Annotated in this window: 56 protein-coding genes and 1 pseudogene; 33 read left to right on the top strand and 24 right to left on the bottom strand. The window is 53.3% G+C overall.

The window, feature by feature from the left end:
• Positions 1-62: 62 nt before the first annotated feature.
• The 5 genes from RTX30_RS20540 to RTX30_RS20520 form a co-directional block, all read right to left on the bottom strand.
• Positions 63-272 carry a YdgH/BhsA/McbA-like domain containing protein gene (locus RTX30_RS20540; protein ID WP_312692311.1) on the bottom strand — a complete coding sequence of 70 codons (210 nt, stop codon included), beginning with the start codon at positions 270-272 and terminating at the stop codon, positions 63-65.
• Positions 273-473: 201 nt separating this feature from the next.
• Positions 474-716 carry a DUF1158 family protein gene (locus RTX30_RS20535; protein ID WP_312692309.1) on the bottom strand — a complete coding sequence of 81 codons (243 nt, stop codon included), beginning with the start codon at positions 714-716 and terminating at the stop codon, positions 474-476.
• A gap of 72 nt (positions 717-788) precedes the next feature.
• Entirely contained in the window at positions 789-2,696 is a 1,908-nt protein-coding gene (locus RTX30_RS20530; protein WP_312692307.1) for a nitrate- and nitrite sensing domain-containing protein, read from the bottom strand.
• A gap of 217 nt (positions 2,697-2,913) precedes the next feature.
• On the bottom strand, positions 2,914-4,032 hold the full coding sequence (locus RTX30_RS20525) for a YbdK family carboxylate-amine ligase (RefSeq protein ID WP_312692305.1): 1,119 nt from the start codon (positions 4,030-4,032) through the stop codon (positions 2,914-2,916).
• A gap of 85 nt (positions 4,033-4,117) precedes the next feature.
• Positions 4,118-5,581, bottom strand: a complete 1,464-nt coding sequence (locus tag RTX30_RS20520) for a PLP-dependent aminotransferase family protein (protein ID WP_312692327.1) — start codon at positions 5,579-5,581, stop codon at positions 4,118-4,120.
• Between the two features lie 233 nt (positions 5,582-5,814).
• Here RTX30_RS20520 and RTX30_RS20515 point away from each other — a divergent pair, with 233 nt between their 5' ends.
• The 4 genes from RTX30_RS20515 to RTX30_RS20500 are packed head-to-tail and all read left to right on the top strand — an operon-like array spanning position 5,815 to position 8,785.
• Positions 5,815-6,663 carry a transporter substrate-binding domain-containing protein gene (locus RTX30_RS20515; RefSeq protein ID WP_312692303.1) on the top strand — a complete coding sequence of 283 codons (849 nt, stop codon included), beginning with the start codon at positions 5,815-5,817 and terminating at the stop codon, positions 6,661-6,663.
• A 45-nt stretch (positions 6,664-6,708) separates the two neighbouring features.
• Positions 6,709-7,350 carry an amino acid ABC transporter permease gene (locus tag RTX30_RS20510; protein ID WP_312692301.1) on the top strand — a complete coding sequence of 214 codons (642 nt, stop codon included), beginning with the start codon at positions 6,709-6,711 and terminating at the stop codon, positions 7,348-7,350.
• A 15-nt stretch (positions 7,351-7,365) separates the two neighbouring features.
• Positions 7,366-8,031, top strand: coding sequence for an ABC transporter permease subunit (locus RTX30_RS20505; RefSeq protein WP_312692299.1), 666 nt, complete (start codon positions 7,366-7,368; stop codon positions 8,029-8,031).
• Positions 8,024-8,785, top strand: a complete 762-nt coding sequence (locus RTX30_RS20500; protein WP_312692297.1) for an amino acid ABC transporter ATP-binding protein — start codon at positions 8,024-8,026, stop codon at positions 8,783-8,785. Before RTX30_RS20505 ends, RTX30_RS20500 begins: the two co-directional genes overlap by 8 nt.
• A gap of 61 nt (positions 8,786-8,846) precedes the next feature.
• Here RTX30_RS20500 and add read toward each other — a convergent pair whose 3' ends face one another.
• From add to RTX30_RS20480, 4 genes are all read right to left on the bottom strand, one after another.
• Positions 8,847-9,866: an adenosine deaminase gene (add, locus tag RTX30_RS20495; RefSeq protein ID WP_312692295.1), complete on the bottom strand. Its 1,020-nt coding sequence runs from the start codon at positions 9,864-9,866 to the stop codon at positions 8,847-8,849.
• Between the two features lie 69 nt (positions 9,867-9,935).
• Positions 9,936-10,100 carry a DUF1427 family protein gene (locus tag RTX30_RS20490; protein ID WP_312692293.1) on the bottom strand — a complete coding sequence of 55 codons (165 nt, stop codon included), beginning with the start codon at positions 10,098-10,100 and terminating at the stop codon, positions 9,936-9,938.
• A gap of 2 nt (positions 10,101-10,102) precedes the next feature.
• Positions 10,103-11,431 carry an MFS transporter gene (locus tag RTX30_RS20485; RefSeq protein WP_312692290.1) on the bottom strand — a complete coding sequence of 443 codons (1,329 nt, stop codon included), beginning with the start codon at positions 11,429-11,431 and terminating at the stop codon, positions 10,103-10,105.
• Positions 11,432-11,490: 59 nt separating this feature from the next.
• Positions 11,491-12,213 carry an oligogalacturonate-specific porin KdgM family protein gene (locus RTX30_RS20480; protein WP_312692288.1) on the bottom strand — a complete coding sequence of 241 codons (723 nt, stop codon included), beginning with the start codon at positions 12,211-12,213 and terminating at the stop codon, positions 11,491-11,493.
• A 460-nt stretch (positions 12,214-12,673) separates the two neighbouring features.
• Between RTX30_RS20480 and RTX30_RS20475 the strand changes: the two genes are divergently transcribed.
• The 6 genes from RTX30_RS20475 to ushA are packed head-to-tail and all read left to right on the top strand — an operon-like array spanning position 12,674 to position 19,237.
• A complete protein-coding gene (locus tag RTX30_RS20475) occupies positions 12,674-13,438 on the top strand; it encodes a GntR family transcriptional regulator (RefSeq protein ID WP_312692286.1) in 765 nt (254 codons plus the stop codon).
• Between the two features lie 12 nt (positions 13,439-13,450).
• On the top strand, positions 13,451-14,506 hold the full coding sequence (locus RTX30_RS20470) for an ADP-ribosylglycohydrolase family protein (RefSeq protein ID WP_312692285.1): 1,056 nt from the start codon (positions 13,451-13,453) through the stop codon (positions 14,504-14,506).
• An 18-nt stretch (positions 14,507-14,524) separates the two neighbouring features.
• Positions 14,525-15,580 carry an SIS domain-containing protein gene (locus RTX30_RS20465; RefSeq protein WP_312692283.1) on the top strand — a complete coding sequence of 352 codons (1,056 nt, stop codon included), beginning with the start codon at positions 14,525-14,527 and terminating at the stop codon, positions 15,578-15,580.
• A 5-nt stretch (positions 15,581-15,585) separates the two neighbouring features.
• Positions 15,586-16,500, top strand: a complete 915-nt coding sequence (locus RTX30_RS20460; RefSeq protein ID WP_312692280.1) for a carbohydrate kinase family protein — start codon at positions 15,586-15,588, stop codon at positions 16,498-16,500.
• A gap of 14 nt (positions 16,501-16,514) precedes the next feature.
• Positions 16,515-17,648, top strand: a complete 1,134-nt coding sequence (locus tag RTX30_RS20455) for an esterase-like activity of phytase family protein (protein ID WP_312692278.1) — start codon at positions 16,515-16,517, stop codon at positions 17,646-17,648.
• A gap of 26 nt (positions 17,649-17,674) precedes the next feature.
• Positions 17,675-19,237: a bifunctional UDP-sugar hydrolase/5'-nucleotidase UshA gene (gene ushA / locus RTX30_RS20450; RefSeq protein WP_312692276.1), complete on the top strand. Its 1,563-nt coding sequence runs from the start codon at positions 17,675-17,677 to the stop codon at positions 19,235-19,237.
• A gap of 68 nt (positions 19,238-19,305) precedes the next feature.
• Here the strand turns inward: ushA and RTX30_RS20445 are convergent, their stop codons facing one another.
• Positions 19,306-20,607 carry an ADP-ribosyltransferase domain-containing protein gene (locus tag RTX30_RS20445; RefSeq protein WP_312692274.1) on the bottom strand — a complete coding sequence of 434 codons (1,302 nt, stop codon included), beginning with the start codon at positions 20,605-20,607 and terminating at the stop codon, positions 19,306-19,308.
• 214 nt (positions 20,608-20,821) lie between these two features.
• On the opposite strand from RTX30_RS20445, the gene RTX30_RS20440 reads away from it, so the two are divergent.
• Positions 20,822-22,093, top strand: coding sequence for a Glu/Leu/Phe/Val dehydrogenase (locus RTX30_RS20440; protein WP_312692272.1), 1,272 nt, complete (start codon positions 20,822-20,824; stop codon positions 22,091-22,093).
• Positions 22,094-22,478: 385 nt separating this feature from the next.
• Here RTX30_RS20440 and RTX30_RS20435 read toward each other — a convergent pair whose 3' ends face one another.
• Positions 22,479-23,396 (bottom strand): DMT family transporter, encoded by a 918-nt coding sequence (locus RTX30_RS20435; protein WP_312692270.1) that lies wholly within the window; start codon positions 23,394-23,396, stop codon positions 22,479-22,481.
• Positions 23,397-23,701: 305 nt separating this feature from the next.
• On the opposite strand from RTX30_RS20435, the gene RTX30_RS20430 reads away from it, so the two are divergent.
• The 5 genes and pseudogenes from RTX30_RS20430 to RTX30_RS20410 all read left to right on the top strand — a co-directional run bounded on the left by RTX30_RS20430 (position 23,702) and on the right by RTX30_RS20410 (position 28,088).
• The gene (locus tag RTX30_RS20430; protein WP_312692268.1) at positions 23,702-24,541 is read left to right on the top strand and encodes a transporter substrate-binding domain-containing protein; all 840 of its coding nucleotides are present in this window, start codon (positions 23,702-23,704) and stop codon (positions 24,539-24,541) included.
• Positions 24,542-24,544: 3 nt separating this feature from the next.
• Positions 24,545-25,246 (top strand): 5-oxoprolinase subunit PxpB, encoded by a 702-nt coding sequence (gene pxpB, locus RTX30_RS20425; RefSeq protein WP_312692266.1) that lies wholly within the window; start codon positions 24,545-24,547, stop codon positions 25,244-25,246.
• Positions 25,243-26,226 carry a biotin-dependent carboxyltransferase family protein gene (locus tag RTX30_RS20420; protein ID WP_312692264.1) on the top strand — a complete coding sequence of 328 codons (984 nt, stop codon included), beginning with the start codon at positions 25,243-25,245 and terminating at the stop codon, positions 26,224-26,226. The genes pxpB and RTX30_RS20420 overlap by 4 nt, the downstream gene beginning before the upstream one ends.
• A 2-nt stretch (positions 26,227-26,228) precedes the next feature.
• The gene (locus tag RTX30_RS20415; protein WP_312692325.1) at positions 26,229-27,005 is read left to right on the top strand and encodes a 5-oxoprolinase subunit PxpA; all 777 of its coding nucleotides are present in this window, start codon (positions 26,229-26,231) and stop codon (positions 27,003-27,005) included.
• A 637-nt stretch (positions 27,006-27,642) separates the two neighbouring features.
• Positions 27,643-28,088 (top strand): annotated as a pseudogene (locus RTX30_RS20410) (hypothetical protein).
• A gap of 247 nt (positions 28,089-28,335) precedes the next feature.
• Here the strand turns inward: RTX30_RS20410 and RTX30_RS20405 are convergent.
• Positions 28,336-29,538, bottom strand: coding sequence for a pyridoxal phosphate-dependent aminotransferase (locus RTX30_RS20405; protein ID WP_312692262.1), 1,203 nt, complete (start codon positions 29,536-29,538; stop codon positions 28,336-28,338).
• A 368-nt stretch (positions 29,539-29,906) separates the two neighbouring features.
• Here RTX30_RS20405 and nac point away from each other — a divergent pair, with 368 nt between their 5' ends.
• From nac to RTX30_RS20375, 6 genes are all read left to right on the top strand, one after another.
• On the top strand, positions 29,907-30,830 hold the full coding sequence (gene nac / locus RTX30_RS20400; protein WP_312692260.1) for a nitrogen assimilation transcriptional regulator NAC: 924 nt from the start codon (positions 29,907-29,909) through the stop codon (positions 30,828-30,830).
• Positions 30,831-30,930: 100 nt separating this feature from the next.
• A complete protein-coding gene (locus RTX30_RS20395; RefSeq protein WP_312692258.1) occupies positions 30,931-31,362 on the top strand; it encodes an acetyl-CoA carboxylase in 432 nt (143 codons plus the stop codon).
• Positions 31,363-31,484: 122 nt separating this feature from the next.
• The gene (locus tag RTX30_RS20390; protein WP_312692256.1) at positions 31,485-32,237 is read left to right on the top strand and encodes an SDR family oxidoreductase; all 753 of its coding nucleotides are present in this window, start codon (positions 31,485-31,487) and stop codon (positions 32,235-32,237) included.
• Positions 32,238-32,259: 22 nt separating this feature from the next.
• Positions 32,260-32,955 (top strand): amino acid ABC transporter permease, encoded by a 696-nt coding sequence (locus tag RTX30_RS20385; RefSeq protein ID WP_312692254.1) that lies wholly within the window; start codon positions 32,260-32,262, stop codon positions 32,953-32,955.
• 5 nt (positions 32,956-32,960) lie between these two features.
• A complete protein-coding gene (locus tag RTX30_RS20380) occupies positions 32,961-33,734 on the top strand; it encodes an amino acid ABC transporter permease (protein ID WP_312692252.1) in 774 nt (257 codons plus the stop codon).
• On the top strand, positions 33,731-34,465 hold the full coding sequence (locus RTX30_RS20375) for an amino acid ABC transporter ATP-binding protein (protein ID WP_312692250.1): 735 nt from the start codon (positions 33,731-33,733) through the stop codon (positions 34,463-34,465). The genes RTX30_RS20380 and RTX30_RS20375 overlap by 4 nt, the downstream gene beginning before the upstream one ends.
• Before the next feature lie 26 nt (positions 34,466-34,491).
• Here RTX30_RS20375 and RTX30_RS20370 read toward each other — a convergent pair whose 3' ends face one another.
• The 4 genes from RTX30_RS20370 to RTX30_RS20355 are packed head-to-tail and all read right to left on the bottom strand — an operon-like array spanning position 34,492 to position 37,436.
• Entirely contained in the window at positions 34,492-35,235 is a 744-nt protein-coding gene (locus RTX30_RS20370) for a GGDEF domain-containing protein (RefSeq protein ID WP_312692248.1), read from the bottom strand.
• On the bottom strand, positions 35,229-35,645 hold the full coding sequence (locus tag RTX30_RS20365) for a DUF1987 domain-containing protein (RefSeq protein WP_312692246.1): 417 nt from the start codon (positions 35,643-35,645) through the stop codon (positions 35,229-35,231). Before RTX30_RS20365 ends, RTX30_RS20370 begins: the two co-directional genes overlap by 7 nt.
• Positions 35,638-36,219 (bottom strand): SiaB family protein kinase, encoded by a 582-nt coding sequence (locus tag RTX30_RS20360; protein ID WP_409429837.1) that lies wholly within the window; start codon positions 36,217-36,219, stop codon positions 35,638-35,640. The genes RTX30_RS20365 and RTX30_RS20360 overlap by 8 nt, the downstream gene beginning before the upstream one ends.
• An 8-nt stretch (positions 36,220-36,227) precedes the next feature.
• Complete coding sequence (locus tag RTX30_RS20355) at positions 36,228-37,436, bottom strand: SpoIIE family protein phosphatase (RefSeq protein ID WP_312692242.1); 1,209 nt, start codon at positions 37,434-37,436, stop codon at positions 36,228-36,230.
• 690 nt (positions 37,437-38,126) lie between these two features.
• Between RTX30_RS20355 and RTX30_RS20350 the strand changes: the two genes are divergently transcribed.
• Both RTX30_RS20350 and RTX30_RS20345 read left to right on the top strand, forming a co-directional pair.
• Positions 38,127-39,215 (top strand): YncE family protein, encoded by a 1,089-nt coding sequence (locus RTX30_RS20350; protein ID WP_312692237.1) that lies wholly within the window; start codon positions 38,127-38,129, stop codon positions 39,213-39,215.
• A gap of 50 nt (positions 39,216-39,265) precedes the next feature.
• Positions 39,266-41,476: a TonB-dependent receptor gene (locus RTX30_RS20345; protein WP_409429836.1), complete on the top strand. Its 2,211-nt coding sequence runs from the start codon at positions 39,266-39,268 to the stop codon at positions 41,474-41,476.
• 61 nt (positions 41,477-41,537) lie between these two features.
• Here RTX30_RS20345 and RTX30_RS20340 read toward each other — a convergent pair whose 3' ends face one another.
• Positions 41,538-42,392, bottom strand: a complete 855-nt coding sequence (locus RTX30_RS20340) for a LysR family transcriptional regulator (RefSeq protein WP_312692235.1) — start codon at positions 42,390-42,392, stop codon at positions 41,538-41,540.
• A 94-nt stretch (positions 42,393-42,486) separates the two neighbouring features.
• Here RTX30_RS20340 and RTX30_RS20335 point away from each other — a divergent pair, with 94 nt between their 5' ends.
• From RTX30_RS20335 to RTX30_RS20325, 3 genes are all read left to right on the top strand, one after another.
• Positions 42,487-43,011 (top strand): N-acetyltransferase family protein, encoded by a 525-nt coding sequence (locus RTX30_RS20335; protein ID WP_312692233.1) that lies wholly within the window; start codon positions 42,487-42,489, stop codon positions 43,009-43,011.
• 152 nt (positions 43,012-43,163) lie between these two features.
• Entirely contained in the window at positions 43,164-43,424 is a 261-nt protein-coding gene (locus RTX30_RS20330) for a DUF2534 family protein (protein ID WP_312692231.1), read from the top strand.
• A 305-nt stretch (positions 43,425-43,729) separates the two neighbouring features.
• The gene (locus RTX30_RS20325) at positions 43,730-45,670 is read left to right on the top strand and encodes a methyl-accepting chemotaxis protein (protein WP_312692229.1); all 1,941 of its coding nucleotides are present in this window, start codon (positions 43,730-43,732) and stop codon (positions 45,668-45,670) included.
• A 34-nt stretch (positions 45,671-45,704) separates the two neighbouring features.
• Here RTX30_RS20325 and RTX30_RS20320 read toward each other — a convergent pair whose 3' ends face one another.
• The gene (locus tag RTX30_RS20320) at positions 45,705-46,091 is read right to left on the bottom strand and encodes a VOC family protein (protein ID WP_312692227.1); all 387 of its coding nucleotides are present in this window, start codon (positions 46,089-46,091) and stop codon (positions 45,705-45,707) included.
• A 108-nt stretch (positions 46,092-46,199) separates the two neighbouring features.
• Between RTX30_RS20320 and RTX30_RS20315 the strand changes: the two genes are divergently transcribed.
• The 3 genes from RTX30_RS20315 to RTX30_RS20305 all read left to right on the top strand — a co-directional run bounded on the left by RTX30_RS20315 (position 46,200) and on the right by RTX30_RS20305 (position 49,450).
• Positions 46,200-46,970: a DeoR/GlpR family DNA-binding transcription regulator gene (locus RTX30_RS20315; RefSeq protein WP_312692225.1), complete on the top strand. Its 771-nt coding sequence runs from the start codon at positions 46,200-46,202 to the stop codon at positions 46,968-46,970.
• 86 nt (positions 46,971-47,056) lie between these two features.
• Positions 47,057-48,454, top strand: coding sequence for a phenylalanine transporter (gene pheP, locus RTX30_RS20310; RefSeq protein ID WP_312692223.1), 1,398 nt, complete (start codon positions 47,057-47,059; stop codon positions 48,452-48,454).
• A 126-nt stretch (positions 48,455-48,580) separates the two neighbouring features.
• Positions 48,581-49,450: a DMT family transporter gene (locus tag RTX30_RS20305; protein ID WP_312692221.1), complete on the top strand. Its 870-nt coding sequence runs from the start codon at positions 48,581-48,583 to the stop codon at positions 49,448-49,450.
• Here the strand turns inward: RTX30_RS20305 and RTX30_RS20300 are convergent.
• Positions 49,439-50,236, bottom strand: coding sequence for a PhzF family phenazine biosynthesis protein (locus RTX30_RS20300; RefSeq protein ID WP_312692219.1), 798 nt, complete (start codon positions 50,234-50,236; stop codon positions 49,439-49,441). The two genes, RTX30_RS20305 and RTX30_RS20300, sit on opposite strands and share 12 nt — an antisense overlap.
• Before the next feature lie 32 nt (positions 50,237-50,268).
• The gene (locus tag RTX30_RS20295) at positions 50,269-51,720 is read right to left on the bottom strand and encodes an MFS transporter (protein ID WP_312692217.1); all 1,452 of its coding nucleotides are present in this window, start codon (positions 51,718-51,720) and stop codon (positions 50,269-50,271) included.
• A gap of 107 nt (positions 51,721-51,827) precedes the next feature.
• Here RTX30_RS20295 and RTX30_RS20290 point away from each other — a divergent pair, with 107 nt between their 5' ends.
• On the top strand, positions 51,828-52,700 hold the full coding sequence (locus RTX30_RS20290; protein ID WP_409429835.1) for a helix-turn-helix transcriptional regulator: 873 nt from the start codon (positions 51,828-51,830) through the stop codon (positions 52,698-52,700).
• Here RTX30_RS20290 and RTX30_RS20285 read toward each other — a convergent pair.
• Both RTX30_RS20285 and RTX30_RS20280 read right to left on the bottom strand, forming a co-directional pair.
• Entirely contained in the window at positions 52,697-53,062 is a 366-nt protein-coding gene (locus tag RTX30_RS20285) for an MmcQ/YjbR family DNA-binding protein (RefSeq protein ID WP_312692215.1), read from the bottom strand. The genes RTX30_RS20290 and RTX30_RS20285 overlap by 4 nt on opposite strands.
• On the bottom strand, positions 53,052-53,642 hold the full coding sequence (locus RTX30_RS20280) for a TetR/AcrR family transcriptional regulator (RefSeq protein ID WP_312692213.1): 591 nt from the start codon (positions 53,640-53,642) through the stop codon (positions 53,052-53,054). Before RTX30_RS20280 ends, RTX30_RS20285 begins: the two co-directional genes overlap by 11 nt.
• A 175-nt stretch (positions 53,643-53,817) precedes the next feature.
• On the opposite strand from RTX30_RS20280, the gene RTX30_RS20275 reads away from it, so the two are divergent.
• Complete coding sequence (locus RTX30_RS20275) at positions 53,818-54,933, top strand: MBL fold metallo-hydrolase (RefSeq protein ID WP_312692211.1); 1,116 nt, start codon at positions 53,818-53,820, stop codon at positions 54,931-54,933.
• 38 nt (positions 54,934-54,971) lie between these two features.
• Entirely contained in the window at positions 54,972-55,313 is a 342-nt protein-coding gene (locus RTX30_RS20270; protein WP_312692209.1) for a RamA family antibiotic efflux transcriptional regulator, read from the top strand.
• Positions 55,314-55,355: 42 nt separating this feature from the next.
• Here RTX30_RS20270 and RTX30_RS20265 read toward each other — a convergent pair whose 3' ends face one another.
• Together RTX30_RS20265 and RTX30_RS20260 are read right to left on the bottom strand one after the other, a co-directional pair.
• On the bottom strand, positions 55,356-55,754 hold the full coding sequence (locus RTX30_RS20265) for a YfeC-like transcriptional regulator (protein ID WP_312692207.1): 399 nt from the start codon (positions 55,752-55,754) through the stop codon (positions 55,356-55,358).
• A 1-nt stretch (position 55,755) separates the two neighbouring features.
• Positions 55,756-56,115 (bottom strand): YfeC-like transcriptional regulator, encoded by a 360-nt coding sequence (locus RTX30_RS20260; RefSeq protein WP_312692205.1) that lies wholly within the window; start codon positions 56,113-56,115, stop codon positions 55,756-55,758.
• Positions 56,116-56,388: the final 273 nt, after the last annotated feature.

Below are 56,388 nucleotides of genomic sequence, written 5' to 3'. Positions count from 1 at the left end.
TGCAACGGATTCATGTTCGCCTGATCCTGGTAGTGATAGCGCCCCGTTACGGGGCGACTTTTTTATTTGCTCAGTACTGCGGTCATATACACGCGGTTGTCGGTACGGGCGCTGGTAATTTTGTAAGAGGCATTCGCCTGTTCTGCCTGCGCGGCGATTTTTGCTTCTGCGCCGCTAAGGGTAGATGCGCTGGCGCTGATGCTTTGTGCAAAAGAACCGAAAGAGATAGCGGAAAGGGCAGCAACTGCAACGAAAGTTTTGATGAATTTCATGGTCGTATTCCTGTTCAGTTTTGTTTGGGAAGGGCTGATTTGCCCTGATGTGATAAATCATAAGCCTGCGAATCGCTGAAAAAAAGCGGAACAATTTGCGGATAAGATTCAAAAAAATAGAACAAGAATGGAGTGGGTTATGCAGGTCAGGAAGGAGGGGTAACCCTGCCGCCTACAGGCAAGGGCAGGGGATTAAGGTTCTCAGACCGCCAGCCAGCGTCGCCAGATAAAGCGCAGCACAAAGAACTCAATGGTGCCAAGCAGTAAAAACCACAGGCAGTAAAGCAGGGTATAGAGCTGATTGAGATCCAGCAGATGGAACCACTGCATCAGGTTTTGCGCCAGTTGCAAACCCAGGCTTGGCGCAGGCAGCAGCAACACAGAAATGAATGCCATCAGCAGAATACCTGCCAGCGTGACCACGGATTCTAAAGGGTGTTTCATAAGCGTCTTTGGTAGTGAAAAGTCGCATTGTCGGGGAAAGCTGGCGTGAGCGCAACGTTCCCCGACGGACCATCAGGCTACAACAAAGCGGTCAACCAGGGTTGCCATCGTTTCAGACTGCTGATCCAGCATCTGGCTGGCGCTGGCGGCGCTGGCTACCAGTCCGGCATTCTGCTGGGTCACTTGCTCCAGCTGGTTCAGCGCCTGGTGCACCTGGGAGACGCCGAGCGATTGTTCGCTGGCCGCACGGGCAATATCACTGACGAACACCAGCATCTGACTGGTATTTGTTTTTGCTGCCTGCAACGCGCGATCGGAAGCCTGCACCAGCGTCACGCCCTGCTGGATCTGTTCCATATTTTTGGTAACCAGTTCGCGGATCTGGTGCGCTTCGTTGGCGCAACGTTGCGACAGATTACGAACTTCGCTTGCCACCACCGCAAAGCCTTTGCCCATCTCACCGGCACGCGCCGCTTCGACGGCGGCATTCAGCGCCAGCAGGTTCGTCTGGAACGAGATTTCATCGATGGAACTGACAATGTTGGAGATCTGTTCGCTGGATACGCGGATCGCGCTCATGCTATGGCTGGCTTCACCTGCAACCCGGCTCGCTTCCTGAACCTGTTTCTCCATCTCTTCGGTCAGTTTTTTCGCTTCGTTGGCGTTATCCGCCGTTTGATTCACGGCGGTGGCGATTTGCTCCATGCTGGCTGCAGTTTCTACCAGCGATGCGGCCTGCTCGTCCGTGCGGGAGGCCAGATCCTGATTACCGCCCGCAATCTCTGAACTGGCGCCGCGCAGCACATTCGCCCCGTGTTTAATTTCACTCACAATGTGCTGAATATTTTCGATGGCCTGGTTATAGGCACGGTTAAGCAGTGAGAGTTCATCCGTGCCGGGAACCTCCAGCCGCTGGGTCAGATCGCCGTTCATCCCTTCAATGGTCGAAAGGGAAGTATGAAGCTGGCGATGAATGCTACTGGCGACCAGCAGGGCAAAAAATAGCGCAATAATCAGCGCGGCAACGCTTATCACCGCAAAAAACACAACACCATGCCAGGCTTTATCTGCAAGGGCTTGTGCCGTTTGCAGCAGCGAATTGGCGGAAGCGTCTTCCACTGCTTTCAGCACGGAAATGCGATCGGTCTGCGCTTTAAACCAGTCGGCTGGCGCAATACCGAAGCCACCCGTCGCGGCATGATCAAGCGCAACCTGGCGCAATTCCAGCGCATGCGTAGCCTGCGGAGTTTGCAACTGCGCGGCCAGTTTTTCGTTGACGCTGGCGGTACTGAAGGCACGGGTCGCAGCCAGCCAGGATTGTTGTTTTCCCACCACTTCATTGAGCTGGCGGAACTGCCCATCGTTAAAACGGTCGGCAGAGAAAACGTTCGACATCAGCGCGCGCTCCACGCCAGTCTGCTCTTTGGCGTTTAACACGCTGTAGTATGCGGCCAGCTGATTGACAATGTCGCCATTGTCGGTGAGTTGGCTGATACCGCCCACGACGTTGAGTAAGTCGCTGATAATCGCGCTATACCACCCTAACGACTCGGTACCGCTGACGCTCTGATTACGCACCTGCTGGCGAAAATCCTCCAGCCCTTGCTGGTGCTGACGGAACTGCTCCAGTGCACGACGAATATCATTATTGGCGTTTTGTTCCGGGAATTGTTTAAGGGCCGCGGTGAATTGCGCGATGGCCTGTGCAGAAAGCGGATATTGCGCTGACAATTCGCCGGAGAATTGCTGGCCTTTACTGCCTAAATAGCCGGCGCTAAGCCCACGCTCTTTTTGTAATTCCTGAATGACATTGCCGGCGTTTTTTGCCAGTTCCGTCAACGAGATAATCGTGCGCATCTGCTGGCCTGTTTCCACGCGCGACAGGATGCCGCTGGTGGCCAGCCAGATTAACGCAAACAATAACGGCAGCAGTGCTAACAGTAATTTTGCTTTCATCGAAAAACGGTAGATCCAACTCATAAATATGCCTCATGTTTGCGATTGCTCATATTTGTTATCGGAATACAGATTGGCGGCTTTATTTTAACGTCAGGCTTGTTGATATTTATCAATTCCGCTGATTTCTCCTACCGCTTTAGAAGTATTATTGCTGGCGTAAATAAAGGCTTATTAAAAATAAGCCTTTAATGATTGATCATAATTATTAATGCATCAGCCCCTGAGGGAGGTATTGCCTTTAGCCCGCCGCCCATATTTCGGCATGCTTTTGCACCAGGCCAATCAGCGAGCCGCCATCAGCAACAAATTCGCGCATCAGTTGCGCCTCGCTTTTGCCGCGTTTTACTACCCTTGCCAGCTCATCCAGCGCACTTCCTGCGTTGAGCTTATCGGCCCAGGGGGCCAGCTTATCCAGCAGTTGCGCCAGTGAATCAGCAATCGTGCACTGCTCGCCGGTATGCACATCTGTCAGCACCCCTTCCAGCCCATAACGGCATGCCTGGAAACGGTTAAATTTATATAACAGATAATCCCGCTCCTGATGTTTAAACGGGCGCTCTGCCAGTAACCAGTGCGATAACGCCTGAATAAACCCGGCCACGTTAATGGCATGGGATAGGGTGAGTGGCGTGTCCATTACACGCACTTCAACGGTACCGAAATTGGGGCTGGGACGAATATCCCAGTGCAAATCTTTGATGCTTTCAATCATCGAGGTGTAGCTTAAACGACGAAATAACCCTTCAAACTCCTGCCAGTTTGCGACCCATGGCATTGGGCCGTTATCCGGGAACGAAGAAAAAATATTCAGCCGCGACGAGGCATAGCGGGTATCCGTACCCTGGTTGTAGGGTGAGGCAGCGCTCAGAGCAATAAAATGCGGCACGAATCGGGAGAGGCCGTGCAATAAATAGATCGCATCGTCGCCATTGGTGCAGCCAACATGCACATGCTGACCAAACACCGTGGCTTGCTGCATTAAATAGCCGAACGTCTCCAGCGTGCGGGAGTAACGTTCATCATGACAAATTTCCTGACGCTGCCATTTCTGAAACGGGTGCGTGCCGCCACCGCAGATTTGCACATGGTGCTGCGCGGCAGCCTGCAAAATAACATGCTGCATGGCGGAGAATTGATGCGCCGCCTGGTCAATGTTACGGCACACGCCGGTGGCGATTTCCAGCATACTTTCGGTAATGTCGTGCTTCACTTCTCCGGCGGAAACCTGACCTTCCACTGACGCAATCAGCCGCGAAGAGTCCTGGCTCAGGTCGTATCCCGGCGGGTTGACCACCTGGAGCTCCAGTTCAATACCGAGGGTAAAGGCGTCGGAAACATGAAAATCGGCAAGTGGCATAGCGGCCCCTTCTGCAATGTGTTTCCTCAAGTATGGAAGTGAAAAGGCGATCCTTCCTGCGCAGCACCTCCGGCTGCTTAAAATGTCAGCATAACTGCGCCAGTTGTTCGCGCAGCACTTCCACACCCGGTGCGATTGCCTCCGGATGAATAGCGTGAAAGCCCATCCGGAAAAAGTTATCTGGCGGGGCATCCTGTAGAAAATGGCGCGCGCCGGGTTCAATAAGAACGCCTGCGTGTGCGGCGCGCCAGGTGAGTTGCTGGGTGCTGATCTGCGCCGGGGTGCGGAGCCAGAATGCATTGGCATGCTCGCTACCCGGCATGGCTTCGCACTCCGGCAGGAAGGTGCGCAGTGCGTGATGCAGGCAGTCCCAGCGCCGGGCCGAGTCATCATGGTAGCGGCGTAAATGGGTTTCGTAGTGTCCCTGGGCAAGAAAATGCGCCATCTGATATTGAATGTTGGTCGGTGGATGGCGATAAACCAGGCGGCGCAGGGCGCGTGCCTCATCAATAATTTCCGGCGCGGCGACCATATACCCAAGCCGCAGACCAGGCGACAGAGCTTTCGACAGGCTGCTGACGTAAATCACCCGCCCGCTGCGATCGCTGGCTTTTAATGCGGGCAACGGGTTTTGCATAAAGTTACTTTCCGAGTCGTAATCATCCTCAATGATCACCGCATCGTGGCGGGTGGCATAATCCAGCAGCTCTGTGCGGCGGGCTTTACTCATGGTCACCCCGGTCGGCACCTGGTGCCCCGGCGTGACATAGTAGTAGTCGCACGGTGTTTCATTGAGCACCAGTCCTTCGCTGTCCACCGGGTGCGGCACAATCTGCGTATCGCTTAATAAGAAGGTGTTAATCGCTTCGCGAAAGCTGGGGTTTTCTACGGCGACGCGGGTCGTGCGCGACATTAACAGGCGCGTCAGCAGATAAAGGGCATTTTGCGAGCCTAGCGTAATCAGGATCTCATCCGGTGCGGCGACAATTCCACGTTTGGGCAGTACGCGGGTGCGGATCTGCTCAATTAACATCGGTACATCCTGGTCAATATGATCAACCACCCATGCCGGATCGCGCACCCCGCCGTGCAGCCAGTTTGCCGCCGCGCGCCAGGTGGCAAGTGGGAATTGCTGGGTATAGGGCTGACCGTAAATAAATGGATAACGGTAATGCATCCAGCCTGCAGGTTTGAGGATGGATTCCTGCTGACTGGGGGTAATTTTCAGGCGATTGCTCCAGCGTGGTGCAAGGCTCTCGCATTCGGGTGCAGGCTGCCCGTTCGTTTGCCCGCAACTGTAGTAATCCGGGTGCAGGTAGTAACCACTGCGTGGTCGGCTCACCAGGTAGCCTTCATTGACCAGGCTCTCAAAAACCAGCGCGGTGGTATTACGTGACACATTGAGCTGGCTGGCAAGCTGACGGCACGAAGGCAGCGGCGTATCGGCCGGGAAAATCCCACTCAGAATGGCGTTGATTAAGGATTCGCGCACCTGTTCCTGCAATCCACGCTGGCCGTCAAAGTTTACACTCAATAAATGGCGAATCATGCCGTACTCCTCTTTCAGCAGTGCTTTACTGGGTGGAGCAAATTCCATACCAGCTTCCTGGTAACTGACACATCCTTTTGCAACAACTGGCTCTATTCACAACAGCGTAAGCCTCCCTATTGTAAAAACGCAGTCACAAAAACCGGACGACTTATTAGTTTCGGCATATATCTTGCAACGCTTCCAGCACACCCCGGATATACCGGTCTGGCACATTAAATAAGGGTGGAAAGATGAAAAAAGTATTCGGCAAATATTGCCTTGCAGCCATGATGACGCTGGCATTTTCTTTACACGCAGTGGCCGCTGATCTTCCTGAAATCGAAAAATCCGGCACGCTGAAAGTGGCGACGGAAGATGATTATGCGCCGTTTAACTTTATGAATAACGGCCAGACAGACGGGTTTAATAAAGACATGCTCGACGAATTACGCAAATATGCGAAATTCAATATTAACCAGAGTATTTTACCGTGGACGGGCTTACTCGCGGCGGTCTCTACCGGCCAATATGATATGGCATTAACCGGGGCGGTTATCACCGATGAGCGCCTCAATGTATTTAATTTCACTCCCCCCTGGGCCTCGGCGCAGCACTATTTTGTTAAACGTGCAGACGATAAAACATTAAATACCATTGCCGACCTGAGCGGTAAAAAAGTGGGCGTACAGGCGGGCAGTGCTCTTCTGGCGCGTTTGCCGGAGCTGAAAGCGATGCTGGAGAAAGTCGGCGGCAAGCTTGGCCCGGTAGTTGAGTATCAATCCTACCCGGAAGCCTATGCCGACCTGGCGAACAAACGCGTTGATTATGTGATTAACGTGGTGATTTCGGTTAACGATTTAGTGAAAGCGAAGCCGAAAGTGTTCGCTAAAGGACTGGCGGTGTCTGGCCCGGGTTATATGGCGTGGCCGATTTCGAAAAGCTCGCCGGAACTGCTGAAATTTATGACCGGGTTTATGAACCACATGACGGAAACCGGCAAGCTGGCGGAGTTGCAGAAAAAATGGTTTGGCGAAACCTACGACCTGCCAAAAGAGCCGATCACCAGTGCCGATCAGTTTCATAAGTTAGCGGGCATTTAAGGGCAACGCGGCGGGCAACCGCCGCCTGTTTTAACAGGAGGGAACATGGACTTAATTTCATGGCAATTGTTGATTGAAGGCGCATGGACGACCCTCTGGATCTCGGGTGTGGCCATTGCATTCGGGGTGGTTATCGGCCTGATCATTGCCTTCATTCGCATGATGAAGATCCCGTTTGTTGATCAGTTTCTGGTGGTTTACATCAGCCTGGCGCGCGCCACGCCGTTGGTCACGCTGGTGCTGTTCCTGTTTTTATCCCTGCCAACGCTGGGCATCAATCTGGATAAGACGCTGGCGGCTATCGTGGCCCTGACGCTCAATACCTCGGCGTTTAATGCGGAAATCTGGCGCAACGCCTTTCGCAATTTCCCCCGCGAACAGCGGGAGGCGGCGGAGTCGGTGGGAATGCGGCGCTGGACCTACTTCCGGCAAATTATGCTGCCGCAAATGTGGATAGAGAGCCTGCCTGCGCTGGTCAACGAGATGTCTTTTTTGATCAAAGGCAGCCCGGCAATTGCGGTAATCGGTGTGGTGGATCTGACGCGTGTCACCAACCGTATTTCATCGGTAACGTATGAACCGCTGTCGCCGATCCTTGCCGCCGGGCTGTTGTATGTCTTGATTATCGGCCTGCTATTGAAGTTGCAGGGCATGGCGGAACGTAAAGCGAAGCGCCTGGCGCGATAAAAAGGCGGAGGAGTTATGAATCAATGGGGAATTATCTGGGCGGCGCGAGAGAGTTTTTTTAACGGGCTGCTGTCGACGCTTGAACTGTTTATTACTGCCGCCGTGGTGGGGTTACTTATTGGCGTGGTGCTGTGTTATGTCATGGAATGTCAAAACCGGGTGGCCCATCGACTGATTATCGCTTTTATAAGCCTGATGCGCGCTCTGCCATTTTTGATCCTGGCGTATCTGCTTTATTACGGGCTGCCGCAAATAGGGATCAGTATGGACGCCTGGACGGCAGGGTTATTCGCGCTGGTGATTTATCATGGCGCCTATTTCTTCGAAATATTACGCAGCCAGAGAAGGCTCTTTTCGGCGGGCTATATTGAGGCGGCAGTGTCTCAGGGTTTCTCACGTTATAAAATATTCCGCCGTATTGTATTGCCAAATATTTTTTCATCTGCGTTGCCCTTGCTGGGTAATCAACTCATTATTTGCCTGAAAGACACTGCCTTTCTGTGCATTATTACCGTGCAAGAGATCACCGCCGCCGCTAATAGCGTGCAATCCACTTACTTTATTCCGTTTAATGCCTTTATTGTCGCTATTGCGCTCTATTGGGGGATCAGCATTCTGCTGGAGTTGCTGATTAAGCGGTTAAGTCATTACGGCGCTAAAAGAGGAATGTCCCATGCCTGAATCAACGGCGGTAAGTATCAAAAACGTGTCCAAACAGTTTGATAATGTCGAAGTACTGCGCGATATCAACCTGACGGTAGAAAAGGGCACCGTGGTGAGCATTCTTGGTTCCTCAGGATCCGGGAAGTCAACACTGTTGCGCTGTATGAACTGGCTGGAGCAGCCGGATCGCGGGGAAGTGCGCATCAGCGGTCAGCGTATTGGCGTGGATGAAAAGACCGGTAAAGCGATGTCGCACAAAGATCTCTCCCACATTCGTGAACGAGTGGGGATGGTGTTCCAGAGTTTTAACTTGTGGCCACATTTGACGGTGCTGGAAAATGTGACCGAAGCGCTGGTGCATGTGAAAGGCATGAAACGCGAGACCGCCAACGAGGTGGCGCGCCGTCAGCTGGAAAAAGTCGGCATGAGTCACAAGCAGGATGTCTACCCGATTACCCTCTCCGGTGGGCAAAAACAGCGCGTGGCGATTGCCCGTTCGCTGGCCATGTCGCCAGAAGTGATCCTGTTCGATGAACCGACTTCCGCACTCGATCCCGAACTGGTGAATGAGGTGCTGGGGGTGATGAAAGATCTTGCCGCAGAAGGCTATACCATGGTGGTGGTCACGCACGAGATGGATTTTGCCCGCCAGGTGTCAGATGAGGTGGTGTTTCTGGAGAAAGGCTTGCTGATTGAAAAAGCCCCACCGGAAAAGTTTTTCACCGATCCGGATTCGGACCGGGTGCGTAAGTTTTTACAGTCCAGCCGCTAAACCGTTTCCGGATACCGCAGCCCGCCCACCAGTGATGTGAACGGGCTGCTATCGCGAGGGATCAGTGAAATCTGCGCTCCCGGTTTTGCAATTTACTCATAATGAATTTTATCCGCTCTCCTTCACTCATAAAGGCGGCATTTAGTCCATTTCGTTGTAATTGACAGATATGCTCTTTCGTGAGGCCGACATCGTTAACCGCGCGTTCATACTCTGAACGGAGGGTAATGCCTTCCACAAAGGGATCATCCGTGTTCAGTGTGGCCAGAATGCCATGTTCCAGAAAGGTTTTTACCGGATGCTGGCTCAGATGCTGGACAGTGTTCGTTTGCAGGTTTGAGGTCAGGCAGCATTCAACCACAATGCCCCAGTTCGCCAGATATTCCAGTAACCACGGATCGTTTACTGCCTGTACGCCGTGGCCGATTCGCTCCGCGCCCAGCAGCTTTATCGCATCCCGGATGCTTTCAGGCCCGGCAGCTTCGCCTGCATGTACCGTCACGCGGAACCCTTTTTCGCGGGCTTTGGCAAAGTGTTCGGTAAATAAACGGCAGGGATAGTTGAGTTCATCTCCCGCCAAATCCACCCCAACGATGTCGTCTTTGTAGGCTAACAGTGCGTTCAGTTCTGCCATACAGGTGTCTGGCCCCCAGGTGCGGCTTAAAATGCCGATAAGGTTGATGCCAATCGGGAATTCAGCCATTCCTTCACGCACACCATCAATTACCGAACGCACAACACCTTCCAACGGTAAATCAAACGCTTTCGCCATGTAATAGGGGGAAAAACGCAGTTCTGCGTAATCCAGACCTTCAGCGAAAGCGCTGTAAACATTTTGCCTGGCGACAAACTGACAGGCCTCCAGCGATCCTAATACGCTGACGCCAATATCCAGTTTCGCCAGGAAGGAGAGCAGATCCGGTTGAAAATTTGTAACTTGTACATGAGGACGAAGTTTTTCCGGTTCGTAAGAGGGGAGGTCTACGCCATATTTTTGTGCCAGCATAATGATCGTGTTGATGTCGATATTGCCATCAAGATGCCGATGCAGATCCACTAAGGGGAATTTTTTAAGCAACATCCGAATGCCTTTATGAATTATCGTTGTGCAACAAAAGTGGCAGAGTTAACTCTGCCACCTGTGGGTTAACTAGCGAATAAAAGTAATGACATAATTACCAAGATGCCCACCAAGATAGACACCGACTACGCCCATGACGCCGGGTAAATACGGAGGTGCCGGAATGGGTAATTTTATAAGCGTAAAAAGTGTTCCCACAATGATACCGGCGAGAGTGGCCAGTAATACATCCATACTTACTCCTTAACTAGCTGTGCACGAATCGTTTGATAGTACTCATCATCAATAATGAATTTCCGCATAAGCCATGCGACCAACAAATGGAATACACCAGGAATCAGCGTCATCATTAATGATATGGCGGCCAGGGAAGTATCTGGTTGTACACTGTCCGGTGTGTAATTGGCGTAACTCAAAATATAACCTACAAGGCCGCCTGCCAGACCCATTCCTAACTTCTGGAAGAATAAAATCCCGCCAAAAGCCAGCCCGGAAACACGCTCTTTATTTTTAACTTCACCGTAGTCTACGGCTTCAGCAATTGAAGCCCAGTACACCGGCAATTGCATATCAGCCAGGAAAGTAATAATGAAATAGAAGATAAATGCCAGAACCAGAGCATCTCTTCCAACGACCATAAACATAACGGCGCTAAAAATAAATGTCGCCGCCTGTGAAATTCTGAACATGGTCAGTTTATTCATCCGCTTAGCGGCAAAATTTGCGCCGAACATCGACAGAATCGATGCGACAACGCCCGTGGTTAAAAACAGTGGGATGAGCGCGTCACCGCCATTCAGATAGTATTTTGCGTAATAAGCTGCTACCGCACTGCGCACGGAGCCGCCCAGCATAATTACCAGAATAACGATACCGAGTATCATCCACTGATCATTTCTCAGCAGGGAGCGAAACTGCTGTGATAAAGGAATGCGACTGGGTGTGTGAGTGATCCTTTCTTTGATAGTGAAAAAACAGTAAAAACACAACAGTGTGCCTAAGGCACCCATTGCAGCCATCGCAATTTGATAGCCGCTGGCCAGATTTCCCTCTCCCAATTTAGCTGCTGCAAACGGTACGATAATCGATACGAGGAACATGCCGATTTTCGTCATTACAAAACGATAGGTGTTGGCGCTAAGCCTTTCGCGACTGTCATCAGTGATTACGCCGATAACAGAGACGTAAGGAATGGCAATAAATGTATATGCCAGTGTCAGTAGAATATAAGTAGCATAAGCCCAGATCAGTTTGCCGAGGTAGCTGAAATCAGGGGTAATAAACATCAACAAGATAGTGATGCCGAAGGGGATGGCGAATATTAACAGATACGGGCGATAACGCCCCCAGCGGCTACTGGTCTTGTCAGTGATCATACCAATGAGCGGATCGATAATCGCATCCAGCACTCTTACCGTCAGCAGCAATAAACCCACATCCGCTGCTTTCAGTTTAAAAATATCCGTATAGAAATAGGCGACGATCAACTGCATTGACATCATGACAATGGAAATTGCCATGTCACCGGCACCAAACCCAATTTTTTCTCGAATGGTGAGTTTCATAAGAACCTCGGTGGCAAGAACGTGGGTACATTCGTACCCACGGTTCAGGTTTAGTTATGTCAGAAGGAGTAAGTTACGCCGGTACGGTACAGAGCCTGGCGGTTGCTGGATGTTTTATCCGGCCCTTTTTCATCAGCAATACTGAAGTAAGGGAACCATGAGCCCCACTGGTAACCCACACGCGCAGTGACGCGGTAGTTTTTGTTGCCATTATTCCAGGTCAGGTACTCGTTATCGTTGTAAGTCACGTTCAACTGGTACTGGAAGTTTGTCCCTTCCGGACGGTAATCCAGCCACCAGTCGTAACGGATGTTATTACGATCGGTATTGCCATAGGATTTTGACTTCGCGGTTGCTCTATCCATGTCATAACGGAAGCGGAAAGAGGTGCGCCACACTTTGCTAAAGTTATATCCCGCTGTTACGCCATATTCATAGGTGCTCCAGTATTCGCTGGAATCAAGCCAGAACATCGGTTCCAGCCAGAATTTTTTATCTTCCAGCGGGTTAAAACGATACATGACAGAGAAACCATGACCATTATTATTGAACTGCGAAGGATCCCAGGTATTTTTGGAGCCTTCTTTTGAGTTGTAGCGCAGTTCGCCAATCATGCCGAAACCGTTTTTGAAGAACATACCCATTTGCACACGGTCATTAAAGTTATGTGATTTGGCATAATATTCATTCTGCCAGTTAATGTACCCGTGTGGCATTTCGGCATGTACCAGTGGCGCCATCAGAACAAAAGATGGTAATAAGCAGAGGTGTTTAATTTTCATGATAAATATCCTTAATTATGCTGTGCCGTCAGAAATAGAAATGACGCTGCCTTATGCTTTGTTTATTTCTGACAAAGCTAATCTGCAAAAAATGTAATCATCATTTTTCTGTAGTAAAGCTCTAAGCGAGTGATATACATTCTCAATTTTATTCCGGGGTATCTGTTCTCCTTCGCCACTGATTTTATATTTAGATGCCTGCAATATAATTATTGGAGGTATTTACCGTGTTTCTGAATTAAACCTAACAAAAGGCTGGTGTAGACCAAAGTGGTTTTGTCTTGATCTGTGATGGTGATCATGTTAAAGGCTTGACTTATTTTAATTTTATGCATATCGGATTGAAAACAAACGATTATTTGAAATAGAGTGTGATCCGGGTTACATTTCATTACGAATGCAATTGTGATGCTTTCATCGGGATAGTATTTATTGGTGTAGACCAGAAGGGCAAACAAAAATGAAAAATGAAAAACTCAGCGAGAACTTGAACCTGGAAGGACAAAGTAAGTACAAGCAGATCATAGACATAATGATAGAAAAAATTGTTTCCGGGCAGTGGGCGGCTGAATTTGTCATCCCCTCGGAACGTGAGCTGGCAGAAGGATTTGGCGTCAATCGCATCACCGTCAGAAAAGCGATTGCCCATCTTAAGCAGCGTGGCTATCTGCACAGTGCGGCGAAACAAGGCAACTACGTTTTACCACCACGAAGCCATGATTCTCATCTGCTTTACAGCTTTAGCGATGATATCAAGCGTAACGGCGGTAAACCCGGGCAAACGGTACTTGAATTTAGCTATGTGCCCGTCAGCGAAGTCACCAGGACAAACCTGCAGATGCCGTTAACCATGCAAACAGTATTAAAAATTAAAAGGATAAGATTCTCTGACACTACCCCGATGGGCATTCAGACCTCTTATCTGAAACTGAAGCCAGAGCAGAAAATAGACAGGCAGGAATTGGAAGACCGGGGTTCTCTTTATCATTTGCTTGAAGAGAAATATGGCATCGAAATGGTAGAAGCCTATGAGTCCATTGGCGCGCGACTACCTTCTGCAGCCGAAAGACAACATCTTGAAATTGGCAGCGATGAAGTGGTGCTGACCACCTCGCGCATAACCTATGCCAGTGACAGGAAACCCATTGAATATGTGGAAACGATTTATCCGACCAGTCGTTACGTTTACCAACTGAAGGTGAGTAAGGACACGTTTGAATATTAAAGGAGAGTTGTAATGTGTCAAATCAGACAGAAATACGATGATAAAGTTTTAGGTGCACTCGCATGTGCGGGCATGGGCGATGCGCTTGGCGCGGCGACTGAGCTTTACAGTATTGACGAGATCCTCGAACGTTATCACGGCTTTATTGCTGATTTTCAGACGCCGCCAAATGATACATTCGCCGGTTCCCTGGGGGGCATTGCCGGATTGATTACCGATGATGCAAGCCAGATGTATGTCTTTGCAGAGGGATTGATCAAGACGGGGAAAGCGCATTTCGATACCAGTGCCTGGACAGAGTGCCTGCTGCGCTGGGCATCGATGGAGCCTTATGCAAACTATAAGGGACCGACGACTGAGCAGGTCGTGAAGGCGCTAAAAGAAGGGAAACCGACTAACACAATCGGTCTTATCGGAACCTCTTCCCGCCAGGCGCCAAATGTAGGCACCACCAATGGCGCAGCCATGCGCGTTGCGCCAGCCGGGCTGGTATGGCCGGGCCAACCCGAAAAAGCTTGCGAACTGGCATTCGCAACCTGTTTACCGTCTCACGATACCAACATTGCGATTGCCAGCGCGTGTGCAATCGCTGCGGGGGTTTCCACCGCGATGCTTGCCGATGCGACAGTCGAGAAGATTATTGCCAGTACGCTTCGCGGGGCTGAATACGGTGAGGAGCTGGCAGCGCAGCGTTGTAGGGTTGTTGCAGGGCCGAAAATCGGTAAGCGTTTGAAGCTGGCGCTGGATATTGCTCAGAGCAATAGTCGCCTTGAAACCTTCTTGCGAGAACTGGAAGGGTATGTTGGTAACTCCGTTAACGCGCATGAATCTGTCCCCTCGGCGATTGCGATATTCGCCTTCTGCCAGGGCGCACCGTGGCAAACCATCCATGCGGCGGCGAATGCGGGAAATGATACTGACAGTATTGCCACGATGGCAGGTGCGATGGCAGGCGCATATAAAGGTTTTGCCGCTTTGCCATCCGATAAATATCAATTTTTCTATCAGGTGAATAAAAAAGATTTTGATGTGGAACGTATTGCTCAGGAATTAAGCGCCCTCTGCTAACCTGGAGGAGTCATCAAAATGAGTACGGCAAAAGAACGGGATACGGCATCGGCAATTATGCCGCTGTCGGCAACCCGAGAAGAAGTTTCAGCAATCACACATTACATAAAGCATCATAATATTAATGATGCCAGAAGCCAGGCTGCGGCTTTTATTAATGTGCAAAGTGTGCGTCAGGTATTGCTGGTCGGATCGGGTGACTCCTATGCTCTGGCATTATTATATGCAGCCATGATAAATAGCATAACGTTACTTCCGGCGCGGGCAATCCAGTCCTATGAGTTTATTAGTGAAAAAACGGAATATTTAGACAGTTCCTGGTTAGTTGTCGTTTTGAGTGCAAGTGGCCGGGCATCACCCGTGCTTGATGCCTTAATTAAGGCTCAGCATACCCGTGCCCAGGTACTGGGAATAACGAATAATACAGGAAGTTTATTTGCTACTCAGGCTCAGAAATTGCTGGTTACGCAGGCGACAAAAAAGGGGATGCCTACCCAGAGTACCTTTGCTATGGCGCTATTTCTCGATGCAATAATCGTCATTTTGCATCCGGAATATGCCAAAAGGTACAAGCCACAATTTCATAAGCTTTATCTTTACGCGAAATATTTGCCAGATGTCTCCCGTCTCTCGCGTGGGGAAGAGTTGATGCAATACCTGTTTAGTAAACGGGTGACGCTTTTAGGGAGCGGTGGAAATCTGGGGCTGGCGACATTGTTATCAAACCTGTTGTGGTGTGGACCGCAACTTACCAACCAGGTTTTACCTCTGGAGGAATTTGAGCATGCGCTACGCCTTAATCAATGCGGAGAACAGGATCTTGTCATTCTGTTTGATTGTACCGGAAGTCAGGGGGCTCTTGCTTATCATGTAAAACAGCAATTACGGAAAAAGAATGCCACAGTAATTCAGATTAATAACAGATTATTGAGTTTTGTGTTTAGTGGTAATTTTAAGATTTTTTCAAGTAATGATGATTGTCATTATTACGCAATGCTTGCCATCTTTAGCCTGATTATCTCTGCTACGGAAAAATATCTGTCATGTGGGGGAGAGCGGATCTCGCAGGAGTAAATAAAATGAAAACCTTTGATGTTGTTGCGGTTGGCAGTGGAACCGTAGATCTTATTTTTCGTGTACCCCGACTTCCTGGTAATGACGATAAAGTCGTTGGAAAAAAAGTTGCTGAGCTTATCGGTGGCACAGTCGCTAACTCTGCCTGTGTCATGGGACGTTTGGGATTACGTGTGACCTCATTATCAACTGCCGGTGATGATTATTATGCACAGGAAATCATTAATGATTTCCATAAAAATGGTGTTGATACGCGTTTTATTCTCCGCAAAACCGGCATCGCTGCCAATATGGCGATAATTTTCCTGGATGACTCAGGTGAAAAGGCACTGGTGTATGCGCCGAATGATGAAACAGAAACGTGTATGGTTCAGGCTCCGCAGGCGATTGACTGCAGCCGACTCGTTTATATCATGCCAGGACAACTCGACAAATTCCGTACACTTGCGAGGTATGCGAAAGAAAAAAATACCAAAGTTGTCATTGATGTAGAGTCGCATATTAAAAACAGTCAGCAGAATATTAAAGAAATATTATCTCTGTCTGATGTCGCGATTTTTAACAAGGAGGGCTTTCGCACCAGCCTGCAACAGGAGCCTGATGGCGACTTTTTACGCCAGCTGGTTGCAGAGCACGATCTGGATGCGCTGGTCGTCACCTGTGGTGGCGAAGGGGTTATCGCCTGTGACAGACAGGGGGTGGCTGTACACCCGGGCTACCGTGTACCTGTCGTCGACACCACCGGGGCCGGAGATACCTTCAATGGTGCTTTCATTTATTGCTATCTGAATAATCAACCGCTCGCCGACTCTCTGGGTTTCGCCAGCGCTGCGGCGGCAATTAACATCTCTCATTACGGTGCCAGAGGAAAATTATCTTCCGTGGAGGATGTCATCCAGTTCCAAAAACAATATCAATAACTTTGGGGGTAATTATGAAAAAGCTAACATTAGCTCATTGTGTTGCATTAGCCATGGCGTTCACCGCGCTTAATGCTTCTGCCGCAGGATCGGAATTGCGTTTTTTAAATGAATATTCAATTCCAACATCAACCAGTTATCAGAATGCGAAATTTGGTGGCTTATCCGGGATTGCTTATGATGCAGGTAAGCAAGTCTATTATTCGATTTCGGATGCGCGTAACACGACGGCGGAAGGCGTAGCAAGATTTTATACACTCAAAATCAACACCAATACTAAAGGTATTAAGCGCGTCGATATCCTCGACATGAAAGCGCTGAACGATGAAGCCGGAAATGCTTTTAAAGAACAAACGGTCGATGGAGAAGGGTTAGCGCTGACACCAGACAGAAAAAGCCTTCTCTGGACATCTGAACTGGGGAGCCCACTTCGCTTGTCTTCTCTCGATGGCAAAATGAAGACGGATTACGCAGATAAGATTCCCGCTTCCTATAATGCAGGCGGCGACCTGAAAAAAGCGCCGGAGGGTTTACGTAACGGTGCCACGTTTGAAGGAGCCAGCGTAACGCCAAGCGGCAAATACCTTTATGTCGCGGCGGAAAGCGCGCTCAAGCAGGACGGTGCAATTAGCACCACGGTAAACTCATCACCGGTACGTATTCTTAAGTTTGCTCTGCAGCCTGATGGACGCGTAGGCGAGTTGCTGGCTGAATTTATTTATAACGTTGATCCTATCCCCAAAGTCACGAAGCACGGTGTTAGCGATAACGGACTTTCTGAAATTCTCGCTATCAGTGATGATAAATTAATTGTGACTGAACGTGCCGGGCGAAACGCGAGTGAAGGGTTTAATGAGTTTGATTTTACTATCAGAACTTATCTTTCCGACCTTTCGCAAGCCAGCAATATCAAAGGTCAAAAAAGTATTACGGAAATCGAGAAGAAAAACTTGCTGCAACCTGCCACTAAAAAATTGTTGATTGATTTTGATGACTACACCAAAGCACCTGATTGTATTGAGGCGATGACGTTTGGTCCGTTAGTGAAGGGGAAGAAGTCCTTAATCTTTGTTTCTGATAATAACTTCCAGCCTTATCAGTCCACCAAGTTCTTTATGTTTGTGGATGACAACGGGGTGCTGAATTAAATACGTTGCTGATTGCAGGAGGCAACATGCTATTTTTACGCAATTTATTATTGTCACTCATCATACCGTTTCTGCTGACTCTGTCAGTGCAGGCCAGTACGCCTGAAAATACAGGTTCGTTGCAGCTGACAATTTTGCATACCAACGATCATCATGGTGCGTATTGGCAAGACAAATCCGGCAATAATGGATTGGCTAACCGCTATGCGATGATTGAACGTATTCGCAAAGACGTGGCCGCGCAGGGAGGCGCGGTTTTATTACTCGATGCCGGTGACGTCAATACCGGCACGCCGGAATCAGATCTGTTGCTCGCTGAGCCCGATTTTAAGGCAATGGCGACGATCGGTTACGATGCAATGACGTTGGGGAATCATGAGTTCGATAATTCTCTTGATATTCTACGTCGCCAGCAGGAATGGGCCGGATTTCCTTTTCTTTCCGCCAATATTTACGATATCAAGACGCAACATCGCGCTTTTACGCCTTATTCAATTATCGAGAAAAAAGGATTGAAAATTGGCGTGTTCGGTTTGACCAGTGTGGATACCAAAGTCGTTGGCAGTAAAACGGTGTTGGCTAATCTGGATTTCAGATCGCAGGTCGATGAGGCGCGCAACGTATTAGCGGAGATGACCAAAGAGAAGCCGGATGTCGTGATTGCACTGACGCACCTGGGGTATTACTACGACGGTCATCACGGTTCCAGCGCGCCGGGCGATGTTGAGCTGGCGCGAGCGCTTCCTGCTGGTCGCGTTGATATGATTATTGGCGGGCATACTCACACTGCTGTCTGCATGGGCGAAAAGGCGCTAAATAAAGAGTGGAGTAAGCAGGGAGCCTGCCAACCGGATCGCCAGAATGGCATCTGGATTATGCAGGCGCTGGAGAGTGGGCGTTACCTCGGCAGAGCGGATTTTACCTGGCATGACGGCAAACTGACGTTAAACCGGTATCAACTGTTACCTGTAGTCGCGTCTGATGAGGTGAAAACGGCAGAGGTTCAGGCAGTTTTCACCGTGCTGGAAAGCTATAAAAAACAGATTGATGCGCAATTAAACGTGCCGGTTGGCGTATTCACTCAGGCTTTCGAAGGTGAACGTGAGAGTGTGCGTTCACGTCAGACCAACATGGGTGAGTTAATTATCGCCGCTCAAATGGACAAAACCCAGGCGGACTTCGGCATCATCAGCAGCGGAAGTATTCGCAGCGGCATCGGTGCCGGGCCGGTATCCTATCGTGATGTGCTAAAAGTTCAGCCGTTTGGTAACTCGGTGACCTATGTGTCGCTAACCGGTAAGGAGATTGTGGATTATCTCAATGTGGTGGCATTTAAAACACCCGGTTCGGGAGCGTATGCCCAGTTCCATAACATCAGTTTCGACCGGCAGGACAATACCGTTACCCATGTGCTTATTAACGGTAAGCCGCTGGAAATGGATAAAACCTACCGGATGAGTCTTCCAAGTTATAACGCAACAGGAGGCGATGGCTATCCGGAGTTAAGCCAGCATAAGGGTTATGTGAATACCGGATATATCGACGCTGAGGTATTGAAGTCTTATATCGCGCGTAAATATCCGTTATAAATTGTACGATTTCTCGTTATACATTAACGGCCACCGGATGTTGCGGTGGCCATATTATTTATCCGCGACTATTTGGTGCGCTGCGGGATCATATGCACAGGTCGCTGTCTGACGATGTTGCCGTAACGATAATCTCGGATAACCGCATCAGGATCGTTCCAGATTTCTTCATCCACTTCTTCCAGGTCAATTTCCAGACCAAACTCACCTTTTTGCACATGTTTAACCTGAAAAACGGTATAAGCAGGATAAAGCACTTCTGCCTGTTTAATATGCGTCAGTTGTGTAATATTGCGCCCACTGGTTCCAACCACATTTAAAATTGCCGTGTCGGAATGAAAACCTGAGCCAAAACGCTGGCGCATAATGAATTCTGCGGCAACGCCCTTAGCCGCGCTGGTTGAGAAAAAGGTTTTTGTTGTGACGTAATCACCCGGTTTCCATGCTCTGCGTTTGCCATCTTTCCCGGTCGTAACGGTCATACTTCGCGTTACCGGTACACCCGATGTTTCATAGGTAAACCCTTTCTCGATAAAGGCACCGCGATAGGTCTTCCCTTTGTGAGAAGGCAGGCGGGATAACGCATTAATTAATTCAACCCCTTGCCCCATATGGTAACCCTGTGCTTTTTCTTGTTCGTTCAGCTCCCTGAACCCCAGGGTGATGGTATGAAAAGGGAGCGACTCTTTACTGTAAAGGTTGATGATATCGCGCTCCGCCTGTGTCAATTTTTTTACCCCGCCACTGGCAACGGACGCAGAATGTAAACGCTGGTGCCAGGACTTCGCCAGATCGCTGACGGAATTTGCGAACGGGTTAACACGCTGGTCGCTTAAAATTTTATTGCCTGGGCTGTTTTGATCGTTACTCCAGAACTGGCGTTTTTTGAAGGCCTTGTCATACACCGGGTCGCTGCCAGAGCGAAGATTGTATTGAGGGCGGCGCTGCTTTGCTATTTGCGAACGTAGCATTGAGGATATTGGCCATGGCTCGATACCAACATCATCGACAAAAGCATCCGGATGCTCCTTGATATAGCGGAGCAGTTTTTTTGCGCCGACATCGGTGGCGTTCACATACCGTTGCAGTGTCAACGGCCCAACGGCTTGCCGAATCGCGAGAGCCAAATCGGAAGGGTCCAACTTTGACGTCGACGGTGTTCTTTTTATTTTTTCTCGGGTTGTTGCATCCTCCTGAGCGCGTAAACTTTCCAGATAGAGATAAAGAGTCTCTCCACGCGAAAGAATATTTTTAAACCGCTTATGGAGTTCGGGAAGGGAACCCGTCAGTAAAGTCGATGTGAGCGTGACATCACCCTGCGGCGTGAGTGCCCGGTTTATTTTCCCCAGAATGGCTTCGATACTGAACATGATCCGGCCCCCTTGAATTAGCCCCTTTAATAAGCATGATGGCCTCCTGAATCCGTGCCAGAAACCGGATTAGAGAATCAGAATTCTCATGAATATTTCCCCGCATGCGGCCCGATAGCCTTTCCGTATGACGCTATAGCAATCTCGTAACGGCCCTGCCGTGGCGCCTGCAGTACCCTGAACGCCGTATTCATTCTGAAATGAGAGGTGAGGGGTGTCTGAATTGTCTTATGTGTCAGGTGAGCGTCACTCGGCGTGGTCAACCTACCTTGCACAGGTTGAGCGTGTGCTGCCGCTACTGGGTGAATTGAGTCACTGGGCGGATACGTTGCGTCACCCCCGGCGGGCGTTAATTGTCGATATTCCGCTGGAAATGGATGACGGCAGCGTGCGTCACTTTGAAGGTTACCGGGTACAGCACAACCTGTCACGCGGGCCGGGTAAGGGTGGGGTGCGTTTTCACCCGGATGTGACGCTGGAAGAGGTCATGGCGTTGTCGGCGTGGATGACCATTAAATGCGCGGCGCTGAATCTGCCGTTTGGCGGTGCGAAAGGGGGCGTGCGTGTCGATCCTGCGGCGTTATCACGCAAGGAGCTGGAGCGCCTGACCCGGCGTTATACCAGCGAAATTGGCATATTTATCGGTCCACAGCAGGATATCCCGGCGCCGGATGTCGGCACCAATGCGCAAATTATGGCGTGGATGATGGATACCTGGTCTATGAACGTGGGCGCACCGTCAACCGGCGTGGTGACGGGCAAACCGGTGCACCTCGGCGGCTCGCTCGGCAGGGTAAAAGCCACCGGGCGGGGTGTGTATATAACCGGATGCCGTACCGCGCAAACGCTGGGTATCGACGTGGCGCAAAGCCGTGTGGCAGTACAGGGGTTTGGCAATGTCGGCAGTGTGAGTGCTGAGTTGTTCCACCAGCATGGCGCGCGCGTGGTGGCGGTACAGGATCAGTTTTCCACCCTCTATCACCCTGACGGGATTGATATTCCGGCGTTGCTTAACTGGCAGCAACAGCACGGTCGGATCAGGGGCTTCCCGGGTGCGGATACTATCGCCGATGCGGTTTTCTGGTCGCTGGAGTATGAGATCTTAATCCCGGCGGCGCTGGAGGGGCAGATCACCGCCGAACGCGCGGCCGGGCTGAGTTGCAAGCTGGTGCTGGAAGGGGCAAACGGGCCAACGTTGCCGGAAGCGGATGATGTGTTGCAGCAACGCGGCATTGTGGTGGTGCCGGATGTGATTGCCAATGCGGGCGGTGTGACAGTGAGTTACTTTGAGTGGGTACAGGACTTTTCCAGCTTCTTCTGGAGTGAAGAGGAGATCAATAACCGGCTGGACACCATTATGCAAAGTGCGCTGGATACGGTGTGGAATAAATCGCAGACGCTGGGGGTGACGTTGCGCACCGCGGCCTATGCGCTTGCCTGCGAGCGTATTTTGCTGGCCCGCAAAGACAGAGGGTTGTATCCGTAGGCTGGATAAGCGTTAGCGCTATCCGACATGGAAATGTGTTCAGACATTGAGGAATGATTCCGTTCATTAATCGTACAGCAGATACTTCAGTCCCTGGTGCCGTGAACGGGAGAAGGGGGGCTACCGCGCCCCCCTTCTCAATCCCCGCGGCCCCGCAGGGAAATCGGTGCTTCGCACTGCGCTCACCTCCCGCACCTCTTCCTGCGGCCGGCTCCACTCGGCATCCCTGCCGAGAGTCGCCTCTGGTCGCCATCCCTGGCGCCCAGTCCTGGTCTTCGGTGCTTCGGTTCGCCGATTTCAGCGGGGACTCAACCCCATCGCTGCAATGTTGGTATTTGGGGGAGAAATGATGTGGCTGTGGGAAAAGCCAGAAGCGAGTATGGACTCAGGATGACCGCATCATCCGCCCTTTGCGCTGGCGCTGGTCGCACCAAAGGGTGAAAATCCCCGCCAGCGCCACAATGACAGCGCCCAGCACGGTGGAATGTCCCGGCAGGCTGTCGAGAAACAGATACCCAATCACCATCGACCACACCAGCGTGGTGTAATCAAAAGGTGCCAGCAAAGAGGCATCGGCATACCGCAGGCCAAGGGTAACGAGAATTTGCGCCACGCCGCCAAAAAAGCCGCAGCCGATCAATAAGAACCACTGCCTGCCTTCCGGCATTCTCCAGCCGAATGCCAGCGTTGCCAGACCAATTAAGGTGGTCATCAGTGAGAAATAAAAAACAATCGCGCCCGGTGATTCAACACCATTTAAAAAGCGGATCTGCACATTAGACGTGGCGGAGCACATTGCCGCTAACAGGGCAAAAACGGTTCCCAGCGCTGCGCCATTCATCATGAAACCCGCGGATAAAAAAGCACTGCCTGCAGACAGATTTGCCGCCAGCATAAGTAAAATACCGCTAAAGCCGACCCCGACGCCCAGCCAGCGGGAAAAACGCACCCGCTCTTTTAATAAAATGGCCGCCATGACCAGCGTAAATAAGGGGGCTGCATAACTGATCGCCGTTGCGTCTGCCAGAGAGATATAAACCAGGGCAAGATAGTTAAAATACATACCGCCGGTTCCGGAAAAACCGCGGACTAAATGACCGGGAATATTTTTGGTTTTAATACTCTGCCGCACGCTACCCTGCATCTTTAACCAGATAAGCAAAGGAAACAGCGCCACAAACGAACGAAAGAAAATGACCTCTCCGGTGGGAATGCTGCCCTGAAGCCCTTTCACGCAGGCCAGCATCAACGTGGCGCACAGCGCGGACATGATTTTCAGCAGCACCCCAAATTTGGCATTCATTCTTTTACCTTTTCGACATCAACGCATCAGGCACGCAAAAATCGCGTGTACGGCCTCACCTTAAAACGGTGAAAAGCGCCGCCGATAAGATAATTTCCCTCTGTCTGAATAACCTTTTCTTATTATGTTAATGCCTGACGATGGAGCGCTGAGTCATATAAATTGCGTATCCCACGACAGGGTTTCCCTCTTATGCCGCTCAGTATTAAGTCGATATATTGCCAAAACAGGCTTCGCCAGGTTATCTGGCGGCGCTGGCGCGAATCAGCGTGTATTCAACGAATTCATTTTCTGGGGAAAACATCATGACAGTAAAAAAAGGCGCACTGGCACTGCTGGCTTTACCGCTCTGTTTGGCCTCTTCATACGCAGCGGCGGATCTGCTTGGAGATATCACCGCCCGCGGCGATTTGAAATGCGCGGTCTATTCCGATGTCCCGCCGTTTTCTTCTCCGGACGCCAAAACACGCCAGCTTGCGGGAATGGATGTTGACCTCTGCCAGGCGCTGGCGCAGCAAATGGGGCTAAAACTGACGCTGGTGCCCACTTCCGTTGAGGCGCGTATTGCGGTGATTTCCACCGGGCGCGCCGATGTGTTGATTGCCAACCTTGCGTATACCAAAACCCGTGGTAACCAGATCCAGTTCAGCGACCCGTACTACGTGGCGAAAGAGATGCTGCTGGTGAAAAAAGCCAACGCGGATAAAACGCTCGCCGACTTTAAAGGCAAGCGCATCAGCGCCACCAAAGGCACCACCTCGGAACAATCAATTGTGCTGAAAGGCGGGAAACCTGTGACGTTCCAGGACGCTGCGTCGGCATTCCTCGCGCTGGAGCAGAACAAAGCCGTGGGGTTTGTTACCAACACCATGACCGGCATCAAGATGATTTCGCAGGCCAAAAAAGACGGCATTGAGCTGGCAATGATCAAAGAACCGATGGCACTGGAGCCGATTGGTGTGGGCATGAAGCGTGATGAACCGGCGTTACTGGCAAAAGTGAATGGCAGCCTGAAAGCCATGGACGATAACGGCACTATCGACAAAATCTGGGATACCTGGATTGGGCCAAACACCGAATACAAAATGGTGCGCCAGGAGCGCGTCCAGCCGCTGGCTAACCTGAAATTTGAACCGCTGGAATAAGTTATGGCCTGGATAGCGCAAGACACCACGGCAATTGCCTTGCTGGATCATGCCGGGGAGATGACTCTCTCCACCATGGGCAGTCGCGCCTGGCTGGTGGAAGCGCCGGGCGAGTTTAGCCTTGCTGCCCAGCGCCGCATCTGGTCACTGGCGCAGATACTGGCCACATGGGATGAGGTGGAGTCGTTGATCCCCGGCGTCACGAATGTGCTGGTGCTGTTGCGCCGGACACCGGACGATGCGGAGGCGGTCGTACAGCGCTTGCGTACGTGCTGGCAGCAGGCGCGTGAAATCCATCCACAGGGCAAGCGCATTGATATTCCGGTGCATTATGGCGGGGAACTGGCCTGCGATTTGGAGGCGGTTTGCCGCCATACCGGCTTGCCGGCCAGTGACGTTATTCGCCGTCACTACCAGGGCAATTACACGGTGGTGGCGCTGGGTAGCGCGCCGGGCTTTGGTTACTTACACGGCCTGGATCCGGCGCTTGCCACGCCGCGTAAAAAAGTACCGTCACTGAATATGCTCAAAGGCACTGTCACCATTGGTGGGCCGCAGACCGGTGTGTCGGTACTCACCGGGCCAAATGGCTGGAACGCCATCGGCTTTGCCGAGATCGAGGTCTTCGACCCCCTGGCATCGCCTCCGGCGTTGATGGCTCCGGGCGACACCATACGCTTTTTACCCGAAAGGATCGAACTGTGATTGAGATTGAGCGCACGGGTGCACTGAACACGGTGCAGGATCTTGGGCGCACGGCATTTCGCCATCTGGGGGTGTCGGTCAGCGGTGTGATGGATCCGTTGGCGCTGCGTGCCGGGAATCTGTTGCTGGGTAACGACGAGAATGCTGCCGCCATTGAAGTGCAGGTTTTTCCAATGCGCGTGCATTTTTTACAGGACACGGCGATTGCCATTACCGGGGCGGATTGCCGGGCCTTGCTGGACGGCATTGAACTGCCGCCATGGTGGGGCTGCCGGGTCAAAAAAGGCCAACGGCTGGAGTTGCGTTATCCCCGATCCGGTACGCGGGGCTATCTCTGCATTGCCGGGGGAATTGAGGTACCTGCGGTGCTTGGATCGCGCAGTACCGCGTTACGCGGCAGTTTTGGCGGTTTTCACGGACGCACGCTTGCCGCTGGCGACAGGTTACCGCTCGGAATGCCGGATCGCGTGATGCTGCCCGACGAGGGCGTGGGGATGGTTCCGCCATCTATTGCATTGCAGAACGTTTTTCCGCCTGCGGAGCATGGCGTGACACCGGTACGGGCCATTCCGTCGGGTGAGTATGCGTTGTTCGCCGCCGATCATCACCGTTTCTGGCAGCAGCCGTGGGCGATTTCACTGCAAAGTAATCGCACAGGCTACCGGCTGTCGGGAGCGCCGATTTTTCCATCGCAGGCCATTGAAATGCGTTCTTATGGCCTGATCCCCGGCATTGTGCAGGTGCCGCCCGCCGGGGAGCCGATCATCCAGTTAAGCGATGCCAATACCGCAGGCGGTTACCCGAAAATCGCCTGCGTGATTGAAGAGGATCTCTGGCGGCTCGGGCAGTTACAGGCCGGGCAATCGATTCAGTTAATTAAAAGCGATGCGAACCAGGCACTTGCCGCCCGCCAGGCCATTGACGGCTGGTTGCAACGGCTGCGGGATGTCACCGCTTCATTCAACCGTGTGAGCGCATAATGATGAAAATCGATGTAAATTCCGATATGGGTGAAGGGTTTGGCGTCTACACACTGTGTGATGACGCGGCGCTGATGCAGCGTGTTTCTTCGGCCAATATCGCCTGTGGTTTTCACGCGGGCGACCCGATGACGATGACGCAGATGGTGCGGCTGGCAAAAGCCAGTGGCGTGGGTATTGGCGCGCATCCGGGCCTGCCGGACCGACTGGGCTTTGGCCGTAAAGAGATGGCGTTTACCGCCGATGAGCTGTGCCAGCAGGTGGTGTATCAGATTGGCGCGTTGCAGGCGATTGCCAAAGGGGAAGGGGTAGCGGTTTCCCATGTCAGCTTTCATGCGGCGATGGGCAATATGATTAACCGCGATGAGGCGCTGGCATTGCCGGTGATGCAGGCGATTTATCGACTTGATCCTGCGCTGATTATTTTTTCACAGCCGGAGACGATTATTGAACGCGCGGCAAAACGCGCCGGGCTGCGAAGCCTGACACTGTTTCTTGCCGACCGTGCCTACGATGCGGAAGGGCGCCTGGTGCCGCGCGGTAAGCCAGGAGCGGTAATCAAAGAGGAAGGCGCAGTGCGCGGGCGTGTGCGGCAGTTTTTGCAGGACGGGACAGTCACCACCATTGAGCGGTTAGTGATCCCGGTGCGGGCGCATTCGATTCTGGTGCATAGTGATACGCCGGGTTCGGTGGAGCTGGCGGGGATTGTGCGTAGTGAGATTATTGCCTGCGGCGGGACGATTGCGCCGGCAGCCGAGGTGGTGGGGGATTGGGTTTAGTCGGTGGTGGCATAGTGGAATTGTTCTCTGGTTAACAGAGGTGGAACTGTTCCGCTTGCTAACGGGTGAGAAGCTGTTCTGTCAGGTGGCTCTTGTGGAATTGTTCCGCTCACTAAAGGTACGGCAGACACTTCACTCTGTAAGCGGTGAACGGAAGAAGGGGGGCTACCGCGCCCCCCTTCTCAATCCCCGCAGGGAAATCGGTGCTCCGGTTTGCCGATTTCAGCGGGGACTCAACCCCGCCGCTTCAGTCGCTTTTGATAATTGAAAAATGGGTATTGCTGTAAGTTTCGCGCCTGCAATCTCAGTCTGTATTACATGATTTTTGCGAAGCTGATTCCCGGAATGGCTTTTCCTTCATCAGGTTAGCTATAATCCCTTGCCGCCTGTAAGTGTTAGTCCTGTGTTTTCTCCGCGCCTGCAAAATCAGGCGTCGGGATTGGAACCCTGTTGACTCACTGGCGACATACTTTTTATGTTGTTCATTTGGCCACATCTCAATGGCGGGCCGAATGGGGGCGTCGTAAGACGCGCCGGTCAGTGAGTCCGGTAGTTCCAACCCTGTTCGGTTCTGCCACCCAATCAGATGGGAACCTCTGGTGGCAGTTAGCATCATGACTCACTCGAGGCTATGTCTATGGCTACAACATCAATGCTGAACCAGGTGTTATTTACCTCACCGTTTAACCACACTACAGATTTCACCGAGTTGGCGGGTAACTGCGAGCGTTTTGCTGAGGTGCTGGCGGAATGCGACGATCTGTTACAGAAAATGGCGCTTTGCGGCAGGCTTTCTGCCAGTCTTGCCCTGTTACAACCTGCACTGCCTGAACCCGTTCCTGAGGCGCTAAAAGCCAGCCTGACCGTTGATCACTTTCCTGCTCACTTTCCCATATTCGAACCCGAACCGACCAGTTATGTCGCTATTGTCAGGTGTTAACGCAACTGCTGATGAGTGGCACTCTCGCACCTCAATCTGAACGTGTTTTGCGGGACTTGCTGTACATGCTGGTCGATTTCTTTGCTGGCACGCTAAAAGCGCCTCGCTGGTTAAAACAAGGTGAGATCCTCATCGAACTCTGAATGACAGCAACACGGATGCCGTTATAACTCAAAATGCTGAAGCGGCGGGGCTGCGGGGATTGAGAAGGGGGCGCGCGGTAGCCGCCCTTCTCCCGTTCACCGCATACAGAGTGAAGTGTCTGCCGTACCTTTAGTGAACGGAGCAATTCCACTTACGTTCATCAGAGAAAAATTCTACAGCAGCTAACGAACGGAACAATTCCACAACGGTTAGCCAAATAACTCCACAGCCATCAAACATCCCCGATCAACGACACCCCTCACAAAACGCCGCCAGCCGCTCGCACCCCGTCTGCAACCGCTCCATACTGGTCGCATACGACAGCCGGATATACGGACTCATACCGTAAGCCGCGCCTGGCACACTCACTACATGTTGCTCCTCAATCAGCGCCATCACAAAATCAGCGTCCGTATTGATGACCCGTCCGCCGGCGCTGGTTTTGCCGATAAATGCCGCAATATTCACAAACAGATAAAACGCCCCCTGCGGCTTATGGCAGCGCAGCCCCGCGATTGCCGCCAGTTTCTCCAGCACAAAATCGCGTCGCTTACGGTAAATCGCCGCCCGTTCCTGTAGCAAATCCTGTGGGCCATCCAGCACTGCAATCGCCGCCGCCTGCGCAACGGTCGCAATCCCGCCTGCGTTTTGTGTATTGACGTTGCTCATTGCTTTAATCAACGGGGCAGGCCCGCCGCAAAAACCGAGACGCCAGCCGGTCATCGAGTAGGCTTTTGACACGCCATTCACCGTTAGCACACGGTCATACAGTTTCGGCTCAACCTGCGCGAGCGTGAAAAAAGTGCAACCGTCGTAAATCAGGTGCTCGTAAATATCATCGGTGAGGATCCAGCTGTGCGGATGTTTGAGCATCACATCGGCAATGCCCTGCAACTCGTCCCGGCTGGCCACCGAGCCAGTAGGATTGCTGGGGTAGTTCAGCAGCAACCATTTGGTCTTGTCGGTGATCGCGGCGTCAATATCCTGCGGCAGCGGTTTAAAGCCGTTCTCTTCGTAGCAGGGAATCGCAACCGGAATACCGCCCGCAAAACGCACAATATCGGCATAGCTGATCCACGACGGCGTTGGGATCACCACTTCGTCGCCGGGATTGATGGTTGCCATCATCGCGTTAAAGATGATTTGCCTTGCGCCACCGGCGGTAATGATTTGGCTGACATCGTAGTTGAGGTCGTTGTCGCGTTTAAATTTGCGGGCAATCGCCGCACGCAGTGCGGGCGTGCCGTCTGTTGGCGGGTAGCGGGTATCGCCCGCCAGCGCAGCCTGGTGTGCAGCGTCAATGGCGTGAGCAGGGGTGGGGAAATCCGGTTCGCCCGTCGAGAGTCCTACCACATCAATTCCTTGCGCAGCGAGATCGCGCGCTTTTTGCGTCATCGCAACGGAGGCGGAAATAGCGATGTTGTTAAGTCGATCGGCAATGTCAGGCATAGCACAGGTGTTCCATCAGGTTCGGCTAGGCGCCGCAGGTGCGCGCGGCGGGTGGGTGTCATCGAAGGCGTTGACACCCTGAGAATAGGGAACAGCCTGAGCGGGCGGCTAATACTGCTTTGTTGTGGCGACATAACACAAAATGATGGCTGGCGCGGAGGGAAAACACCGCAACGATGCACCAGACGCTCGCGTTGCACCGTTACGGTGCGCAAAAACCCCGGTGCGATGCGGTTTTGCAACGCGCGCATTTTTTTATCGGGCGCGCAAGCCATAAGCTACCTGTGTGACCGCTTTGCGCAACAACGAACCAGAACTGGCACAGCCATTGCTTTATGGAAGACAACGCCCTTACTGGAGAGACCGCCATGAATCTGCGTCGCCTGAAATACTTCATTAAAATCGTCGATGTGGGCAGCCTGACTCAGGCTGCGGATATTCTGCATATTGCTCAGCCCGCATTAAGCCAGCAACTTGCCACCCTCGAAGGAGAAGTGAACCAGCAATTGCTGATCCGCACCAAGCGCGGCGTCACACCTACCACGGCGGGCAATATTCTCTATACGCACGCGCAGGCGATTCTGCGCCAGTGTGCGCAGGCTCAGAGTGCCATTGATCGCGCGGGCATGGAGCTGTGCGGTAATGTCTCCGTTGGTCTGGCACCGGGCACGGCGGCGCAGCAACTGGCGATCCCGTTAATGAAAGAGGTTCGTCGCCAGCATCCGGGCATTACCCTCTATTTTAATGAAAACTTTGGCACCACCCTGAGTGAGCTGATCATGAACGGGCGCATGGACATGGCGGTGATTTATGACAACCGCAATATCCACGGGCTGCGTTTTATTCCGCTGATGAAAGAGCATCTCTGTTTTGTCTGCCCGCACGCTTTGGGTAAACCGGTTAAGGAGATCGCGCTGGCTGACGTGGCCCGTCATGACCTGTTCCTGCCGCGCATTTACAACATTATGCGCAAAGTGGTGGACGATGCGTTTGTGAAGCAGGGTATTGATTATCGTGTGGGCAGCGAGATCGAATCGCAAACCACGCTCAATGCCGCACTTGCTGCCGGGTTAGGCTGCACCATTATGCCGGAGTCTGCCGCACGGGCGATGCTGAAAGCCGCCGATGCCTGGATGGCGAAGATCGTCGAACCGGACGTGTATGCTTCGCTGTCATTCTGCATGTCGGACCATCTGCCGCTTTCTGAGCCTGCCGAAGCAGTGAAAACCATTTTGTTGTCGCTGATGGCGAACCGTACGCCTGATAACCGTCCGTTAACGCTGGTGAGCTAATAAGCCCCGCTTATTGCCGCAAAGCGAAACCCTCTTACAGCCCCGAAGGCGCGGCAGGATAGAGTTAATCCCGACGATTGCTGCCAATAACGGGCCGGATATGGATGACAACAAAATAACGCTGCGCCAACTACGCGCGCTGGCGCGGGCCTTGCGCGCCACCACGATTAACTGCATTGAACTGACAGGTGAAAACTGGTCGCTGCGCATGACCAGCGCACCGCCGTCGCCGGTCTTAATGGCCCCCGTTGCTACCGTTGAATCGCCTGAGATCCGAACCCCGCTTTGCGCGCCTGCGCCAGGGCGCGTGTTGCTGCGTCATCCGCTGTTAGCCGACGATTTCGCCGGCGCTGGCGCGCACGTTACCCGCCACCAGTTACTGGCGCTGTTACAGGTTGGCGGGCTGTATCTGCCGCTGCGCAGTCCGGCAGAGGGCATTGTGTCGTTTGCGCTGTCGCATAACGATACGGTGGAATTTGATGAGGAAATCCTTTCTATTCATAAGGATAGTAAAGTACGGGCCGGATTATAAGTCCCCCTTATTGCCTCAAACCATTTATGTCTTATACCGCCGTGACATAACTGAATAGAGTCAAAAATACACAATAAAACGACGCTGCGTTAACCCGCAGCCGTCCCGACAGGAGAGGCAACATGCCATTTTCAGATTATAAAGTCGCCCTGGTAACTGGCGCATCCGCCGGAATGGGCGAAGCGATTGTTGAACGTTTGTGCAAGGAAGGCATTACGGTGCATGCGGTTGCCCGTCGTCGGGAACAACTGGCGGCGCTGGCAGACAGAACCGGCTGCATTCCTCATGCGCTGGATGTGGCGGATCTTGATGCGCTGACCCACCTGTGCCGCGACTTGCCCGTAGATATTCTGATTAACAATGCCGGGGTTTCCCGCCCGGGTTCCATACTCAGCGCCGATGAAGAAGCCATCGATACGCAGGTGGATGTTAATCTGCGCGCTGTGCTGCATTTATGCCGCCTGCTGGTGCCGGGGATGGTGGCGCGTGACTGCGGTCATATCATTAATATCACCTCGATTGCCGCCATTTATAACTTCAACGGTAACTCCATTTACCACGCCACTAAAGCGGGTGTGCACGCCTTATCTCGCCAGTTACGTGTCGACTGTTACGGCAAACGCGTGCGCGTCACGGAAATTTGCCCAGGCCGCGTGGCAACAGACATTTTTGGCAATGTCTCTGGCGATCATGAAGCGGCGCGTAAGCGCTTTATTGAAGGGTTTGAACTGCCGCAGGCCAGCGACATTGCCGATTGCGTGGCTTTCGCGCTGGCCGCGCCGGTGGCGGTAAACATCGGCAACATTGAAATCATGCCGACGCTACAGGTTCCGGGAGGGTTGTCCACCATGCGCCCGGGTGAACACGCCGTCTGATCCGCATTGAAGGAGGCTTGCTATGGCGCTCGATTTTTCTGCTGTGCTGACCGGCCATTCAGGCGACATGATCGTCCAAGGGGCGACAATGACGCTGGAGCTGGCGTTGGGCGCCTGGCTGTTGGCCATGTTCATCGCACTGTTGCTGTTGGTTATCCGGATGAGTGAAAACCGCTATGCCATGCGGCTGGTGGCGGCCTATGTTTCATACCACCGCAACGTGCCGACGCTTATCCAGTTAATGATGTGGTATTTCGCCATTCCCACCCTGCTGCCGGAGTCGTTGCAGATGTGGATCAATGACTTCAATGCCGAGTTTTTGTTTTCAATGTTTGCCCTTGGCTTATGCCAGGCGGCTTACTTTTCTGAAGATATCCGCAGCGGATTGCGGGCCATTCCGGATGGGCAAAATGAGGCGGCGCGCGCGCTGGGCATGGGGTATATGCGGGCGATGGGTTCCGTCATTTTACCGCAGGGGATCCGTAATGCGCTGCCTGCATTGATTAACCACAGTGTGTTGTTATTTAAAAACACCAGTCTGGCGATGGTGATCGGCGTGACAGAACTGACTTACGTGACGCGCGACCTCGAAAACCAGACCTTCCGCACCTTTGAAGCGTATGCGATTGGCACGGTCGGGTACCTGGCATTTTCGCTGTTGTTGATGGGGCTGGGCGCGCTGCTGGCGCGTCGTTTTCAACGTGCCTATGCGAGGTAAGCGCCGTGTTTGATTTTTTTACCATTTTACATGACCACGGCATGCTGCTCCTGATGGGGCAGTACCCGAATGGCCCGCTGGGTGGCGTGTTATGTACGCTGCTTATCTCGCTGCTGGCGGTGCTTCTTTCGTTTCCGCTTGGCGTGCTGGTCGGGCTGGCAAGAATATCGCCGTGGCGCTGGTTAAGCTGGCCCGCCGCCTGCTGGGTTTACACCTTGCGCGGTATTCCATTGATGATGGTGGTGTTCTGGACCTATTTCTGCGTGCCGTTGTTGATGGGTCAGAACATCAGTGGCTTCTCGACCATGCTTTGTACGCTGGTGATTTACGAGAGTGCTTATATTGCCGAGATCGTACGCGGCGGGATCCAGGCGCTGCCGCACGGGCAATATGAAGCGTCCCGCGCGCTGGGGATGAGCCATCTGAAAACCCTGCGGTTGGTGATACTGCCGCAGGCGCTGTTCAATGCTTTACCCAGCCTCGTGAGCCAACTGGTGTCGATCATCAAGGACAGCACGCTGGGGTACGTTATTAACGTTCCGGAACTGACCTATGCCGCCAACCAGGTCAGCAATCAGCTGCTGACCAAACCGTTCCAGGTGTTCGCTATTGTGGCGCTGAGCTATTACATCATTTGTTTCAGCCTGACCTGGCTGGCTAACCGCCTGGAGCGTTGGGTGACGGAAAAACGCCAGACCGCTCAGCCACAACGTACCGTGGATGATACAGACGCGGCGCTACTGTTCGCCAATCGTAATCTGAATAAGGAAACACCATGATCCCGATGATTTTATTTAATCAGGTTAACAAATGGTACGGTGACTACCAGGCGCTGACCGAGTTGAGTGCAGAAGTAAAAGCGGGCGAAGTGGTGGTGGTTTGTGGGCCATCCGGCTCGGGAAAATCAACGCTGATCCGCACCGTTAACCGCCTGGAACCGATAGAGGAAGGGCAAATTCTGTTTGATGGCATCGACATTCATGGCAGCAGCACACGTCTTAATCAGTTACGTACCCGCATCGGGTTTGTGTTTCAGAACTTCAATCTGTTTCCGCATGTCTCGGTGCTGGACAATATTATGATGTCGCCAGTCAAAGTGCTGGGTGTGAAGCGGGCGGAAGCGCGTAAGCACGCCGGAGAGTTGCTGGAAAGGGTCGGGTTGTCGCACAAAGCGAATGCTTACCCGGCGCAGCTTTCCGGTGGTCAACAGCAGCGGGTGGCGATTGCCCGTGCGCTGGCAATGAAACCGCCAGTGATGCTGTTCGATGAACCGACTTCGGCGCTGGATCCGGAAATGGTCGGTGAGGTGTTGAGCGTCATGCGTTCACTGGCGCAGGAGGGAATGACCATGATGTGCGTAACGCATGAGATGCACTTTGCCCGCGACGTGGCAGATACCATCTGGTTTATGGATCAGGGGCGTATTCTGGAGAAATCCACGCCGGAGGCGTTTTTTCAGGCACCCAAACACCCGCGAGCACAGCGTTTCTTAAGCGATTTACGCAACTGATGCCTGAATAAAGACAGCCCTGGTGCTTAGCAGGCCTTTGCGGGCTGGCGAAAAAACGCGTCATACAGCGCCACCTGGTTGCGTCCACGGTTTTTGGCCTGATACAGCGCGGTGTCTGCCGTGCTGTAGAGCGTTTCAAAGTCGCTCTCTTTGACGCCAAGGCTAACGCCAAAACTGGCGGTGACGAATTGTTGCGGTAAAACGTCCAGCGGCGAGGCATTTAGCGAGGCGTGAATATAGCTGGCAATGATCATCGCTTCCTCTATTCGGGCTTCGGGCAATACAATGGTGAACTCTTCACCGCCTACCCGGCCAATCGCCGCGCTTTCGGGCACCGCGCGGCGGATCCGTGATACCAGCGCGCAGATCACCCGGTCGCCCATCGGGTGGCCATATTCGTCATTGATGCGTTTGAAATGATCGATATCCAGCAGGATCAGCGCGACATTTCCCGTCTTCAGACCCTGATTGATGTGAGTGATGATCGCGCTGCGGTTAAACACGGCTGTCAGCGGATCGTGGGTGGCTTCATACTCCAGGCGTGCCGCAAGGTGCTGCAACTGCTCATTCATGCGGTTAAGTTCGCGTTCCGCGCGATCGCTGCGTGAAATCAGCCGATAGGATTCACGGATCAGCCGTTGATAGTTTTTTGCCACCGACCACAGCTTCTCACGGCAGGCATCGGCGGAAAGCCGATCGTCAGCGGCCGCCAGCCGGGCATCTTCGAGGACGGAGTAGTCCTCGCGGAACAGCTCATTGATATCTAACATGCGTTGATGTCCGGGATCAGAAAAACCGCCAGCGAAGGGAAGTCGATACGCAGTTCCTGGCCAAACTCTTCGGAGATATCGTCTTCTGCGTCGTAATACCAGTGCAATTCACACTGTATGTCACGTTTCGCATACTCATTCAGGCTTTCAAACAGGGTAAATAACAGCTTGGTGCTGGAACTGTTGAAATAGCTCAGCGCAACGTGCAACTGCACGGGGGCATCGCTGTGCGGCCGGGTTTGCAGCCAGGTTTCCGTTGCTTCCAGCAGGGGGCGAAAGAAGGCGGCCGCATTTTCCGGGTAGGCTTCACCTTTGAGCAGCAGTCGCTGCGCGGCAAAATCGAACTTTACCTCCGGTGTGGCAGCGGTGGCAGCCAGTTCAATCAGGGGCGTCAGTGTCATCTCAGTCATGGCAAAAGGTCGCCTTTAAGTGAAAGGCGGACAGGTTGCCTGCCGCCAGAGGGTGAATGCGATATTCCAGCGGTGCACTGGTGTCCCGTGCCATGGTCAGCAAACCAATGTTTGCTCCTTTGCTGGTGGCGGGCGCTTCGGCGCGCAAACCCTGCTTCCAGGCATCGCGAATTTCCGCCTGCGTCATGGTGCGCAATACCTCCAGATTGGTTTGCAGCAGCGAGGAGGCTTCCGGCCCCACCAGGTTCGCGGTTTCGAGGTAATAGTGGCGTGGGTCCATATGGAAGCAGACCGAACCGAAGCGCAGCTCATCCTGACCGGTGCACAAAAAACGCTCGTCAGAGGAGTAGCGCACAATGTTTTGTCCCATCTCGATAAATACCGAAAACAATTTACGCCGCGTGATGGCGGAGGATTCGTGTTTATCCAGCCATGTGCGCATGACCTCGCCCAGCGAAACAATATGCTGCTGGGAAAAATAGCCGGTATAAAACAGCTCAACGGCATTCTGCCGTTGCAGGGTAAAAAGGGGGAGCAGGACGGCTTCTTTGACCTGCAGGTCGTTTATTTGCATGCTTTTATCTACCAGCGAAAACCAAACCATGTCATGTCGTCGCGCGACGCCTGTTGCCCTTGCCAGCTTTTCAACGCCGCCAGCAGGGCATCGGAAAGGCCGGACATCGGCAACGCGCGGTGTTGCGCCAACAGTGACTGAATACGTTTTTTGCCAAACATAATGTCGCGCGGGCCACCGGGCTGATCGGTCGCGCCATCCGACACCATCAAAAAGGTATCTCCCCGGTGCAGGGGAGCCGAATAACGCCGCCACTGATAATCCACGGGCGTATCGGTATAGCCGATGCCTTTGCGACAGCTTTCCAGTGCGATGACTTCTTCACCTTCTGCGCCCAGCATAAAGGCATGCATCCGGGCGCTGGCCCAGCTTACCTGCGCATTATGGGTGTCGACATACAGGGCAATCGCATCGCAACCATCATTCGACTGGCTGCGATCGGCGGAAGGGTGCACCTGGCTCAGCGTCTTTTTAATATGTTGATTGATATGGCTAAGCAGTTGCTCTGGCGCCTCCGCCGGAGCCAGGGTGAGCGCTTTTTCCAGCGCGGAAGAGAAAATAAAGGTCATAAACGCGCCGGGTACACCGTGGCCAGTACAGTCGGCAAGCACCATCAACCAGCCTTTTTCGCTGCGCTGGAAAGCATAAATATCCCCACCGACGCAGTCACGTGGGTGCCAGTATAAACACCAGTCCGCCAGCGTTTGCTCAATGGTGTTACGCGAGCGACTGAGCATCGATTCCTGAATAATGCGCGCATATTCAAGGCTTTGCATAATTTGCAGGTGCTGCTTGGCCTGCAAGTCTGAGACGGTGCGGATCAGGTCAATCCCAAGGCCGATGCCAATGTACTGCCCCTGTTGGGTGAGAATAAAGCCTTCGGTTACCGCTTTATCACCGGTTTCAATCACCCGTTCAGACAGGTATTCAAGCCCCGCATCAGCGTCGACAATCAACGGGCTTTTATCCATAAACGCGATGCAGCTTTTCTGATCGTACAGTTCATGGAAAAAGGGCCGGCTCATCTGCGAGAGAAAAATATGTCGGTTGATCATGCCAATCGGACGGTTATTTTCCAGTACCGGTAAACCAATCAGGGCGTGATGTTCGTTGAACAGTGACATCACCTGCGCATTGTTATTGTCTGGCGTCACGTGCGGCACGGCGAGGCGCAACATGCCAGCGCTTAGCTGTCGTGATGAAAGCGGTATATCCATGTTCGGCATACATCCGGTATGAGAATATTCTTAGGTTAAGGTGGATTTGTGACGGTTTGATTTCAATTAAGTGCGTGGCGGAATAACGGCAGATTATGGTTCTTTAACGCAAACAACCGTCAGATACAGGGCCGCAGGGAAGGACAGGGGTAAAAAAAGCCCGCTATGAAAGCGGGCAAAAAATACTGGAAGCAATGTGAGCAATGTCGTACCGAATACCCGAGTGATTCACTCAACTATTCGGTAATGAGAAAGATAATCTTTATCATCTTAACAATCAACCCCGTATTTAGTGCAAGTTCACTGGCTCGGTATCCGGCGCTTCACACGCCTGCCCGCTCGGATCGTCATTCGCTGTGTCGCCTTCCAACGCTGGAACGTTGACACGTTAATCCGCAATGAGTGCAACATTGTCACCCGATAGCTCACTTTTCACGCCCGACAACAGAAGTTCGCAATAGTTCTTGCCTGGCCTAAAAGAATGCGTATAGTTCTCATTCTCTTTAGTGTTTGCGGGCGCAGCAAGGAATTCTCCCGCATTTACAGTAGGCCTGCACGCTTACAGGGACACTGAACAGCAGTGGCGAGCTGCGCCGGGCAACAGACCTGCCTTTATCGAAATCATCACAGGTTATGTGTGACGCAGTGACTCGCCTGCCTTAACGACATTAACGGTAAAGGATCCTCCCAATGAAGATGAAAACCTCCGTTCTGGCACTGCTGGCGGCCATGGCGCTTGCGGGTTGCAGCGCGCAGAACATTAACCGTGCACAGCCTGCTGTCGATGCGCAAAAAACGGCGGTAACGCATCCGCAGCCTGCCCATGTCGTGAAACGCGATCTGGCAAGCGGACTGTATGAAATGACCCTCAGCCCGCAGGGTGATGCGTTATATGTTTCCAGCGCGGAAGGCTTTAAAGATGTGCAGGGTGGGGTGGTATATAAGCTGGATCCGACCACGCTGAAAACGCTCGGCGTGACACATACCGATCTTAAAAATTTTGCTATGGCGATCTCCCCGGACGGTCAAACCGTGTATGTCACCCACTCGCTGGATGGCGGTGTGAGCGCTATTGATACCCGCAACGGCAAAGTGGTTTCCCGCACCCTGTTCCCGGAGCGCAACGAGAAAGGCCAGCCGTATGGTGCGCGGGAAATCCTGCTGCATAACGGCTTGCTTTATATCGGCGGTGTTGCCGATCCGGCCCTGGTCTGGGTCGTTGATGCCAGCACTCTGAAAGTAAAAGCGCGTATTAAACATGCCGGTAAGTGGGTCACTGGCCTGCACTGGTCGGAACAAACCCAGCGTCTGTATGTGGCAAACGGCGGCGGTGAAGTGCTGGTGGTGAACCCGCGCAACAACCGTATTGAACAACGCTGGAAACCGCTGGGCGATAAACCGGCCCTGCTGCTGAATATTGCCGAAGACAGCGAAACTGGCCGTCTGTTTGTCACCGATAACTCGAAAGCGAAAACCACGCTGGTGCTGGATATCCACAGCGGCAAGGTGCTGAAACAGATTGACGGGGATGCGCTGGCGGTGAAATTCAACCCGAAACGTCATGAGATCTACATTAGCCAGCGTGAGTCCGGCAAAGTGCTGAGCCTGGATGCAACAAGCTATGCGGTGAAGCAGAGCTGGGATCTGCCGCCGAACCCGAACAGCCTGCTGCTCTCTGCCGACGGGCAGACACTGTATGTCACCGTGAAGCAGCCATTTAATAAAGATCACTCCACGAACGGGCCGGACAGCGTGGCCCGAATTTCACTGAATCAATAATCACCCCGGCCTGGCAACGGGCCGTTTTCCACACACTTCGATATGAGTCGATGATGAAGAACAGCAAAAACACATACACCCCTTTGCGCAAGACCTTGCTTGCGCTGGCCATTGGCGCTGCTGCGCACGCTGCACAAGCGGCGACCACGGAGACCACCCCCCGTCAAACCAAAGAAGACACGATTGTTGTTCAGTCCGCGAACAGCGATTTTAAACCTGGCGGTAGCGAGCTGGTTCCGGCCTATCTGGACGGCCAGGTCGCCCACGGCGGGCGTCTTGGCGTACTGGGTGAACAAAAGGCGATGGATGTGCCGTTTAACGTGATCGGCTATACCGCAAAACTGGTGCAGGATCAGCAGGCGAAAACCATTGCCGATGTGGTAAGTAACGATGCCGGTGTTCAGGTCGGGCAGGGTTACGGTAACTTCGCCGAAACCTACCGTATTCGCGGTTTCGAACTCGATGGTGATGACATGCTTATGGGCGGCCTGGCGGGGATCGTACCGCGCCAGGTGGTCGATACCCAGATGCTGGAACGTGTAGAAGTGTTTAAAGGTTCGAACGCGCTAATGAACGGCTCTGCCTCTTCCGGTGTGGGTGGCATGATTAACCTTGAACCGAAGCATGCGGAAGAGACGCCGACAACCCGTGTCGGGGTGGATTATTCCACGCGTTCTCAACTGGGCGGATCCCTGGATGTTGGCCGCCGCTACGGCGATAACAATCAGTTTGGCGTGCGCATGAACCTGCTGCACCGTGAAGGTGATGCGACGGTAAAACAGGATCATCGCCGTACTACGGCGGCGTCGCTGGGGCTGGATTATCGCGGCGATCGGCTGCGTACATCGCTCGATGTGGGGTATCAGAAAAAGAGTTTTCATGGTGGGGAGATGGGCGTCAATATTAGCGGAGTAGACTTTGTGCCCGCCGTCCCCGATACGCGCAAAAACTACAGCCAGCAATGGACATACAGCGACATTGAAAATGAATACGGCCTGGCCCGCGCGGAATATGATCTGACGAATGACTGGACGGCGTATGCGGCGTTTGGTGGGCAGCATGCCCATGAAATGGGAACGTACGGCGCACCGAAGCTTTATAACGCGCAGGGCGATGCCACTTTCAGCCGCCTTGATACCAACCGGATCAGCGACTCCTGGAGCGGCATGGGCGGCTTGCGCGGTAAGTTTGATACCGGCTTTATCTCCCATCATGTCAACCTGGGTTACTCCGCCAATATCAAACGGGAAAAAATCGCCTGGCGGATGTCGAGTTCCAGCGATAATCCCACGGTTAACCTCTACGACAGTTCAGCCGTGAGCAAACCGGATAACGCCTCTTTTGGCGGGAATTATTTCGATCCGCTCACCACCGCCCGCTATCGTGCGCAGGGCTACACCCTGAGTGACACCTTAGGGCTGCTGGATGACACTTTACTGTTCACCGTTGGCACCCGTTACCAGAAGCTGTGGGTACGTAACTACAGCAATGCCACAGGGGCGGAAACCACCACCGCACGTTATACCCAGCAGCGCTGGATGCCGACCTACGGTGTAGTTTATAAGCCGTGGGAGGTCGTCTCTTTCTATGCCAACCATACAGAGGCGTTGCAACCGGGCGGCGTTGCGCCCAAAACCGCAGCCAACAAGTATGAAAGCGTAGGGATCGCGCACTCGAAGCAGAATGAAGTCGGCGTCAAAACCGACTTTGGCCGTGTGGGCGGCACGCTGGCGCTGTTTGAAATCAACAAGCCGGTGGGTATTCAGGACAGCACCACCAATATTTACGCGCTGGATGGCGAACAGCGTAACCGCGGCGTTGAGCTGAACGTGTTTGGCGAGCCGGTGCTGGGGCTGCGTCTGAACGGCAGCGCGACCTGGCTGGATGCAGAACTGACCAAAACCAAAGACGGCACTTATCAGGGGAATCGCCCCATCGGTGTGGCGAAATTTTATGGCGTGCTGGGCGCGGAATACGACATCAAACCGGTTGATGGACTGACCGCGACGGCGAAAGTGAACTACACCGGTTCGCAATATGCCAACAATGCCAATACCAAGAAACTCGACAGCTACACCACGCTGGATCTGGGCATGCGTTACCGTATGCGCCTGAATGCAGAACAGAACGAAATGATCTGGCGCGTTGGAGTGGATAACGTCACGAACGAGAAATATTGGGCCAGTGTGGAAGACAATGGCACCTATATTTACCAGGGCGAAGCGCGGCAGTTGAAAGTCTCAATGAGCTACGACTTCTGATCCGTCAGTGCCGGAGGGCGTAGTGCTAGCCGGCCGGCGCATTTATCGCAGTAAGGCGGGGTTATCCCCGCCTTTTTAATGCGTTGAGCACTTCCGTCATTCCGCGTGTGACCACTTTATCCTGCCGCATAACCAGCGCCTGCGTACGCTGCAAAGGCGGCTGCAGGGCCGAAACGTTCAACCCCTGGCGATCCTCTGCGGTGTAAACCGCAACGTCGGGCACGATGCTGTAACCCAGCCCGGCGCGAACCATCCGTTTTATGGCTTCGATACTGCCTAATTCCATCGCAGGGGCATTAACGTTCCCGTTCGCTGCCAGCCACTCGTCAATCAGCTGTCGCGTACTGCTACCGGATTCAAACACGATCAATTGCTGCTCTGCCGCGTTGCCATCCTCTGCAGTTATGGCGACAAAATCTTCATTATAGAGCGGTGAAACCGCCAGATTTCGCCCGGCTGCGGGGAGGGTGACGAGGCCAATATCGATCAGGTTTTCTTCAACCGCGCGCACAATATCACGGGTATTACCAGTACGAACGCCAACGGTGAGCTGCGGGAACGCCGTACGGAGCTGCTGCAGTATTGGCGGGAGCAAATGAATACAGGTCGTTGCCCCGGTGCCTAGCGTCACCTTACCGCCGATGGCCTGTTGATGCAGGGAGACCGATTGCACCGCGGCACTGACGGCATTTTCAATGTGCGCACAATGCGCAAGAAAAGTTTCACCTGCTGCGGTAGCCCGCAACCCGCGCCCGGAACGTTCAATCAGCCGGGTTTGCAGCGTCTGCTCCAGTTGCCTGATTTGCAGGCTGACCGCCGGCTGCGAAATACCCAGCACTTCCGCCGCGCCGGTAAAGCTGCCGCGGGCGATCACCAGTTTGTAAGTTGCCAGCTGGTCTAGGCTAAAGTGGGCCATGGCAAAATTTTCCTTATAGCGGTGATAAGCGCCACCCGGTGGGCGATTTGCCAGGATACGGGTAGCCTGCTGTAAACAGTCACTGGGGCGAATTATGGACATTATTGCAGCGCAAGAACATCACCTTAACGCGATAACACAGATCTATGCACACCATGTTACGCATGGGGTCGCATCGTTTGAAATTGTCCCGCCGGATGTCGATGAAATGCGTGCGCGCCTGGAGAAGAGCCGACAGGCAGGGTTGCCATGGTATGTCGCCGTAGAAGCTGGGCGCGTGCGTGGATATTGCTACCTGGCGCGCTACCGTGAGCGCCATGCCTACCAGTACACGCTGGAGGATTCGGTCTATGTGGATGATGCGTTTCGTCAGCGAGGCGCGGGGATCGCATTGCTCACGCACGCGGTGGCGTGGGCGGAGCAAAATGGCTATCGCCAGATGATTGCAAACGTCGGGAACAGTGAAAATGAAGGCTCATTGCGACTGCATCGCCGTGCCGGGTTTACCGTGATCGGTACGCTGAAAAGCGTTGGAATGAAGCATGGGCGCTGGCTTGATACTGTGTTGATGCAACGCCCGTTGGGGGAGGGTGATATGACGTTACCGCAGGCAATTTAAGGGGGTTTTTTGCCAGAAGGCAGCAGTCTGTGCGGCTGGTACGCAGAGGATGTTTGCGGGTAGTTGCCTCTCAAATACGAATTATTAACAACAATTCAGTAGCAGATCGGTTACACTCGCAGCACAGAAAACCCACATGACAGGAGGTTTATATGCTGGAAAAACTGCGAACCCGCGAGGGGAAAAAATTCATTATGGCGGTGGTGATTGTTTTCATCGTCGCCGTGAGCGTGATTTCTAAAGTCACCTTCCAGGGTGTGGAAGATCAGTACAATCTTCCGATGGAAAACTGGACTACCGGCATGTTCATTATGCAAGGGGCCTGGGTTGCCATTTACAGCCTGATGTTTACCATTATTGGCTCGCTACCGTTTGGTTTCTGGTTCCTCGGCCCGAAAGACGATCGCGGCTAAGTTAGCCTCAGCCCTGGCGATATGTCAGGGCTGTTTCGCCGATCACATCCTATAAAAATAGTTTTCTCTCCTCATGCCAGCATAAAATGCTACGTTAATTTGCAAAGTCCGTTTAGTTAACTGTCGCTACATTCTTCGCCGATATACGGTGCATGCATAATGCAACATATCCCCTTTATTACGCCTCCGTAACATTCCTTTAAATAATTAAAGATCAAAAAATAAGCGCCGATAGAGCTTGTATCAGGGAGCTCGTGCTGCAGGGAACATCGACGACGTAAAAGGCTGACTCCAGGAGAGCCGTAATGGCGAAAGAATTTGTGTCCAAAAAAATGAGCACCCGCGCGCAAATGCTGCTGACGGGAGCCATCACCATCACCTTAGGTTTTGTGGTGACCATCGGGGTTCTGAGCTGGCAGTCCAGCAGCGAACAAAAAAGCCTTGCCGAACAATATCTGCAAAAGATCGCCCAGAGTGAAGCACTGAATATTCAGCAGCAACTGAGCTATGCGCGCGATGTGGCGCACAACCTCGGTCATAGCATGATTGCTCTGCCGGAAGCGGGCATTACCGATCGTAAAGTGGCGGATAAACTGCTGGAATCCGCATTGCATGATAATCCTGACTACCTTTCTGTATCGGTCATTTTCGAAGAAAACGCCTTTGACGGGCGTGATGCGGAATTTGCCGATAAACCGGATCAGGCACCGAAAGGGCGCTATGCCTTCTTTGTCGATCATGATCAGTCCGGCAATTACAAGCTGCACCCGTTGACGTCGATCTTTACGCCAGGCCAGGGGGATTACTACCTGCTGCCGCAGAAGAGCCAAAAAGATACGCTGATTGAACCCTATAGCTATGCCTATAACGGGGTGCCGACGTTGTTAACTTCTGTCGCTGCGCCGATTGTCAGAGACGGCAAGTTGCATGCGGTGATCACTTCAGACATTTCGCTGGCTTCGCTGCAACAAAAGGTCAATCAGATCAAACCCTGGGAAGGGGGCGGCTATGCGGTACTGGTATCGACGGCCGGAAAAGTTATCTCCTACCCGGATAAAAATCTGACCAGCAAACCCTATCCCGGTAAAACCGATAAGCTCTCAACCCGAGTGGTAGAGCAGGATGACCCCATCCTCGGTGAAAAAGCGTTGATTACCTGGCAACCCATCGTCATTGGCAACAGTACTGATAACTGGTATTTGGGCGTGGTGGCACCGGTCAGCCAGGTGATGGCGGCAGCCAACCGTCAACTGATGTATGCGGCCATCCTCGGCGTGCTCAGCATCCTGCTGGTTTGCGCCCTGTTAGGCCTCATCTTCAGCCGTAAAGTGTTGAAACCGATTGGTGGTGAACCGCTGGAAGGTGCGCACATTGCGCTGGCGGTTGCTGACGGCAAACTGGACAACACCATCCCTGTTAAACAGGGCGATCGCAGCAGTCTGTTCTATGCGCTGCATACCATGCAGGCGCAACTGCGGCAGATTGTCGGGCAGATTAAAGAGGCGAGTGATTCTGTGCGCCAGGGCGCCGGAGAGATTGTCAGTGGTAACATCAACCTCTCCTCGCGTACCGAGCAGCAGGCTGCCGCGCTGGAACAAACCGCTGCCAGCATGGAGCAGTTTAGCGCGACGGTGAAACATAACGCCGACAATGCGCACCACGCCACGGCGCTGACAGCAAACGCCACGCAGATTGCCAGCCGGGGTGAAGCACTGGTCAGCCAGGTGGTGCAAACCATGTCGCAGATTGACGAAAGCGCGAAGAAAATTGGCGATATCACGGCAATCATTAACAGCATTGCATTCCAGACCAATATTCTGGCGCTGAACGCAGCCGTTGAAGCGGCGCGGGCCGGTGAACAGGGGCGTGGATTTGCGGTGGTCGCCTCTGAAGTGCGTAACCTGGCGCAACGCAGTGCCGATGCGGTTAAAGATATTGGTGCGTTAATTGAAGAGTCCGGGAAGCGCGTCGAAACCGGGGTACAACTGGTGAATGACGCCGGGAAAACCATGCAGGAGATGACGCAGGCGGTGAACTCTGTTCAGTCGATTATCAGCGAGATTGTCAGCGCTTCTGATGAGCAGGCAAAAGGCATCGGTCAGGTGACCATCGCTGTTAACGAGATGGACGGCGTGACCCAGCAGAACGCCTCGCTGGTCCAGCAAATGGCCGCCGCGGCGACCTCGCTGGAAGATCAGGCCCAACAACTGGCGCAGAGTGTTCAGCAGTTCCGTCTGGCAGAGTAATGTTCCACGGGAGCCTGTTTGCAGGCTCCCTTATTTATTCGGCTACCAGTTCAATGCGGTTGCCATCCGGGTCGGTAATCACTGCTTCATAGAACCCGTCTCCTGTCCATCTGGCCGGGCTTGCCAGCCGCCCTTGCAATTGCGCGTTGCGCGCCATCTGATCCACCTTTTCCACACTTCCTACCGTGATAGCGATATGCGCCCAGCCAATAAATTCCGGGTGGTCTGGCGCATCTGCCAGTGCCGGCAGCGCCATCAACTCAATGGTCGGCCCTTCGGCCAGCGAGAGAAAATACGATTCGAATCCTGGCCGGTTTTTACTGACATATTTCGCCTTGCTGGTGGCGGCAAAAAAGTCCTGCCAGAACTGACGCTGTGCTTCTAACTGGCGTGTCCAGAGGGCGACGTGTGCAATCTTCATGGCGATCTCCAAATGGGGTGAAGGATGACAGAGCCGCAGGTTGACAGCGCTAACCGTGTGCGCGATCATGCTCATTTCTATCCTTTTATGTGCTTTTGGTGAGGTGTTATGCTCGATTATGCCGCTTTTCCCGATCAACGACAAGATCGTATCCGCCAGCAGTTACTGGCGAATGGCCGGGTGGTGTGTGCGGAATTAGCCGCGCAGCTACAAGTGTCCGAACATACTATCCGCCGGGATTTGCAGCAGTTAAGCAACGAGGGAATCTGCAAAAAAGTGTATGGCGGCGCAGTGGTCGCACAGGGTAATGACGGGAGTTTTGCCGAGCGAAAAGAGCAGGATACGGCAATAAAAAGCAGACTTGCGCAGCGCTGTGTGCAGTTGATGAAGGCGGACAGCTGCATTTTTATTGATACGGGATCCACAAACCTTGAACTGGCAAAAGCCCTCCCTCCGACCTTACCGATCACGGTGGTGACGCATTCGCCGGAAATCGCCGCCGCGGCTATAAAACATCCTTTATGTGAGGTGATCATGCTTGGCGGTCTGCTGCATCGCCGCTCTGGTGGTTGTGTAACAGGTGCCGCGTTAAGTCAGTTAAAAGGGATCATCTTTGACCAGGCTTTTATTGGCGGCTGCGCCATGTCACCGGAAGTGGGCCTGACGGGCTTTGACTTTGCCGATTGTGAATTTAAAAAAGCGGTCATTGCTCAGGCTAATCAGACCCTGGTTGCCCTGACCGCCAATAAGATCCCTGGTGTGGCGCGCTATGTGGTGGCCTGCGGGGAAGAGATCGATACGCTGGTAGTGGAAAGCGCGCTCAGCGATCCTTTTCAGGTAGCGTTTAGCGCGCAGGATATTGAGATCATCACGGTTTGAGCAGGGGCGAGCCACGTCATATCTTGCCACTGTTCATCTGAGGTGTTAAAAGGTGCCCCTTTAATAAAACAACGAAGGGGAAGGACGTGAAAAACGCGTCACAGGCAGCGGGTCATAGCCCCGATGCCGCGTCGGAAACAGGGCCGACATTACAACGAGGGTTGAAAAATCGTCATATACAGCTCATTGCGCTGGGCGGCGCGATTGGCACCGGGTTGTTTCTGGGCATTGGCCCTGCGATTCAGATGGCTGGCCCGGCGGTACTGCTGGGTTATGGCATTGCCGGCATTATTGCGTTTCTGATCATGCGTCAGCTTGGCGAGATGGTAGTCGAAGAGCCGGTGTCCGGCTCGTTTTCCCATTTTGCCTGGAAATATTGGGGGCCATTTGCCGGTTTTCTGGCGGGCTGGAACTATTGGGCCATGTTTGTATTGGTCGGTATGGCGGAGCTGACCGCCGCCGGGATCTATATGCAGTACTGGTTTCCCCACGTTCCGACCTGGATCTGGGCCGCCGCTTTCTTTGTCATTATCAACGCGGTTAATCTGGTAAATGTGCGGCTGTACGGTGAAACCGAGTTCTGGTTCGCGCTGATCAAAGTGCTGGCAATCATTGGCATGATTGGCTTTGGGCTGTGGATGCTGTTTACCGGCCACGGCGGCGAACGCGCCAGCTTCGATAACCTCTGGCGTTATAACGGCTTTTTCGCCACCGGCTGGCATGGGCTGATTCTGGCTCTGGCGGTGATCATGTTCTCCTTCGGCGGCCTTGAGTTGATTGGCATTACCGCAGCGGAAGCCAGCGATCCGCATACCACTATCCCGAAAGCGGTCAACCAGGTGGTCTACCGTATTCTTCTGTTCTATATCGGTTCTCTGGTGGTGCTGCTGGCGCTTTACCCGTGGATTGATGTGAAAGCCAACAGCAGCCCGTTTGTGATGATATTTCACGATCTGGACAGCAATATAGTGGCTTCAGCGCTGAACTTCGTCATTCTGGTGGCATCGTTGTCGGTTTATAACAGCGGCGTATACTCAAACAGCCGTATGCTGTTCGGTTTGTCGGTACAGGGCAACGCGCCGTCGTTCCTGACCCGTGTCAGCCGTCGTGGTGTGCCGGTGAATTCCCTGATCCTCTCCGGCGCAATCACTTCTCTGGTAGTGCTGGTGAACTACCTGCTGCCGCAGAAGGCCTTTGGCATGCTGATGGCGCTGGTGGTGGCGACGCTGCTGCTGAACTGGATCATGATCTCGCTGGCGCACCTGAAGTTCCGTGCTGCTATGCGACGTAAAGGCCGCGATCCGCTGTTTAAAGCGCTGCTGTTCCCGGCAGGCAACTACCTGTGCATTGGCTTTATGCTGATGATCCTCGCGCTGATGTACACCATCGAGGACATGCGACTGTCGGCGGTACTGCTGCCGCTGTGGATCCTGTTCCTGTTCGCGGCATTCAAACTGTTGCGTCGCGCACCTTCCAGAGCATAATCGCCAGCTTTCCTGCCACATTTGGCAGGAAATTTAGCGCGCCAGTGCCTGCTTTTTCAGGCATGATGCTAATCAAACTCCGCCAGCCGATTGCGCTGGCGTTTTTTATTGCCCTGGAGTGTTTTTATGACCCGGCAACGAAAAGCCGATCTCTTCCTCGTTCTGACCACCCTTATCGCTGCCTGTGGCTGGATTTTCTCGCGGGAGGCCATTTCCGGTATGCCGGTGTTCGCGTTTCTTGGGTTACGATTCTTTGGGGCGGCGCTGGTCCTGTTACCGTTCTGCCTGAGGCAACGTATTCCGCTGGCAAAGCTGCGCCAGGTATTGATAAGCGGTTTTTGGATGGCGCTTAACCTCTGTCTGTGGATTTGGTCTGTCTCCACGACGCCGTCGCTGGGCGAGGGGGCGTTTATCATGAGCCTGTCGATGTTGTTCGTACCGCTGGTGGCATGGGGAATGATGAACACCCGGCCAGCGCGGGCTTACTGGGAATGCCTGCCGGTGGCGATAATAGGTCTGGCGCTGCTCAGTCTGCATGTGCCGGTGACTTTCCATGCCAGCCAGGGCTGGTTTTTGCTCACCGCTTTCGTGCAGTCAATCAACTTCTGTTACACCAGCCGCTGTGCGCGCGAGGTTCCGTTGCTGCCGCTTACGGCAGTACAGCTGGCGATAACGGGTATCGCCGGGTTGCTGATTTCCGTTCTGTTCGAAACCTGGTCACAGCCATTGACCACCCCGACCGCCCTGTGGCTGGTGGCAAGCATTTTTATCGCTACCAGCCTGCGCTTTGCTCTGCAACTGCAAGGGCAAAAATACGCGGCAGTGGCCAGTGCTGCCATTATCATGGTGCTGGAACCTTTACTGACGGTGATTGCCGCGTCCCTCTGGTACGGCGAACGCCTGCCGTTACAAAAAATCTTCGGCGGCGTTCTGATTTTGCTGGCGCAAATTTGGTTCCGCTGGCGGATGGTCGCGCGGTTACCGTCAAAGTTGTAATATGCCGCTCAGCACCGTGTGGGCAGCCCCGGTCATCAACACGCGGCCGGTGTCGGTTTGCTCCAGCGCCAGCACGCCGCCGCGCCGGGAAGCCTGATAAGCGGTAAGCGAGCGCTTACCCAACCTGGCCGACCAGTATGCGGCCAGCGCACAGTGTGCCGATCCGGTGACGGGATCTTCATTTACCCCGACCCACGGGGCAAAATAGCGTGACAGCAGATCATAGTCCCCCTCTCCAGGGGCGGTGACCACGACGCCGCGACCCGGCAGGGCGCACAGTGCCTGGAAATCCACCTTCAGCGTCTGCACGGTTTGCACCGTATTCACCACCACTAACTGCTTCGCGCCAAACGTACCGTAATCCGTGACCTGCGAGGGGGAAATCCCCAGTGCGTCCAGTAAGGCCAACGGCGGGGGGCTGTCCATTTGCGGTATCAGCAGCGGGAAATCCAGCTGAATGCCGCCGCTAACGGCACGCGCCGCCAGCGGGCCGGAAAGGGTATCAAAAACGACCGTTTGCCCTGCGGACAACCGCCCGGTTTGCTGTAATACATGGGCCGTGGCGAGTGTGCCATGGCCACATAATTCCACTTCCGCCTGTGGCGTAAACCAGCGCAGATTGTTATTGCTGAGGTTTAAAAATGCCGTCTCCGATACCGCCATTTCATCGGCGATATGCTGCATTAGCGCGGCATCCAGGCCGCCCGGCGTTATACAGACAGCCGCCGGGTTACCGGAAAAAGGACGCGTACTGAACGCGTCCACCTGGTAGATATCGAGTTTCACCGCGAGCTCCCTTTTATAACAAAGGAATAACACTATCCTCTTTTCGCCGTAACGGGTAGTGATGCATTCGTCGGGCAACGGGGAGAGAGGGGGTGACGTGCGCTGATTGCCGCTGCCGCCAGTACCAGCATCATCACCACTTCGGTCGCCAGAAAACCGCTCAGCGCAAAGCGGTAATTACCGTGCGACAGGCCGATCAGATGCAGGAACACGCCCCCAAGCACGGCCGGGCCGAGCCCCAATGTGGCCTGTTGCAGCGTGCTAAGGAGCGCGCTGCCTGCGCCGGCATCCCCGGCGGTGATATCGCGCATCCCGATACGGTAAAAACTGTTCACAATCAATGCCTGACCATAGCCAATCAGCGCCGTAGAAGGAGCAAGCAACAGCGCGCCCGGCAGATGAGAAGAAACGTTCAGGGTGGCGATCAGCGCCAGTAGCCCGGCCACCTGAATAACCAGCCCGGTCAACAAAATCGTGCGCGTGCTGTAACGGGCGATCAGCTTCGGCGCGTACCAGGCGGAAACAAAATAGGCGACGCCGAGCGCAATAAAACTGTTGCCGGATTGGGCTGGCGTCATGCCCATTCCCGCCTGCAATGTCAGTGCCATACAGAACATAAAACCGGACCAGCCACTAAAGAACAGCAGGGCTATCAGTAAACCAAAGCGGACGCTGTGCAACTTCAGCAGGCGCGGCGGAAGTAACGGCATCAGGCCTGCCTGCTGTTGTTTGCGTGCGCTGGCACGCATCCATGCCCCCAGCGGCAATATTGCCAGCAGCGCAACCTGAGTGGGCCACGGCCAGTGAAGATCCGGACCAAGCGCCAGTGGGAACAACAGGCAGCAGAGGATCAGCGCCAGCGCGAACGTACCTTGCCAGTCGATGCGGGTGCGCGTTTCGCTGCGGGTTTCCGGCACATAGCGCTGGCTGAGCGCCAGCACCAGCAGGCAAATCGGCACATTAATAAAAAAGGCGTTGCGCCAGCCTAAACCTGCGATATCGGCCGAAACCAGCCAGCCGCCGCCCATCTGGCCGATGATGAATGCCACGCCGCCAATACCGCCGTAGAGACTGATCGCACGGGCATGGGCTGTCCCTTTCAGCGTGACGTGGAGCGTGGCGAGGATCTGCGGCACGATCAGCGCGGCCCCCATACCTTGCAGGGTGCGCGCGGCCAGCAGCTCGCTTACCGAGTTCGCCATGCCGCACAGCAGGGAGGCGAGGCCAAACAGCGCCACGCCCCATAAGAACACGCGCCTGCGGCCAAGGTTATCGCCCAGTTTACTGCCCATGGCGAGGCAAACGGCAAAGGCTACGCCGTAGAGGGCAACAATCAGCGCCAGCTGCGTGGCGGTGGTATGTAACGACAGGGTAATGGCGTCGAGCGCGACGTTGGTGATTGACGTATCAATCAGCGGCAGCATTTGCCCCGTAAGCAGAAGAATCAGGCCAGCCCGGCCAGGTGAAACAGCAGACGTATTCATGGTGGCTCCATTGCGTCATTCATCAGATGGACGTAGCATTACCGATCGGAAAAACGGGTACCAGTTCTTATCTATACTGGTACTGGCACTACCATGCTGGAGGATGTATGACGCTGATGGCGGAAAAACAGCCGGAAGGGATATTCCAGGCGGAGAACCGGAAACAGCTCGGCGCGTTTTTACGGGCGCGTCGGGAAAGCCTCGATCCGCAGCGGCTTGGGCTGCCACGCAGCGGGCGTCGCCGCACACCCGGACTGCGCCGGGAAGAGGTGGCATTACTGGCGGATGTTGGCGTCACCTGGTATACCTGGCTGGAGCAGGGGCGGGATGTTAACCCGTCTGCCAGCGTGTTACAGGCGGTAGCGGCTGCATTGCAATGCTCGCCAACCGAAACACGGCACCTGTTTGTGCTCGCCGGATTGCCGCCAACGGAAACCTTAAATATTCCGCAATGCGAAGGGGTCAGTGAAGGAACTCGCCGTCTGCTGGACAGCCTGCTGCCACAACCTGCCAGTATCCAAAAACCCAATTTTGACATTGTGGCGTGGAACGTAGCATTTGAGCGCTTAATGGGGGTTAACTTTGGTGAAATGGCCGAAGAAGACCGCAATTGCATTTATCTCTACCTGACCAATCCCCACTGGCGTAGCCGCCTTGGTCAGCATGAAAGCGTGCTGCAAACCTTTGTGGCCTATTTCCGCGCCGCAATGGCAGAACACCGGGGCGAACCGATCTGGGAGGCAAAGCTGGCACGCTTTTGCGCTGCATCGGCAGAGTTTGCAGACATGTGGCGCAAATACCTGGATGTCCGTGGGGTGGAAAATAAAGAGAAGGTGTTTATTCATCCGCATCTTGGGGCGTTTACCCTTCAGCAAATGTACTGGTACTCCGCGCCGCGTAATGGTTCACGCTTGCTGGTGTATTTGCCGGTGGATGAGCAGAGCGAACAGGCGCTGAAATGGCTGGCGGATAACGCTTAGGGGCGCAGACGTTTTTGATCTTTGCGCGGCAGCCCGTCGACAACCCGATCCCAGGAGGCCTGAATCAGCGAGGCCAGTAGTGGCGCGTCGATGTCATCCCCCGCAAAGACGGAGATCCAGTGTTTTTTGTTCATATGATACCCCGGTTCAATACTGGGGTAGATTTGTTGGTTGAGCAGCGACATTTGCGGCTCGGCTTTCAGCGTTACCATCGGCCTGCCGTGTGCGGTGGTGGTCATCATAAAAATCTTGCCGCACACTTTAAACACATCATGCTCCGGGCCAAACGGCCAGCAGTGTTCGGTAAAGGGCAGCTCCAGCGCGATGCTGTGTGCAGTGGCCTGAAGCGTTTTACTGTCCATGGTCTTCTCCGGCGGCCAGCGCACGCCACATTGCCTCAAAACCCAGGCGCTTAATCTCTTTCATGCGTGACGGATCACGCCCAGCAAACGTGATGGTCGTGTCTGCCATGGATAAGAAAATGGCATCACCGAAGGGGGCAAATTCGTCAGAGAGAAAGATCGGCAGCACACAGCGATGACAAAGTTCGTGCAGTTCCGGGAAGATATCCGTGACCTGCTGTTTGGTTTCCGGGGTGAGTTTTTCACTCACCGCGATCTGGCGCACCGCCTGGTGACCGCAAGGATGACGAATGCCCCAGTCGATATAGCTGTCCCAAATGGAGTGGGTGTGCGCTTTTGCATTGGTGAGGGAACGATCAAGGTTGGCCAGCATTGTGCCGCAGAGATCGGTTTTCAGATGCAGATAAAGCGCGTTGAGCAAATCGTCTTTGGTAGCGAAGTAGCGGAACAGAGTGCCTTCGGCAACGCCCGCGTTACGGGCTATTAACGCCGTGGAGGCGGCGATCCCGGACTCCGCAATCGCTTTTGTTGCCGCTTCCAGTAACGCCTGTTTTTTATCTTCACTCTTCGGACGAGCCACTACTTTTTTCCTCACCTTGTAAAAACCACGATTGAAACATGCCCTCTGTCACGCTGCAACGTCGAATGTCAAAGAAAGAAAATCATCTTGACGGTTCGTCGTCACTTTCTATAATGAGTGCTTACTCACTCATAATCAAGTTTAGCCAGCATCGTATCCACGGAAAGGATCGATTTTGTCGGGTCAGGATATGAAGCGTCTTATTTTCAGCGTGGTTCTTGTTATGCTCGTCGCATCTGCCGCAAGTTTACCGTTTGTTCTGAATGCAGGTTTTGGCCAGTTGCCTCAAGGTGAGCAACTGACCGAAGTCGAAAAATCTCCCCATTATCATAATGGAAAGTTCCATAACACGCTGCCCACGCCCGGTTATACCGGTAAGAAAAATATGCTGGTCGCATGGTGGGATTTTCTGGTTACCAAACGTGAAAACGTGCGCCCGCAGCAACCGCTGCCGATGGTACAAACGGATCTCGCCCGTCTTCCGCTCAGTGAGGATACGCTGGTCTGGATGGGGCACTCTTCGTGGTATGTGCAACTGGCGGGGAAACGTATTCTTATCGATCCCGTTTTAAGCAATTACGCCGCACCGTTCTCTTTCCTCAACAAAGCTTTTGCCGGAAATGCAGCGTGGACGGCGCAAAACCTGCCGGAAATCGATCTGCTGATTATCTCGCATGACCATTACGATCATCTCGATTATGCCACCATCAAAGCGCTGATGCCCAAAATCAAACGGGTCGTCACGCCGCTTGGCGTCGGGTCGCATTTGCGTTACTGGGGTATGGATCCGGCCATTATTGTCGAAGCGGACTGGCAACAAAAAGTGACGATTGCGGATGACCTGACGGTGCATGTTTTGCCCGCCAGGCATTTCTCCGGACGCGGCCTGAAGCGAGACCAGACACTGTGGGCCAGCTTTATGTTCGTGACCGACCAACGCAAGGTCTACTACAGCGGCGATACCGGCTACGGGCCGCATTTTAAGGCTATTGGTGAGCAATTTGGCGGCGTGGATGTCGCCATTATGGAAAACGGCCAGTATGACGAGGACTGGAAATACATTCATATGATGCCGGAAGAGGCCGCTCAGGCGGCTGAAGAGCTGAATGCTCGCGCGGTTCTGCCGGGCCACGCGGGGCGTTTTGTGTTAGCAAAACATACCTGGGATGATCCGTACAAACGGCTGGCGGCAGCGAGTCGGGGCAAAAATTATCGGTTACTGACACCGAGGCTGGGCGAACCGGTGCTTGCGGCAGATAACGCGCAAGTTTTCCGCGCCTGGTGGGAATAAACCCGTTTATTAATCGAAGAGCAGAGGGGGATCGCAGTATGAATATTTCCGCTCAGGTTATCGACACTATCGTCGACTGGATCGACGACAATCTCCATCAACCGTTACGTATTGATGATATTGCAGCGCATGCGGGCTATTCCAAATGGCACCTGCAACGACTTTTCTTGCAGTACAAAGGAGAGAGTCTTGGGCGTTACATTCGCGAGCGCAAGCTATCGCTCGCCGCGCGCGATTTACGTAATACGAACCAGAAGGTTTACGATATTTGCCTGAAATATGGCTTTGACTCGCAACAAACCTTTACGCGGATCTTTACCCGCACCTTTAATCAGCCGCCGGGTGCTTATCGGCGGGAAAACCACCAGATTACGCACTGATGGTCAGCAACATAATAAAGCCGGCAAAAGTGCCGGCTTTTTCTATTTCTGCGTGGCTTGCCCGATGCCTAAACGGTTTAAGAAACCGCAAAGCCCCTCACGCGCGAGAAGCACTGCCAGCTGTTGCTGTTCGTCTGTTGTCAGATTATGCAGCACTTTAATAATCTCGCGCAGCGTCGTGCTTTCAGGCTCCGCACCATACGTTGGCGCAGGTTCGGCCAGCGAATAGGGGACGTTGCGCTGGCGCATGGTGGGCGTTTTCATAATGAAAGCCCGCACATCTTTATTGATATGGATAAGCCTGGCACGACCGCCTTTTACGCCGGGTAAGCTTTCCGTTTGCCAACGCTGTTCACGGATCCAACGATTTACTGTCTGTTTTGCAACGCCGAGAAAATCCGCTAACTCCTCGGTGGTCATCTTACTGGCTAGTTTCATCATCTTATTTTTGATCGCGTATCCCAAGGCGTTGCAATAATCCGGTAATGCCGTCACGGATTAACAGAGAGGAGAGCTGTTTTTGTTCGACGTCGGTCATCTCTTTCGCCAGGGTAAGCAGCAGCATTTCAAGAGAAGCGTCGTGAGATGTGATAACGCTGGCGTCATGTTCCTCCTGACGTTGCGCGCTAAGAATAAACGCTCGCACCTGTTCATTAACATGAACCAGGCGGGCTTTTCCGCCTTGCACACCGGGTTTGGGCGACGTGACCCATCCCTCCTTGCGCACCCATTTATTGATTGTTTGTCGGCTATAGCCAGTGAGACTGGCTAACTCGTCTGGTGTCATTCGTTCCTTGAGCATGTAATTCCCGAATTGTTGTAGGGGTAATTAGTGGTTTATGTTATAGCACCATTTAACGGGAAAATGTGACAGGTTTAACTACTGGTTGCGAGCCAGCGCGCAATGTCTTTCTTTTGCCTGCTTTTTCAGCGATTGAATAATATGGAGAGATTTTGCCGTTGACACCTGGCAAGGGAATTCATATTATGCCGCCCGTCAACACGACACGCTTTACGCAATGGGGCTATAGCTCAGCTGGGAGAGCGCTTGCATGGCATGCAAGAGGTCAGCGGT

This window comes from Kosakonia sp. (assembly GCF_032052965.1).
GTDB lineage: Bacteria > Pseudomonadota > Gammaproteobacteria > Enterobacterales > Enterobacteriaceae > Kosakonia.
Note: the sequence above shows the minus strand (reverse complement) of the source record. Positions and strands in the feature narration are given on the sequence as shown.

Excerpts from the sequence above, each read along its gene's own strand:
- RTX30_RS20515 (WP_312692303.1), top strand. The coding sequence starts at position 5,815 with ATGAAAAAAGTATTCGGCAAATATTGCCTTGCAGCCATGATGACGCTG.
- RTX30_RS20270 (WP_312692209.1), top strand. The coding sequence starts at position 54,972 with ATGAATATTTCCGCTCAGGTTATCGACACTATCGTCGACTGGATCGAC.
- RTX30_RS20285 (WP_312692215.1), bottom strand. The coding sequence starts at position 53,062 with ATGGACAGTAAAACGCTTCAGGCCACTGCACACAGCATCGCGCTGGAG.
- RTX30_RS20345 (WP_409429836.1), top strand. The coding sequence starts at position 39,266 with ATGATGAAGAACAGCAAAAACACATACACCCCTTTGCGCAAGACCTTG.
- RTX30_RS20415 (WP_312692325.1), top strand. The coding sequence starts at position 26,229 with ATGAAAATCGATGTAAATTCCGATATGGGTGAAGGGTTTGGCGTCTAC.
- RTX30_RS20340 (WP_312692235.1), bottom strand. The coding sequence starts at position 42,392 with ATGGCCCACTTTAGCCTAGACCAGCTGGCAACTTACAAACTGGTGATC.
- RTX30_RS20500 (WP_312692297.1), top strand. The coding sequence starts at position 8,024 with ATGCCTGAATCAACGGCGGTAAGTATCAAAAACGTGTCCAAACAGTTT.
- RTX30_RS20260 (WP_312692205.1), bottom strand. The coding sequence starts at position 56,115 with ATGCTCAAGGAACGAATGACACCAGACGAGTTAGCCAGTCTCACTGGC.
- RTX30_RS20525 (WP_312692305.1), bottom strand. The coding sequence starts at position 4,032 with ATGCCACTTGCCGATTTTCATGTTTCCGACGCCTTTACCCTCGGTATT.
- RTX30_RS20355 (WP_312692242.1), bottom strand. The coding sequence starts at position 37,436 with ATGGATATACCGCTTTCATCACGACAGCTAAGCGCTGGCATGTTGCGC.
- RTX30_RS20535 (WP_312692309.1), bottom strand. The coding sequence starts at position 716 with ATGAAACACCCTTTAGAATCCGTGGTCACGCTGGCAGGTATTCTGCTG.
- RTX30_RS20435 (WP_312692270.1), bottom strand. The coding sequence starts at position 23,396 with ATGAATGCCAAATTTGGGGTGCTGCTGAAAATCATGTCCGCGCTGTGC.
- RTX30_RS20530 (WP_312692307.1), bottom strand. The coding sequence starts at position 2,696 with ATGAGTTGGATCTACCGTTTTTCGATGAAAGCAAAATTACTGTTAGCA.
- RTX30_RS20475 (WP_312692286.1), top strand. The coding sequence starts at position 12,674 with ATGAAAAATGAAAAACTCAGCGAGAACTTGAACCTGGAAGGACAAAGT.
- RTX30_RS20315 (WP_312692225.1), top strand. The coding sequence starts at position 46,200 with ATGCTCGATTATGCCGCTTTTCCCGATCAACGACAAGATCGTATCCGC.
- RTX30_RS20510 (WP_312692301.1), top strand. The coding sequence starts at position 6,709 with ATGGACTTAATTTCATGGCAATTGTTGATTGAAGGCGCATGGACGACC.
- RTX30_RS20365 (WP_312692246.1), bottom strand. The coding sequence starts at position 35,645 with ATGACTGAGATGACACTGACGCCCCTGATTGAACTGGCTGCCACCGCT.
- RTX30_RS20405 (WP_312692262.1), bottom strand. The coding sequence starts at position 29,538 with ATGCCTGACATTGCCGATCGACTTAACAACATCGCTATTTCCGCCTCC.
- RTX30_RS20265 (WP_312692207.1), bottom strand. The coding sequence starts at position 55,754 with ATGATGAAACTAGCCAGTAAGATGACCACCGAGGAGTTAGCGGATTTT.
- RTX30_RS20330 (WP_312692231.1), top strand. The coding sequence starts at position 43,164 with ATGCTGGAAAAACTGCGAACCCGCGAGGGGAAAAAATTCATTATGGCG.
- RTX30_RS20350 (WP_312692237.1), top strand. The coding sequence starts at position 38,127 with ATGAAGATGAAAACCTCCGTTCTGGCACTGCTGGCGGCCATGGCGCTT.
- RTX30_RS20445 (WP_312692274.1), bottom strand. The coding sequence starts at position 20,607 with ATGTTCAGTATCGAAGCCATTCTGGGGAAAATAAACCGGGCACTCACG.
- ushA (WP_312692276.1), top strand. The coding sequence starts at position 17,675 with ATGCTATTTTTACGCAATTTATTATTGTCACTCATCATACCGTTTCTG.
- RTX30_RS20490 (WP_312692293.1), bottom strand. The coding sequence starts at position 10,100 with ATGGATGTATTACTGGCCACTCTCGCCGGTATCATTGTGGGAACACTT.
- RTX30_RS20385 (WP_312692254.1), top strand. The coding sequence starts at position 32,260 with ATGGCGCTCGATTTTTCTGCTGTGCTGACCGGCCATTCAGGCGACATG.
- RTX30_RS20470 (WP_312692285.1), top strand. The coding sequence starts at position 13,451 with ATGTGTCAAATCAGACAGAAATACGATGATAAAGTTTTAGGTGCACTC.
- RTX30_RS20505 (WP_312692299.1), top strand. The coding sequence starts at position 7,366 with ATGAATCAATGGGGAATTATCTGGGCGGCGCGAGAGAGTTTTTTTAAC.
- RTX30_RS20305 (WP_312692221.1), top strand. The coding sequence starts at position 48,581 with ATGACCCGGCAACGAAAAGCCGATCTCTTCCTCGTTCTGACCACCCTT.
- RTX30_RS20295 (WP_312692217.1), bottom strand. The coding sequence starts at position 51,720 with ATGAATACGTCTGCTGTTTCACCTGGCCGGGCTGGCCTGATTCTTCTG.
- RTX30_RS20375 (WP_312692250.1), top strand. The coding sequence starts at position 33,731 with ATGATCCCGATGATTTTATTTAATCAGGTTAACAAATGGTACGGTGAC.
- RTX30_RS20455 (WP_312692278.1), top strand. The coding sequence starts at position 16,515 with ATGAAAAAGCTAACATTAGCTCATTGTGTTGCATTAGCCATGGCGTTC.
- pxpB (WP_312692266.1), top strand. The coding sequence starts at position 24,545 with ATGGCCTGGATAGCGCAAGACACCACGGCAATTGCCTTGCTGGATCAT.
- RTX30_RS20460 (WP_312692280.1), top strand. The coding sequence starts at position 15,586 with ATGAAAACCTTTGATGTTGTTGCGGTTGGCAGTGGAACCGTAGATCTT.
- RTX30_RS20520 (WP_312692327.1), bottom strand. The coding sequence starts at position 5,581 with ATGATTCGCCATTTATTGAGTGTAAACTTTGACGGCCAGCGTGGATTG.
- RTX30_RS20540 (WP_312692311.1), bottom strand. The coding sequence starts at position 272 with ATGAAATTCATCAAAACTTTCGTTGCAGTTGCTGCCCTTTCCGCTATC.
- add (WP_312692295.1), bottom strand. The coding sequence starts at position 9,866 with ATGTTGCTTAAAAAATTCCCCTTAGTGGATCTGCATCGGCATCTTGAT.
- RTX30_RS20290 (WP_409429835.1), top strand. The coding sequence starts at position 51,828 with ATGACGCTGATGGCGGAAAAACAGCCGGAAGGGATATTCCAGGCGGAG.
- RTX30_RS20485 (WP_312692290.1), bottom strand. The coding sequence starts at position 11,431 with ATGAAACTCACCATTCGAGAAAAAATTGGGTTTGGTGCCGGTGACATG.
- RTX30_RS20430 (WP_312692268.1), top strand. The coding sequence starts at position 23,702 with ATGACAGTAAAAAAAGGCGCACTGGCACTGCTGGCTTTACCGCTCTGT.
- nac (WP_312692260.1), top strand. The coding sequence starts at position 29,907 with ATGAATCTGCGTCGCCTGAAATACTTCATTAAAATCGTCGATGTGGGC.
- RTX30_RS20325 (WP_312692229.1), top strand. The coding sequence starts at position 43,730 with ATGGCGAAAGAATTTGTGTCCAAAAAAATGAGCACCCGCGCGCAAATG.
- RTX30_RS20320 (WP_312692227.1), bottom strand. The coding sequence starts at position 46,091 with ATGAAGATTGCACACGTCGCCCTCTGGACACGCCAGTTAGAAGCACAG.
- RTX30_RS20390 (WP_312692256.1), top strand. The coding sequence starts at position 31,485 with ATGCCATTTTCAGATTATAAAGTCGCCCTGGTAACTGGCGCATCCGCC.
- RTX30_RS20395 (WP_312692258.1), top strand. The coding sequence starts at position 30,931 with ATGGATGACAACAAAATAACGCTGCGCCAACTACGCGCGCTGGCGCGG.
- RTX30_RS20465 (WP_312692283.1), top strand. The coding sequence starts at position 14,525 with ATGAGTACGGCAAAAGAACGGGATACGGCATCGGCAATTATGCCGCTG.
- RTX30_RS20335 (WP_312692233.1), top strand. The coding sequence starts at position 42,487 with ATGGACATTATTGCAGCGCAAGAACATCACCTTAACGCGATAACACAG.
- RTX30_RS20360 (WP_409429837.1), bottom strand. The coding sequence starts at position 36,219 with ATGCAAATAAACGACCTGCAGGTCAAAGAAGCCGTCCTGCTCCCCCTT.
- RTX30_RS20370 (WP_312692248.1), bottom strand. The coding sequence starts at position 35,235 with ATGTTAGATATCAATGAGCTGTTCCGCGAGGACTACTCCGTCCTCGAA.
- RTX30_RS20480 (WP_312692288.1), bottom strand. The coding sequence starts at position 12,213 with ATGAAAATTAAACACCTCTGCTTATTACCATCTTTTGTTCTGATGGCG.